Below are 56,429 nucleotides of genomic sequence, written 5' to 3'. Positions count from 1 at the left end.
CTTCGGTTCCGACGATGCCCGCGGCGAACTGCGCGCGCTGCGCGCCGAAGTCTTCGCGCGCGGCGAACCGGCCGCGCACGTGCTTGCCGACGGCCTCGGTCTGCTCGAAACCGTGGACCTGCGCGCGCGGCTGACGACCCTCGCGGTGCCGAGTCTGTGGCTGTCCGGTCGACGCGACCGTCTGGTCGATCCGCGCGCGATGCAGGCCGCCGCCGCGCAGGCACCCGACGCTGTCGCCCACACCATCGACCATGCCGGCCACGCGCCATTCCTGACCCACGCCGACGCGGTCGCCGCGCGGCTGCACGAGTTCCTCATCGCGCCATGAAACCGATCTTCGATCCCCGCCAGGTGCGCCGCGCGTTCTCGCGCGCATCGACGAGCTACGCCGCCACCGCCGCACTGCAACGCGACGTGGAAGCGCAGTTGCTGGAATCGCTCGAGTATCTCGACGACCGCGTGCCGGGCGTTGTGCTCGATGTCGGTAGCGGCCCGGCGCATGCGGCGCTCGCCATGCGCCAGCGCTGGCCGAAATCGCGCGTCGTCGCGGTCGATCTCTCGCTGTCGATGCTGCAGCAGGCCCCCGTGCGCACGGGTTGGCGCGACCGTCTCGGCCTGCAGAAGCCCGTCGACCGCGTCTGCGCCGACCTGCGCCTGCTGCCCTTCGCCGACAACAGTGTCGACGTGCTGTTCTCCAATCTGTGCCTGCAGTGGGTGGAAGACCTGCCGTCGGCGTTCGCCGGCTTCCGCCGCGTGCTCAAGCCCGATGGCCTGCTGCTGGTGTCGACCTTCGGCCCTCAGACGCTGATCGAACTGCGCGAATCCTTCGGCGTTGCCGATGCGCAGCCGCACGTCAGCCCGTTCGCGTCGATCGCCGAGTTCGGCGATGCGCTGATGCGCGCAGGATTCCGCAATCCCGTCGTCGACCGCGACGTGGCCGTGCACTGGCATCCGGACATGACCGCCCTGATGCGCGAGCAACGCGCGATCGGCGCGACCAACGCACTCGCCGATCGCCGCCGCGCACTCACCGCCCGCGCCCGCTTCGCTGCCGCCGCCGCGCACTACGAACAGTTCCGCACGCCCGAAGGCCTGCCCGCGAGCTGGGAGTGGATCACCGCGATGGCCTGGTCGCCGCCGCACGGCGCGCCGATCCGCGAAGGTGCGGAAGAACTGGCGCGCTTCGATGCGGCGTCGATTCCGGTGCGGCGACGCGGCGGCGGCTGACCTACAACCGGAACAACATCAGGCGCCGTCCCGACGCCGACGCTATGCGGGCGCGCAGTCACCAGCGTTTGGTCAATGGGATGAGCGCAGTGCGTGGCGCCTGCGGATAGATCTGCGAAAAGCTGTCGGTAATGACGTAGCGGCGGTCGGTGACGTTGTCGATGTTGAGCAGCAGATCCAAGCTGTCGCCGAATGCGTAGCGTGTCGAGGCGGGCCCAAGGTGCGTCGAGCGTGCGCGCGCCTCTCGCCCAGGGCTACCACTTGGCGGCCAACAGTCAGGACGTCGCCTCGGCCGCGCATGCCGCACAGCGGCGACGTTCCCAGCACGCCGCACGCGCCCGTCGACCGGAGCCGCGGCGTCTGGCCTTCGGTACACCGCAAGGCGTGCCGAAGGCAGGCCCGTCAGAGCTTCATGTTGAAGCCGACATAGAGCACGCGACCTGCCGAGGGCGAAAACATCGGCTGCGCGGTGTCCTGGAAGAACGTGTCGTACCAGGCATAGACATACTCGCGGGCTGTTGCGTTCTTGACCTGCAGGTCCACGCTCAGGCGTGGATTGATCCTGTACTTCGCGCCGAGATCCACAACCGCGAACCCGCCGAACTTGCCGGTGACGTTCTGCTCCTCGAGGTAATGGTCTCCCTGCCCGCGCGCCTGCAGTCCGAACTCGAGTGCATCGCTCGCGCGGTAGTCCACGCCGAGGTTGCTGATGTAGCGCGGGGTGGCGGCGACCTCGTTGCCTTCGATCGACAGCCCGGCCGGGCGGTCGTCGCGTTCGATCTTCGCTTCCTGGTAGGCGTGCGAGGCGCGTACCGTCCAGCGCTCGCCGAGTTGCGCGTCGATCTGCGCATCCACGCCGCGGCGGCGGGTCTTGCCCAGCACCACGTTGGTACCGGTGGCGGGCATGTTGGAGACCTCGTTCTCCGCGTCTTGCTGCCAGACCGCGAGACGCGCCTGGGTGCCGGCAAACGGCATGAAGCGCAAGCCCGCCTCCATGCCGGTATTGGTCGAGGGCTGGATCGCCGCCTGACCGGGCGTCAGATAGGCCGGCGGCGTGGATCCGGTCAGCACCTGGAAGGTCCGGCCCCAGTTCGCATAGACGTTGGTGTCGGGCGACAGCGCGTAGACGACGCTGAGCTTCGGCTGGCCGATGGTGCCGTAATCCTGCAGTGGGGCGCGCACGCCGCCGAGCAGGTGCGTGGCGCCATCGAAACGGTCCACGCGGTAGGCCGGCACGATCTTCAGCGCGTCGATGGGCTGGTAGATCGCCTGCACATAGGCGCCGGTGTTGTCGAAGCTGTGGAAATCGTCGTTCTGCACGCGGGCGGGCGTGGCGTCGAAATCGGTCGGCTCGGTGTAGTTGAAGCGCAGGCGCGTATAGCCGTTGCGCTGCTGCTCGTGATTGGCGCCGCCCTCGAGAGTGAGCGTATCGCTCGCGGCCCAGGTCAGCGTGGCGAGCATGCCGGTCTGCTTCTCGTCCCAGATGCGGCGCTGACGCGGCGCATTGCCGGTGGGCAGATCGCTGAAGGTGACGCGGCGGTCGTCCTCGTAGCGGTTGTAGTACAGCTTGCTGCCGAGCACGAGGTTCTCGGCAAGCTTGAGGTCCATGTGCACGGCGACCTGCCGCATGTCGCGGTCGTCGCCATCGTTGGCGTTGCGGCGGGCGGACCCGCGACGATCGACGGCAAGCTCTTCGGCGGTCATGAAGCCCGGCTCGTCGGCCTGGTGATGGTAGGCACGCGCGGTCAGGCCGATGCGCATGCCGTCGTCGAGGTCGCCATAGAACCACTTGCCGCCCAGGGAATACTTCTCGGACGCGTCATGGGCGCGGTAGCCGTCGGAGGTCTGCACGCCGACGAAATAGTTCTGCGCGAAGCCGCCATGCTCGCGACCCACCGCGATCTGCGCGACGCGCGTGTCGAAGCTGCCGAGGGTCAGTCGCGCATCGGTGTAGTCGCCGCCCTGGCGCGTGCCGAAGTTGATGTTGCCGCCGATGTTGTGCAGGCCGTAGCGCGGATCGTTGGTGCCGCGCACGACTTCGATGTAGTCGATTTCCAGCGGGAACAGCATGTCGATGAAGCGCTGGTTGCCGCTGTTGACGTTGCTCGGAATGCCGTCGATCAGCGTCTTGATGGCGTTGAGATAGCCCTCGCCGTTGAAGGCGCGAAAGCTCACCTTGCCCGACTCGGCGCCCTGGCGCGTTTCGGTCAACTGCATGCCCGGCATCTGCCCCAGCAGCTCCCAGCTCTGGCTCACCGTCTTGTCTTCGATCTGCTCGGCGCCCAGCACGTCGACCGAGGTCAACACTTCATGGGCGGTGAGCTGACCGCGCGCCTGATGCACATGCACCGTGCCCATGCTGGTCGTGGCGCTCTGTGATTGCGCCAGGGCGTCGGGTGCGGTCAGGGCCGCGACGACGGCGGCAGCGAGCAGATGGAATTTCATGGGATGTGGGACTCGTGGAGGTGCCGGCGCGGCGCCGGCGAAAAGGAAAACGGAAGCGGAAAAGGCCGTGATCAGGGGTGGTCCGGTGCGAACGCCGGCGCGCGCGGATAGTCGTCCGCGGTGAACGGCACCTCGCGGAACAGATAGCCGTAATAGAAGTGCCGCAGCCGGGCGTGGTAGGCGCGGATCCGGTCCTGATAGGCGAGGTGGGCGCGCATGTCGGTGCCGGCCCATCGCGTCATCAGCACCTGCATGCCCACCGGCGGCAGCACCCAGCCGACGCGCGCAGCCGCATCGGCGCGCTGCTCGATTCCCCGGCGGTACGCCGCCGCCTGCTCGGCCACACTGTCGTCGCCGTTCTGATGGAAGGCGAGATACCACTTGTAATGGAAGGCGTGGCCGAGCAGCGCCGAGTCCTGCCACTCCGGGTACTTGGCGTAGAAGCGCTGCATCGTGAGGTCGCGCGGCATGTCCCAGGCCGCGTTCACGGCTTCGCGTTGCGCGCGCGCGATCTCGGCGCCCTGATCCACCCGGATCGCCCGCTCGATCGCCACGTGCGACAAGGCGGGCAGGACCAGGGCGATCGCCGCCCACACCGTGACCAGGGCCGCGGCGTTGGTGGACGAGGACCAGCGGCGCCGCGCGACCAGCAGCGCCAATGCGATCCAGAACACCGTATAGCCGATCGTCAGCGCGACCACGGCGGCGATCAGTCCCGGCGCCACGCCCTGGTGCAGTGCGAAGCCGACGAACAGCGGCACCACGCAGGCGAGCAGGGCGACGCCGCGCACGACCGCCCGGCGCGCGTAGATGCGCGCCAGCGGGTGCGGCAGTGCACGCAGCATCCGCTCGCGGCCCGCTTCGGCCTCGGCCGAGCGCAGGTCGTGGAAGAGCACGATCACGAACACCGGCAGCAGAAAGGTCAGCAGGAACGCGAAGTCGAACCGGCCCGCCAGCGCGAGCTCGGGATTGAAGGTGTCGCCGTCGTGGATCTGCGCCTCCAGGCCCAGCGCGCGCACCCGCAGGATGTAGGGCGCGACATCGCGCATGCCCACCGCCGCAAATGCCAGCGGCTCGGGCGCGTGCCAGGTGGGATGGAAGGTGTAATAAGCGGCGTGGCCCGCGTCGGTGGACGTGCCGTGGGCGTGGATCACCGCCGCCAGGTCGGTCTGCTGCAGCGCCGGGATCCGCTCGATCGCCGCGCGCTGGCTATCCATGCGTTGCACGCCCGACATCAGGCTCGCGAGTGCGAGCAGGGTCAGCAGGACAAGGCCGGCCACGGCGACACGCGCCCGCAGCAACAGGCGCCATTCGTAATGCCACAGGTTCATCGGGCGCCTCCCAGCCGGCGCGCCGCCAGTGCCAGCAACAGCGCCGCGCCCAGCAACCACGCCAGCAGCACCAAAGCCGCGGGCCACATGGCCTGCAGCAGGCGTCCGGCCTGCTCGGGCACGAATGCGAAGCTGGGAATGTCCTGCCAATGCCCGCTGTCCACCCGCTTGCGGCGGTCGGCGTCGGCGTCGCTGGCAGTGTCGTCGGCATAGCGCACGCCATCGGCCTGCAGCTGGTTGAGCTGTTGCACGATGGTGTAGCGGTAGGCCTCGGTCTGCTCGAGGAACCGCACATGCGCTGCCAGGTCGGTCGCGGCCGCCGCCATCGAGAGTCGCCGCAGCGGAATGGCCGGACTCAGGACGCCGAACAGGGCGACACGGGTGTTCTGGCGGTCCTGGATCGCCGCGCTGCGCGCGGCATAGGCCGCGAACAGTTCGGAGGTCAGGCGCTCGCCTTCGACGGCGACCAGTCCGCGGTAGTTCACCGGCAGGTCTTCGATACGCTCGACGCCGTACCGCGCGAGCACGCTGCGCCGGAAGTCGTTGAAGTAGGGATCGTCGGGATCATGGCTGTCGCCGATCGCACGCAGGTCGGCGCCGATGCCGACATCGGTCTGCAGGCGGTCGGGCAGCGGGAACGCGGCATAGGCGGCGTCGGTAGCCAGTCGCGGCACCAGCAGCGCCGCGACTGCCCAGATGCCCACCAGGGCGAGCAGCGCATCGCGGCGCCGGTGGGTCAATGCCGAGAGCGCGGCGATCAGCAGGCACCAGATGCCCAGATATCCGGCATACGCCAGCATCAGCGCCATGGCCACGGTGACCGACGCGCCGGGCTTGGCCGCCATGACCGCAAGGCCCGCAATGGCCGGCAGCATGAAGATGCCGGCCGCGACCGACAGGGCTGCGAGCTTGCCGGCGACGATGTCGCGCAGGCGCGCGCCCTGCAGCATCAGCTGGCGCAGCGTGCCGCGTTCGCGCTCCTGGGCGAGCACGCCATGGCCGAGAAAGATCAGCACCAGTGGCGCGAGGATCTGCAGCACGAAGGCGGGCGTGAGCTGGCCGAAGCGGGTCAGCACCGAGCCCTGCATCACGTCGCCGAAGTTCGCGGTGTTCTGGCGATGGCCTTCGAGAAACATGCTGCTGCCGGTGAACGGGTCGACGCCGGCATCGAAGGCCGCCAGCGCAGACGGCAGGCGGTAGACGAAGTGCCCGTAGTGCACCACGCGATGCGGATGGCGGTCGGGTTGTGCTTCGAACGCCGCCTGCGCGGCCGCCTGCTGCCGCGCGCGGTAGTCCGCGGCGTCGGCCATGTGATGCAGCGACACCGCCGTGGCGACCGTCGCGAGCATGACCAGCAGGGCGATGCCGGCGAGCGCGGTCCGGGTGCGCGCCATTGCGCGCAATTCGTTGCGCATGACCGCGGCTACGACGCTCATGCGGCGCGTGCCCGTCCGGAGAAGTGGGCGTGCAGCGCCGGCAGATCGAACTGCGCGCGCGCGGCCTCGTGCACGATGCGGCCATCGTCGAGCACGCCGATGCGATCGGCTACTTCGACCGCACCGAGCAGATCATGGGTGACCATCAGCACGCTCGTGCCGCGTGCGCGGACCGATTCGAGCAGCGCATGGAAGTCGGCGCTCGCACCCGGATCGAGGCCCGAGGTCGGTTCGTCGAGCAGCAGCAGCGGCACCTCGCGCATCGACGCGATCGCGATCGCGACCTTCTGGCGCATGCCTTTGGAAAATCCGGCCAGCCGCTGCGTCCATGCGGTCTCCTGCAGACCGGCGGCGCGCAGGGCCTCGCGGATCGCACCGGCATCGCGGCGCCGACCTGCCAGCGACAGCAGGTAGTCGGCGTTCTCGAGCGCCGACAGATGCTCGTAGAGCGCCACGTTCTCGGGCAGATAGGCCAGCTGCGCACGCGCGTCCTCGGGCGCCTGCGCCGGGTCCACGCCCGCGACCCGCACGCTGCCCGCGTCCGGCTTCACGAAGCCGAGCAGGACAGACAGGGTGGTGGACTTGCCGGTGCCGTTGCCGCCGAGCAGCGCGTAGATGTCGCCGCGTTCGACCCGCAGATCGAGATTCGTCAGGACCGGCCGGCCCGCGAACGAAACGCGGAGCGCGCGGATATCGATGACGGCGGAATCAGGCGTCACGGCGGCACCTCTCAATGAATGGGGGGCGGCACTTTATCATGTAATAACATTACAAACTCGAGGCGGAGCAGCCGGACCGGGCTTGCCGGCAGGCGCTTCGTCGCCACGCTGATGCACGCGGGCGGCGACCTAGGCGCCTGCAAAGTGGTGGGGATTGCCGGCACTTCGCGACCGCCCTGCGCAGCCGGTCAGGTATGCTGCAACGCAACATCCGCCGCCTGTCCCCGTGTCCGCCCTCCACGCCAAACCGTCCCAGTCCGCTCCCGATGACGCCGCCGAGGCCGCCGCGGCAGTCGCCGTCGCCGCGCCCGACGCCTCCCCGCAGCGGCATACGCTGGTCGAGGATGTGCAGGGGCTGGTGCTGGCGAGTCTGGTCGGCGCCCTGGGCATGTCGATCCTGGCCACAGGTGGCCTGCTGGTCGGCGGCATTGCGGGCGTATCGCTGCTGGTGCACTACGCAACCGGCTGGAACTTCGGTCTGCTGTTCGTGCTGATCAACCTGCCGTTCTACTGGATCGCGGTGCGGCGCATGGGCTGGGAGTTCACCCTCAAGACGTTCCTCGCCGTCGGCGTGACCGGCTTCGTCGCCGACGCCATTCCGCGCTGGGCGCCGTTCGAGTCGATGCATCCGGCGTTCTCGGCGATCTTCGGCGGTGCGCTGGTCGGCATGGGCATCCTGTCCTTCATCCGCCATCGCGCGAGCCTCGGCGGGGTGGGCATCGTCGTCGTCTGGCTGCAGCGCAGCCGCGGCTGGAGCGCGGGCAAGTTGCAGATGGGGTTCGACACCGTGCTGATGCTGGTCGCGCTCGCGATCGTGCCGCCGGTGCAGGTCCTGTATTCGGCGCTCGGCGTGCTGGTGCTCAACCTCGTGCTCCTGTTCAACCACCGGCCCGGACGCTACATGGGCGCGTGATGCGCACCGCGCGCGTTGCCAAGGGTGCGTGGCGCGGATCGATGCCGCTGCATCGCGCGCCCGATGGATGTTCAGGCGTGCGCCCCTAGACTCGCTCGAATCGACCCTGCCGGTCCATGGAAGCCCTGCGATGCGCCGAATCGTGATCACGCCCCTGCTGTGTCTCGCCCTCGCCGCACCGGGCATCGCGTCCGCCCAGCAGTATGAGATCGACCTATCGCGTCTCGACCCGGCCGCAGTGCTGTCGACCGGCAGCGACGTGTTGCGACGTGCGTCCTCACAGTCGGTCGACGAGCTGTTCCAGGCCGTGCTGCACGCCTCCCGCGAGCCGAAGGAATCACGCGCGCTGTGCGCGCTGTTCGAACCCGATGCACGTCGCGATCTCGCGGCGTTCCAGCGCACCGTGGACACGCTGGGTCCGGCCAGTCGCAACCGCTTCGCAAACGCCTTCACCAATGTTGCAGTGAGTGGCCTGCAGGGCCAGCCGCAGACCTACGATCCTGCAGTCGCGCAGCAGGTGCTTCGATCCGCGGCGATCACCGCTACGCTGCTGCACGACGGTTTCATGCTCGGCCTGACCTCGACCGGCACCGATGAGGCCAGTCGTCAGGCGCGCTGTCGCTCGTTCCGGCAGGTGGTCGACGTGCTCAAGGACCAGCCGCAACCGCAACGCGTGTTGGCGACGCGTTGGCTGCTCAACGAGGGATTGACCCTGGTGGCGGACGAGCAGCGGCCGGCCGGTTGAATCCAGGCGTCGTGACATGCGCGGCCGGCGCCACCGTGCAGCCGATCCCGACCGCGTAGAGTGACCACTCTTCGCAGCAGGCCTGTTGAGGCGCTTGGGTTCGAAGCGTCGTGGGGCTGGGTCTGACTGCATTCCACGCTGATCCGGCTTGTCCGGCCTCGATGGCCGGTCTGATCGATCGTGCCTGCGTCGTTGCGGGTATTCGCGTTCGTGCACGGCCTTCAGAAGGCGGCTGCATCATGCAGGACCCAACCCCCTCCACGTCCCGTCCCAGGCGGGCACGTTCGCCGAAGCAGGTGGTGAACGATCTGCTCACCCAGTTGCGGTTGCGCGACCTTGCCGATGCGCGGACGTTCGAATGGACGGTCGATGTGCGCGGCATGACCGACGAGGCGCTTGCGCGGACGGTCGCGCTGCTGGCGCGGCAAGGTTATGCGGCCCAGTACTCGCCGAACGACGTCCCCGGTTTCGCGCACTTCATCCTGCGCTGGTGAAGCATGGAGACGCTCAGCCGACCTGCGTCAGCCAGTCTTCGAGGTTGTAGTAGTTCGTGACGCGTGCGATGCGACCGTCGCGGATGTCGAAGAATGCCCCGCCCGGCAATACGTAACGCTGGCCATTCGCCGGCGGCAGCCCGGTGTCGTCGGCGATGTATTCACCATGCACCACGTACTCGGCGGCGGCGCGCGCGCCGTCGACTGACGCCATCACGACGATGTCCGCCAGCCGTTCGCGATAGCGCGCGTCCATGCGTTGCATGAAAGCGACGAACGCGTCGCGTCCGGTTTCCCGTGGCCCCTGGTTGAGGTCATGCACGACGTCATCGGTCAGCAGCGCGAGCATCGCGGCGCGGTCGCCGGCATTGAACGCGGCGTAGTAGTCGTGCACCAGCTGCAGCGCGGTGGCCTGCGCGGTTTCGGTCATCAGGTAAGTCTCTGTCGGGCCGCGTCCCACAGGTCGCGATGGAAGAAGTACACCTCGCGCAGCAGGAACTCGCGCTGGGTGCGGAACGTGCGGAAGCGGGTGGACGGCGTGGGCGAACCGAGGGCGTCGATCCCCAGTCGCTTGCTGGCGCGCAGTGCGCGCGCCATGTGCAGTGGATCGCTGACGATGATCACGCGGTGCAGGTCGTGGTCCTGCAGCAGGCGCCGGGTTTCGACCAGATTCTCGAGCGTCGTACGCGAGCGCGATTCGATCAGGATCGCCGCCTCGGGGATGTCCTGGCGCAGCGCGTAGCGGCGCGCGACCTGCGATTCGGAGAAGCGCGCCTTCGCGCCGCCGTAGCCACCGGTGAAGATCAGGGTCTTCGCATGACCGGCGCGATAGAGATCGAGACCATGATCGATACGCGCCTCGAACACCGGCGACGGTTGCGCGTCGTAGGCGGCAGCGCCGAGTACGACGATGGCGTCGGCCGGGCCGGCCTCGTCGCGATTGCCGACGTGCATGATCCACGCCGCCACGCCCAGCAGCCAGATGGCCAGCAGCAACACCAGCCAGAACACGAGACGGAAGAAGCGGCGCATGGGGCCGCGTTTGCGTGTCATGGCAGATGCGCGCCCGTCATGACTGCCACGGCAGGCGATCCGGATCGACGTTGCCGCCGCTGAGCACCAGCCCGACGCGCAGACCGGCGAACCGCGAACGGTTCGCGAGCACCGCCGCCAGCGTGATCGCCGACGACGGCTCGACCAGTTGCTTCATGTGGACCGCGATCCGCCGCATGGCCGCGACGGTGTCGGCGTCCTCGACGGCGATGACCTCGACCGGCGTGCCGTCTCTGCTGCGGTGGGCATGCAGAATGTCGAAGTTCGGTTCGCCCAGCAGGCCGCGCAATCCGTCGCAGACCGTCTCGGGCACGAGATCGCCGACACGCGCGCCGGCCTGCAGCGAGCGCAAGGTGTCGTCGGCACCGCGCGGTTCGGCCAGCACTAGGCGGGTAGAGGGTGAGGCATATTGCAGCGCCAGCGCCGTGCCCGATGCCAGCCCGCCGCCGCCGACCGGCACCACCAGCACATCGAGCGGGCCGGCCGCGTGCAGCAACTCCAGCGCCGCGGTGCCCTGACCGGCGATCACGTCGCGATGCGTGTACGGGTGGATCAGCGTCGCGCCGGTCTGCACGCGCAATCGTTCGCAGGCTGCTTCGCGCGCGGCGAGCGTCGGCGCGCAGTGGTGCAGGACGGCGCCATAGCCGGCGATCGCCGCGAGTTTCGCTGCGACCGCGCCGTCGGGCACCACGACGTGGCAGACCAGGCTGCGGGCTGCGGCGGCAAGCGCCAGTGCCGCACCATGGTTGCCCGAGGAATGGGTCACGACGCCGCGCGCGGCGGCTTCATCGTCCAGCGACCAGACCGCATTGCTGGCGCCGCGGAACTTGAATGCGCCCGCGCGCTGCAGATGCTCCGCCTTGAAATGCAGTTCGCAGCCCGCGGCAGCATCGAGCGTGCGGGCCCGCAGCACCGGCGTCAGATGCGCGTGACCGGCAATGCGCGCGGACGCGGCCAGCACATCGTCCGGCGTCGGCAGGGAAATCGGATCCGTCATGCCGCAAGCGTAACGGAGCGCTCGACGGGATTCACGAACGGACCGCAGGATGAAGCGACCCGCAGGCGATTGGAACGCTTAAGGGCCGATTCAATGCCACGGGTGGATGGTGGACGTCTGATCGACAGGGGTGGACCGACATGATCCGCAAGGCTTTTCTGCTCGTTGCCTGCATGACGCTGGCGGGTTGTGCCACCTACGGCTATCGCGGCGGCAGTGGCGACTACTACTACGGCTCGCCCGGGACCACCACTTACCGCCATTACGGTGCGCCCTACGGCAGCCTGGGGTATGGGCGCGGATATGGCTGGTTCGGCGGCGCCGGTTACGGCGTGCCCTACCCGGGCTACAACGCCTGGAACCGCTATCCCTACGGAGCATACGGATATGGGGGCGGCTATTACCGGCCGCCGCCGGTGATCGTGCGTCCGGTCTATCCGGGGCGTCCGGGCGGTCATCGGCCGCCGGTTCGGCCGCCTTATGAGCATGCCCGACCCGAGCGGCCGGGCTGGGGTCACGGCCGGCCGGATCGCCCGGATCGTCCAGGCGTCGACCGGCCCGAACGCCCGGACCGTCCAGGCATGGGCCGTCCCGGTGGGCCGGGCCCCGGTTTCGGCGCCCGCCCGCCCAACCGCGGTGATGCCGACCGTCCGGGTCGTCCGGGCGGTGGCTGGGGCGGTCGCCCGCCGCGCGGTGAGGGGCAGATGCGTCCCGACACGCGGCCCCCCGGTGGCCAACGCCCGGGACGTCCCGAAGGTCAATCGCGTCCGGTCATCCAGCGTCCGCCGCAGGCCACGCCGGTCAGCCGCCCGCCACCGGTCCGTACGGAGTCGCGCCCGAGCTCGCGCGTTGAAAGAAGGACGACGGTCACACACCGGGAAGTCGAGCCGATTTAAGGCTTGCGCTGTCTGGGAGGCGGGAGGAAGCTTGGCCCCGAGTGACCGGTTGCGTCGGTTTCGGACGTAAACGTCACACCAGTTGTCGACTCCCGGCGGGGAATACCGGATCCCCCCTGTTCCGTCTCCGCCGGGTGTCGGCTCTTGATCAAGCGCTCCGCCGAGCGAGCCAAAAAAATGGGGCCGGATGTCCCCCGACATCCGGCCCCGTGCTTCCCCGCAGCGTACTTGGCCAGCCCTGTTCCAATTCCGGCCGCGCCCCCCTTTCAGACGCTTGCCGCTGCGGGTGCGCCGTAAAGCACGCAGAAACTGTGCCAACTCTGGCGCACTGGCTGCCGCGCGCGACGAACTCGCGGATAATCCTCGCCATGTCCAACGACTTCCACAGCTACGACGTTATCGTCGTCGGCGGCGGCCACGCCGGCACCGAAGCTGCGCTCGCGTCTGCGCGCGCCGGCGCCCGCACGCTGCTGCTGACCCACAACGTCGAAACCATCGGCGTGATGAGCTGCAACCCGGCGATCGGCGGTATCGGCAAGGGTCACCTGGTCCGCGAGATCGACGCGCTCGGCGGCGTGATGGCCCGCGCGGCCGACGGTGCGGGCATCCAGTGGCGTCGGCTCAACGCATCGAAAGGGCCGGCCGTGCGCGCGACGCGCTGCCAGGCGGACCGCAACCTGTATCGCGCGTTCGTGCGCCGCGCCGTCGAGGGGCAGCCGAACCTGACAATCTTCCAGTCCGCGGTCGATGACCTGGTCATCGAGGGCGACGCCGTGCGCGGCGTCATCACCCAGACCGGCCTGCGCTTCGACGCGCCGGCCGTGGTGCTGACCGCGGGTACGTTTCTCGCCGGGCGGATCCACATTGGCGAGGCCCAGTCCGCGGGTGGGCGCGCAGGCGATCCGCCTGCAGCGACCCTCGCGGCCCGCCTGCGCGAGCGTCCGTTCGTCGTCGATCGTCTGAAGACCGGCACGCCGCCGCGCATCGACGGCCGCACGCTCGACTACGCCGCGATGACCATCCAGCCGGGTGACGATCCGCGCCCCGTGTTTTCCTTCATGGGCACGCGCGACGATCATCCGCGCCAGGTGCCGTGCTGGATCACCCGCACCACCGAACGCACGCACGAGATCATCCGCGGCGCACTGCACCGCTCACCGATGTACTCGGGCCAGATCGAAGGCATCGGTCCGCGTTACTGCCCGTCGATCGAAGACAAGGTGGTGCGCTTCGCCGACAAGGACAGCCACCAGATCTTCGTCGAGCCCGAAGGTCTCGATGTCGCCGAGATCTATCCCAATGGCATCTCGACCTCGCTGCCGTTCGATGTGCAGCTTGAGCTCGTGCGCAGCATCGTCGGCTTCGAGAACGCGCATATCACCCGCGCCGGCTACGCGATCGAATACGACTTCTTCGACCCGCGTGGGCTCAAACACACGCTGGAGACACGCGCGGTCGCGGGCCTGTATTTCGCCGGCCAGATCAACGGCACCACTGGCTACGAGGAAGCCGCCGCGCAGGGACTGCTCGCTGGCGTCAACGCCGCGCGCCAGGTGCGTGGCCTCGATGCCTGGAGCCCGCGCCGCGACCAGGCCTATATCGGCGTGCTGGTCGACGACCTGATCACGCACGGCACCAAAGAGCCCTACCGCATGTTCACCAGCCGGGCCGAATACCGGTTGCAGCTGCGCGAGGACAATGCCGACCTGCGGTTGACCGAAGCCGGCCGCAATCTCGGTCTCGTGGATGACGCGCGCTGGGCGCGCTTCGAGATCAAGCGCGACGCTGTCGAGCGCGAAACTGCACGGTTGCGTGGCCTGTGGGCGTCTCCGCGGAACGCGATCGGCCATGACGTCGTCGCAACGCTGGGCATTGAACTGCGGCGAGAGAGCAACGGCATCGATCTGCTGCGTCGCCCCGAACTCGGCTACGCCGATCTGATGCGCGTCGACGCAATCGGCCCCGGCGTTGAAGCGCCCGAGGTCGCCGAGCAGGTGGAGATCGAAGCCAAGTACTCGGGTTATCTCGACCGTCAGCGCGTCGAGATCGAACGCCAGCAGCGCCAGGAAACTACCGCGATTGCCGAGAGCTTCGACTACGCGCAGGTCCGCGGGCTCTCCGCCGAACTCGCGCAGAAGCTCACGCAGGTGCGGCCGCTGACCGTCGGCCAGGCGCAGCGCATTCCGGGCATGACGCCTGCCGCGATCTCGCTGCTGCTGGTGCATCTGGAACGCGCGCGGCGCACGCGCGCGGCCTGAGGGCAAGAAACGGCGTCAACGACGCGGCGATGCGTGCAGGTCGGCGATCGCAACCGCGTCGCCGCACGCGAGCACACCGCGATCAGCCGGTGTTCCGCGCACGTGTGGTGTGGTGCGGACTTCGATCTTGCAGGGCGACAGGAATGACGAACAGACCCGTACTTTTCGGTGCAGGCATCTCCGCCATCGTCGGCATCGCGTACTGGGCAGCGGTGTCCGGGATGTCGGGCGGCGGCGAACCCTGGGATGCCGACGCGTTCTGGACGCTGGTGTATCCGGGCGCGCTGCTGCTGTCTGCAATCCTCGGCGTCGCGATGCCAAGGCGGGCCTGGCTCTGGGGCCTGATCGCCGTCTTCGTCCAGGTGCCGGTCGTGATCGCGGTATCGGGCGCGGGGCCGTTGCTGCTGGCAGGCGTGTTGTATGCGGCAGTGCTGTCGATTCCTGCAGCGCTGGTCTCCGGTGCCGCGGGGTGGATCCGGCGCCGCATGCACGGCGGGGTGCCTCACTGAGGCCACGCGTGCTTTCGCCAACGATGCTCAGGGGACGCGCAACGCCACCGGCTCCGCTTCATCGGGGCGGGCTGTTGACTGCACGCGCGCCCGCATCGGCAGTCCGAACAGCGGACGCAGCCAACCGATGCGGCGGATCAGCAGTTCGTGGATCAGCAGGCAACCCGCAACGGTGAGCGTGAGCACGAGCAGCGGCTCCCACAGCGCCCCAAGGTGCAACGGGATCAACCAGTAGGCAGCGAGCACGATCAGGCTCTGGTGCAGGATGTACCAGGGATACATCGCTTCGCTGGCGTAGCGCAGCCATGTGGAAGGCCGGTTCAACAGTCGCGCGCTCCATGCCAACAACGCGAGGAGTGCGGTCCACCAGTAGACGGTCTGGATGACCCGCACCACCCCACGCCAGGCGTCCAGCGGCATCAGTTCGAGATAGGCAGCATCGGGGAGCCAGGCGCCCATCGCCCGTAGCCCCAGATACAGCGCACCAGAACCTACAGCGAGCCAAAGCAGCCGGACGCGCTGGTGGAGCAGCGCCGACCAGAACGGATCGCTGCGCGCGACGAGCAGGCCGAATGCGAACACCACGAAGTACCGCGCGTGGTTGAACCAGTCGCCGAACAGCGCATGCGTCGACGGAAACCGGGGGTCGAGCACCCACAGCGCGAACAGGTACCACAGCGGCGGCACCGTCCACAGCAGCCAGCGGCCGCGCGTCGTCAGCCAGCCGGCGGCGCGCGCACCGCCGATCGCGCGGAACACCGGCACCGCCAGCAGCGCGAGCAGCGTGTAGAGCCAGAGGTACGGCAGATACCAGAGATGATTCCAGGTGAAGCCGTACTCGGCGCCGGTGAACGTGCCGGCCGGCCACGGCCGCAGCTGCAGGTAACGCAGCAGGAACCTAGCGAAGTCGGCGTCGTACGTGCCGAGCATCCGCGCTTCGCACCAGGCCTGCACCGGCACGATCAGGGCGATGCCGAACGCCAGCGGCAACAGCAGGCGCCAGCTCCGGTTGCCGATCAGACGCGCAGGCGACTTCCGTATCAGCACCAGCCCCAGCGCGATGCCCGACAGCAGGAACAGCAGCGACATCCGCCAGCGGTTGACCAGCACCATCGGCCATTCGACCCAGGCCAGCAGTGTCGGGCTCTTGATGTGGAAGCCCCAGTCGACCACGTAGACCATGCCCACGTGATAGAGAATCAGCAGGGCGAATGCGATCACGCGCAGTGCGTCGATGTCGTGGCGTCGGTCCATACACGGTGCGGTGGGGTGCGGAGGAGGCCGTTACATTGCCGGGTCGTATCGCGACACGGTCCGGCCAAGGGCTTCACCGCGTGGCTTCAGGGACGAACCGTGGGCCGACAGGGACGAATGGGACGGGCCAGTCCGCAGCCGCTCCCTAGAATGCGGGCATGTCTGAACGTCCCGCCACGCCGCACACAGGCGCAGAGCGCTATCTCGCCATCCGCCGACCGGTCGAGGTCGGTTACTGGCTCATCACCTATCTGCTGTCCGGGGTGGGCAACAGCGTGACCACCTGGATGGATGTCGAGCGCCTTGGCCTGGACTACGCCGCCTGGGAGGTCGCGAGCTGGGAAGGCAGCAGTGCCATCGCGCTGCTGATGCTGGTGCCGGCGATGGTGTGGTTCACCGCGCGATGGCCGGTGCACCTGGACAACTGGCGGCGACGCCTGCCGCTGTACGCGGCGGCAAGCGTGGTCTGGTCGCTGCTGCACGTCGGGTTGATGGTGGCCATCCGCAAGCTGGTCTACGCCTGGCATGGCGGCACCTATGTGTTCGGCGACGCCTTCGTCTACGAATACCTGAAGGACGCGCGCACTTTCCTCGGCCTCGTTGTGGTGCTGCATGGTTATCGCCTGCTGGTGCGGCGTCTGCAGGGCGAAGCCTCGCTGCTGGCGGCGCCCGACGATGACAGCGCGCCGGTGGAACCGGTCGAGCGGCCCTCCCGCTTCCTGGTTCGCAAGCTCGGACGCGAATTCCTGGTGGCCGCCGACGATATCGAATGGGTCCAGGCCGCGGGCAACTACGCCAACCTGCACGTGCGCGGCAAGGTCTATCCGCTGCGCAGCACGCTGGGCGAACTCGAATCACGCCTGGATGCCACGCGCTTCCTGCGCGTGCATCGCAGTCACCTGGTCAACGCCGACCGGATCGCCTCGATCGAGCCACTCGACAGCGGCGATGCGCGCATCCACCTGCACGACGGCACCATCGTGCCCTGCAGCCGACGCCATCGCGAACCGCTGCGTCTGGCGATGGCGCGCTGAGGGGCGTCAGCGAAAGAAGCGCACCACGTTGCGTCGCAACCAGCCGCCGTGTTCATGCTGCCGGGCAAAACCGTTGAGATGCTGTTTGACGGTTTCGGAGTAGGCCTGGTCGTCGTAGCGAATGTGGTTGAACAGCCAGCGCCCCAGCATCGCGTGCAATTCGGCGCCGATGTCCTCGCCGGCCTGCATGCGCAGGCGGTACTCTTGGACGCGCCGTGCGAACAGCTCATGCACGCGCCGGTGCGCGGCACTGAAGGGATAGCCTGCCTCCTCGATCAACGCCTCCTCGAACGCGAAGTGCGACAGCGTGTAGTCGACCAGTTCGTCGAGCACGCCGCTCAGCGTTTCGCGCGCGCGAGCGTGCTGGGCACGTTCGAGCTGATTGATCATGTCGACGATGCGTCGATGCTGGCCATCGATCACATCGATGCCCGTGTCGAGCGCGTCCTGCCATACCAGTTCCGCCATCACCCTCGGCTCCTCACCCGTGTCGACTGGAGTCTGTGGCCCACGGTCTTCGCCCGCCTTGATCGGGCGCAATGACGGACGAGGCGCGCCGTGCGCAATGCGCGCGGCGTCGTCGAGCCTAGCGCCGATGCAGGGCAATCGATCGGTGTTCCCGTGCGCGCTCTGGATCGCCGACCCACGCCAGGCGATGCACGCGCGAACTTATCGGAGTTCCGAGGGCGGAATCCCGGGCACGCCGCGCCGGATCGCGCGAGAGAAATCGGGGTCGCTGTCCGCATCGCGCGCGCGGTCGGTGATGCGGCCGGCCGCTTCGAGCCGGGCGAACGGGCCCTGGCCGGCGAGCCCGCCGTGCGCATGCGCGTACTGCCCGAACCAGCCCGACAGCAGCAGGCGGATATCGAGCGGCAGGCCCGGCGCGATGTGCCGGGCGATGTCGAAGACGATCGTCGTGCAGTTGCTGGTCACGGTGTTGTAGAAACGCGGCGCCTGCTGCAGCGTGCCGGCCTCATCGACGTAGGCGAGAAACAGCGTGCGCAGCTGTTCGCGCGGAATCGCCAGCCGGTACAGGTACACGTCCTCGTCGCGCACGTTGCTGCGCACCCGCACGATGTCGCGCTCGTCGGCGGCGATCAGCACCGCCTCGAACTGTTTGAAGAAACCGCCGATCGCCGAGAACGATTCGTGGCGCTCCTTGCGGATCTCCAGCGAGAACACCACGCGGCTGCCATCGTCGAAGCCGAACGACACCAGCGTGTGCGCGATCGCCGGGCCCATCCAGTACGACATCACCAGATCGGCGGATGCCAGCCGATCGAGATCGTAGCGGCGCGTCTCCCAGCGCGGCACCGGATCACCGTCGCGGGTCCAGTCGAAGTTGCGCACATTGCGCAGGGTCACGCGGCTGCCTTCGACGTCGGCATCCAGCAGGCGCGCGACGTCATCCGACCAGTCGCGGTCCTGCATCGGCAGCACGGTGTGCCACCAACCCAGCACTAGCAGTGCGGCGACCAGGCCGGCGCCCAGCACACGACCGCGTCGCGGCTGCGGCAGGCGGCCCGCCATTGCCAGCAGCATCGCGACGCCGAGCACGCTCCACAGGGGCAGCCACAGCCAGCGCAGCGGCGCCTGGTGCCACAGCGCGCCGATGCCCCACAGCACGAACACGCCCACTGCCATGCACAGCAGCACACGCAGAACACGACGCAGTGCGACGCGTGCCGCGGCCATCAGGGCACCGTCCCCGGCCCGCACGGAGCGGTGTGGCGCATGGGTAGGCAGTGGCGGTGTATCGGCATGCGGCGATTGTGGTGCAGGACGGCGCGGGGCCGGTAGCTGCGCCCGTCACCTGCGGCGCTGTAGAACGTCGGCAACGCAGTTGACGGGATCATCCGCATGGCCAGGAAGAAAAGCCTCAAGCTGGCGACGTTCAACGTCAATGGCATCGGGACGCGCCTGCCCAACCTGCTCGAGTGGCTGGCGCACGAGACGCCCGACATCGTCGCGCTGCAGGAGCTCAAGGCCACCGACGAGGCCTTCCCGGCCGCCGAGATCGAATCTGCCGGCTACGGCGCCATCTGGCATGGACAACGTGCCTGGAACGGCGTCGCGCTGCTCGGGCGCGGCGTGGAACCGGTGGAGAGCCGACGCGGCCTGCCGGGCGATCCGGATGACACGCAGAGTCGCTACATCGAGGCGGCGGTGCACGGCATCATCGTCGGCGCGCTGTACCTGCCCAACGGCAATCCGCAGCCGGGCCCGAAGTTCGACTACAAGCTCGCGTGGATGCAGCGCCTGCAGCGGCATGCGAAGACGCTCGTCGACCTGGACCATCCCGCCGCGCTGGTCGGCGACTTCAACGTCATTCCGACCGACAACGACGTCTATGACGCGAAGGCCTGGAAGAAGGACGCGCTGATCCAGCCAGAGGTGCGGCAGGCCTATTTCGATCTGCTCGCGCAGGGCTGGACCGATGCGCTGGCCGAGGTGTTCGGCGACGAACAGGCCTTCACCTTCTGGGACCATTTCCGCCAGCACGCCGAGCGCGACCGCGGCCTGCGCATCGACCATCTGCTGCTCAATCCGGTGCTGGCGGAACGCCTGGAATCGGTGGGCGTGGATCGCTGGGTGCGGCTGGAATCGCGCCCCAGCGATCACGCGCCCACATGGGTCGAACTGCGCCTGTAATCGGTATCGGTATCGGCGCAGGCCGCAGGCCGCAGGCGCGCGCCTCGACGCCCTGTTGCAGCGCAGCCGGGCGGAGGTGGGACAGACGATCATCGCCCTCGACGATCTGCGCGTGGATCCAGGCTCCGGACGCGTGACCCGCGGTGGACGCGCGCTGCCGGTGCTGCCGGTGGGCCCGAAGATCCTGGCGACGCTGATGCGGCATCACCCTCGCGTGGTGACGCGCGCGGAACTGCAATCCGCGATCTGGGGCTCGCGACTGCCGAAATCGGATGCGCTGCGCAGCACATGTACCAGCTGCGGCGCACGCGCAACGACGGGTTCGAAGAGCCGCTGATCGTGACGCTACCGGGCACCGGATTCCGATTCCGCGCGCCGCGGCCGGACGCGCCACTCCAGATCTGACGCGTCACCGGGTCAGGTGCCGGTTCCGAACGGACGCCTGCACGGGGCTGCGTTGGCCGGCCGATGACACGCAGCCGCGCATACTGCGCCGATGACGAGTTCCGACCGCAAGAACGCGCCTGCTGCGCGCAACGCCCACGCCCTGTCCCTGGTCGCACGCGGACGCGTGCACTCGCTGGAAGCCCGGCTGTCGATCTCGACCGGCGGCCTGCTCGCGGTCGGCGCGCTGGTGTCGGGCATCCTGCTCGGCGTCACCGCGATCGTCGTCGCGTCGACGCGGAAGCTGCCGGACGGCACCACGCCCCGCGACCTGTAGGCACGGGCGGGCGATTGCCTGCACCATCATCAGGACGTCTGCGACGCCCGGACGATGTGTCCGAGAACTAGGGAAGGTGTGAACAATTCCGCCTTTGGTCGTCATTCCCGCGAAGGCGGGCATGCAGGGTCTTTGGTGTTCAAAGGCTTGAAGTCACTGGATCCCCGCCTTCGCGGGATGACGGCAGTTATTCAGACCATCCTTAGCGCCCGCGTGCGCGTGCGAACGCGTCGGCGAGTGCGTTGTTGCCGGGCGCGGCCGCGGTCTGCGCTGGTTTCCCGCCGGGACGTCCGCCGCGCGGACCGCCCGGACCACGACTGCCATTGCGATCCTCCCGCGAATCGCGCGCCGGTTTCTCGCCCGGCACATCGTCGAGCCGCCGCGTCAGTGCGATGCGCTTGCGCAGCACGTCGACCTCCAGCACCTTGACCTTGACGATGTCGCCGGCCTTGACCACGTCGCGCGGATCCTTGACGAAGGTGTCCGACAGCGCCGAGATGTGCACCAGGCCATCCTGGTGCACGCCGATGTCGACGAACGCACCGAACGCGGCGACGTTGCTGACCACGCCTTCGAGGATCATGCCGACCTGCAGGTCCTTGATGTCCTCGACGCCGTCGGCGAACTGCGCGGCCTTGAACTCCGGGCGCGGATCGCGACCCGGCTTCTCCAGTTCCTTCAGGATGTCGCGCACGGTCGGCACGCCGAACGTCGCGTCGGTGAACTGCTCGGGCTTGAGCGAGCGCACGAACGCGCCGTCGCCGATGATCTGCTTCACGTCGCGGCCGCTGCTGCCGGCAATGCGCTCGACCACGGGATAGGCTTCGGGATGCACCGACGACGCATCCAGCGGCTCATCGCCGTCGGCGATGCGCAGAAAGCCCGCGCACTGCTCGAAGGTCTTCTCGCCCAGACGCGGCACCTTGAGCAGATCCTTGCGGCGCTTGAATGGCCCGTTCGCATCGCGGTGCACGACGATGTTCTCGGCCACGCCGGCCGACAGGCCCGCCACGCGCGCAAGCAACGCTCCGGATGCGGTGTTGACGTGCACGCCGACCGCGTTGACGCAGTCCTCGACGCGCGCATCCAGCGCACGCGCCAGACGGTACTGGTCGACATCGTGCTGGTACTGGCCGACGCCGATCGCCTTGGGATCGATCTTGACCAGCTCGGCCAGCGGATCCTGCAGGCGCCGCGCGATCGACACCGCGCCGCGGATCGACACGTCGAGGTTGGGGAATTCCTTCGCAGCCGTTTCAGACGCCGAGTACACCGACGCGCCGGCCTCGCTGACGACGATCTTCTGCAGCTTGAGCTCCGGCGAAAGCTTGATGACGTCGGCGGCGAGACGGTCGGTCTCGCGCGAGGCGGTGCCGTTGCCGATCGCGATCAGCTGCACGCCGTGATCAGTGCACAGCTTGCGCAGCGTGTGCACCGACTGGTCCCACTGCTTGCGCGGCTCGTGCGGATAGATCGTGTCGGTGGCGACGAGCTTGCCGGTCGCATCGACCACCGCGATCTTGCAGCCGGTGCGGATGCCCGGATCGAGACCGAGCACGGTCTTCGGGCCGGCGGGTGCGGCCAGCAGCAGGTCCTTGAGGTTGTCGCCGAAGACATTGATCGCTTCGGCTTCAGCCTTCTCGCGCGCCTTGCCGAACAGATCGATCATCAAGTGCAGGTGGATCTTCGCGCGCCATGCGAGGCGGCAGGCGTTGAGCAGCCAGGTATCGGCGGGGCGCGACTGCGCGGCGATACCGGCGTGGCGCGCGATGCGGCCTTCGGCATAGGCGTTGCCCTGTTCGGGATCGGTGCCGGGTTCGAGTTCGAGGGTGAGAAACTCTTCGCGCCGGCCGCGGAACAGCGCGAGCAGGCGGTGCGAGGGAATCTTCGCCAGTGCTTCGGCATGGTCGAAGTAGTCGCGGAACTTCTCGCCCGCGGTCTCCTTGCCGGCGGCTACCTTGGCACGGATCACACCGTTGGCGTCCAGCCAGTCGCGCAGCTCGCCGAGCAGCGTCGCGTCCTCGCCCCAGCGCTCCATCAGGATCGCGCGCGCGCCTTCCAGTGCGGCTTTTGCATCGGCGACGCCTTTGTCGGTGTCGACGAAGCCGGCGGCGAAGGTTTCCGGCACCAGCGTCGGATCGGCCAGCAGGCCGTCGGCCAGCGGTTCCAGTCCGGCCTCGCGTGCGATCTGCGCGCGCGTGCGGCGCTTCTGCTTGTAGGGCAGGTACAGATCCTCCAGTCGCGCCTTGCTGTCGGCGGCTTCGATATCGGCGCGCAGCTCCGGGTTGAGCTTGCCCTGCTCGTCGATGCTGGAGAGGATCGCCGCGCGGCGGTCTTCGAGTTCGCGCAAGTAGGACAGGCGCGTTTCGAGATCGCGCAGCTGGGTGTCGTCGAGCCCGCCAGTGACTTCCTTGCGGTAGCGCGCGATGAACGGCACGGTCGCACCTTCATCCAGTAGCGCAATCGCGGCGATCGCCTGCGCGGGCTGCGCGCCGATCTCGGCGGCGATGGTGTCGGCAATTCGACGGGCGAGGGCGGCATCAGGCTTGGACATGGGTTCCACACGGGCTCGCGGCAGCAGCGCCGCGCGGCGATTGTGGCAACCCGCTCCGGTCGGCGGTACCCGTTGACAGATGCACCGGTTGGCACTCCGTAGGAGCGCGCCTGCGCGCGATGAAGCTGACGCGGTCACGCCCTTCGCGCGCGAGCGCGCGCCCACGGGCAAGTGGACGTACCGTTACGGCCGTCGGCGCCAGGGCAACGGAATCTGGAACAGCACCAGCGCGATCCACGCCGCGCGGCTGGAACCGCTCTCGCGCGTCACAGGCAGCGGCGCATCGGCCTCGGGATCATCTTCGACGCCAAGCTGGAATTCGCCGGCATCGAGACGCCGGATGATGTCCTGCGCCTGTGCCAGCTGGTCGTCGCGCACGTGCAGCTTCACGCCGCCGATCGCGAGCCGCCACTCCCAGTTCGCCAGCGCCATGTTCGCGTCGCCCAGGTGGACGTCGATGCCCTCGGCCTGCAACAGACCGCAGGCGATCTGCGCTTCGATCGGATCCGTGTAGCGGGCGACGATGACGCTCACGGGCGGATGTGTGGACACATGTACATGCCGGTAAGGGTACGCTTGCATCCTTGAATCCGTCTCTCACGTGGAGCCTGGCGCATGCCTGCTTTCGACCGTCCCGCACGCGTTTCGACCCTGCGCACCACACTCGCGCTGTTGACTGCTTCACTGCTCCTCGCGGCCTGCAGCAGCGATGCGCCCGAGCAGTCGGCGGCGCGCACCGCGACCACCGATGTGACCGCGCCCAGCGAGATCGTCGACTGGGCCTTGCCGGAGACCGGGGCCGGTTCGGCATCGCCCGACCTCGTCGCCGGCCCGGATGGCGTGCTGATGCTGAGCTGGGTGAATTCGCGCGAAGGGCGCCGGCATGTGTTCCAGTTCTCGCGCTTCGATCCCGCGCAGCAGCGCTGGCGCAATGCGCCGACGACGATCGCGATCGGCAACCGCATGTTCGTCAACTGGGCCGACACGCCGCACGTGCAGGCCACCGCCGACGGTGCGCTGTGGGCGCACTGGCTGCAGAAGAACGGGGAGGCCCCGTACACCTACGATGTCGCGCTGGTGCGCTCGCGCGACGGCGGCGCGAACTGGGGTGCCTATACCGTGCCGCACGACGACGGCACCCAGACCGAGCACGGCTTCGTGTCGATGTGGCCGCAGGGCGACGGCATCGGCATCGCCTGGCTCGATGGCCGCAACACCGTTGGTGCGAGCCATGAGGGACACGATTCGCCTGCAGGCCATGCATCGCCCGGCGAAGGCCGGCCGATGACGCTGCGCGCCGCGAATTTCGACGCGAGCCTGCGCAAGACCGGCGAACAGGAAATCGATGCCAGCGTCTGCGACTGCTGCCAGACCGCCGCCGCGGTCACCGCGCAGGGCCCGGTGCTGGTCTATCGCGGGCGCAGCGATGGCGAGGTGCGCGACATCATGGTCACTCGCCGCGAGGGCGATGCCTGGACCACGCCGACGGCCGTGCACGCGGACAACTGGGTGATGCCGGCCTGTCCGGTCAATGGCCCCGACGTGGCGGCACTGGACAGTGCCGTGGTCGTCGCCTGGTACAGCGCGCAGACCGGCACGCCGCAGGTGCAGATCGCGCGCAGCGACGACGCCGGCACCAGCTTCGCTGCGCCGGTCGTGCTCGACAGCGACGCCGCCGTGCAGGGCCGCGTCGCCGTGGCGCTCGACGGCCAGCAGGCCTGGGCGATGTGGCTGCGCGAGGACGCGAATGGCGCGCAGTCGTTGTGGCTGTCGCGCCGCAGCCCGGACCTGGCGACCGAGTACGAACGCATCGAGGTCGCACGGCCGCAGGGTCGCGGTCGCGGTACCGGCTTTCCGCAGCTGCAGGCGGTCGACGGACATGCCTATGTCGTCTGGACCGATGTCGTCGACGGCGCGCCGACACTGCGCGGCGTGCGCGTGATGCGCTGATGGGAAAAACGCTGCGCGCCGGCCCCGTCCTGGCGACGCCAGACGCCGCATCGCCAGCGTGCCGTGGCGCACATTCAGCGCGGTCCGCAGTGCCGCGGTGAGGGACGTCGTCGCAGGCTCGACCTGAACGCGACTGGCTCGCGCCGCGCTCACTCAGCCGGGCGCACCGTAAGCACAGGACATTTCTCGGATCGACCGTGCTTTCTTCTCCCCCCACGCCGCAGACCGCGGCGAAGACTGCGTGTGCGTCTGCCTTGGACCTGTTCGTCCGCGACGCGATGGCGCGCCATCCCGCACTGCCGCTGCCAGGCCATGGCGACACACTGACCCGTTGGCGTCGTCTGGCGGAGATCGCGGCGCAGGACGTCTGCGGCATCAAGGTGCTCGAGGCGCATTACGACGCGCTCGCAATCCTGACCGAGCTGGGTGCGCCGGAACGTGCGCTGGAGGGTGCGCTGCTGCATGCAGTCTGGGCCGCGGAGCCGCCGGATGCGCGGCTGGAATTCACGCCGGGCGCGGATGGCATCGGCACGCTCAATGGCATCAAGGCCTGGTGTTCGGGCGCGGATCTCGTCGACGCGGCGCTGGTCACCGCGCATGACGGCGACGCGCGTGTCCTGGTGCAGATCATGCGCGCCGCACCGGGCATCGCGCCGATCCCCGGACACTGGCAGGCGGTCGGCATGGCCCGGGTCGAAAGCGGGCGGCTGTCGTTCCGGGACGTTGCGGCGGTGCAGATTGGCGCAGCCGGCGACTACCTCGCACGGCCCGGCTTCTGGCACGGCGGCGGCGGGATTGCGGCGTGCTGGTTCGGCGCTGCGACGGCGATTGCCGAAACACTGCGCCGCCATGCGCGCGCGGCCAACAGCCCGCATGCGATGGCGCATCTGGGTGCGATCGACATGGCGCTGTCCGCGGCCGCGAGTCTGCTGCGCGAGACCGCGGCCGCGATCGATCTTGAGCCCGATGCCCCGCACGCCACCGCAGTCACTCGCGTGCGCAGTGTGGTGGAACGCGCGGCCACCGACGTCATCGACCGGGTCGGCCGTGCACTCGGCCCGGGTCCGCTGTGCGAGGACGGCGCCCACGCGCAGCGCTGCGCGGACCTGACCACCTTCCTGCGCCAGAGCCACGCCGAGCGCGATTGGGCGGCACTGGGCGCAGCGGCGCAAGGTCGGGAGGCGACGTGGCAGCTGTGAGTCTGGCGTCGCAGCAGGACGCGCCGCGGATCGCGGGCGACGGGGTTCCGGAATCGGCATGGCAGCGCTCGGCATGGCTGGCCGCGCTGCCGTCCTTGTCTGCGCAGGACTGGCTGACTGGCGTTTCGCGGTTGGTGGTCGTGTCGCCGCATCCCGATGACGAAGCACTGGGCTGTGGCGGACTGATCGCCACCGCACGTGCGATCGGCCTGCCGGTGCGTGTCGTTTCGGTAACCGATGGCGAGGCCTGCTATCCGGATTCACCGGTGTGGCCGGCAGAGCGCCTGCGTGCCGTGCGCCGACAGGAGCTCGAATGTGCGTTGGCGCTACTCGGCGTCGATGCCGATGCGATCGACACGCTCGACATCGGCGACGGCCGGGTCGCCGAACGCGAATCCGCCCTGGCGCATGCGCTCGCGCCCTTGCTGCATCCGGGCGACCGGATGCTGACGACCTGGCGCGGCGACGGTCATCCCGATCACGAAGCCACGGCGCGCGCGGTCGAACGTGCCGCGGTGGAGCGCGGTGCAAGCGTGATGCAGTTTCCGGTCTGGGCCTGGCACTGGCTGTCGCCGGATGTGCCGGTCTCGCCGCTGCTAGGCGCGCAGCGTCTCGTGCTGACCCCTGCAGCGTGCCGCGCCAAGGCCGCCGCACTCGGATGTTTTGTCTCCCAGCTGCACGACGACAGACCCGGCATGCCGGCACCGATCCTGCCGCCGCACGTGCTCGAACGTTTCGATCGCGATTTCGAAGTGGTGCTGCCATGAGCGCCGCCACGCCCAGCGAATACTTCGACGCGATCTACGCGCAGGACGATCCCTTCGGGTATCGCGAGCGCTGGTACGAGGCGCGCAAGCGCGCGTTGCTGCTCGCGAGCCTGCCGGCGCAGCGTTTCGGCCGCGCCTGGGAAATCGGCTGCTCGAACGGGGAACTGACCGCCGAACTCGCCACGCGCTGCGATCAGCTGATCGCCACAGACCTCAACGCCCGCGCGGTCGCGCTCGCCACCGCGCGCACGCGGCTGCACGGCCACGTCGACGTGCGTCAGGCCCGCCATCCCGACACTTGGCCCGACGGGCTGTTCGATCTGATCGTCTTCAGCGAAGTGGGCTACTACCTCGACGCCGACACATTGATCCAGATGGCGCGCAAGCTGAAATCCAGCCTGCGCGATGATGGCGTGCTGGTGGCCTGCCACTGGCTCGCATCGTTTCCGCAGGCGCCGCAGACCGGTCGCGATGTGCATCGTCTGCTGCGCCGTGAACTCGGCATGCAGCGCGTGTTCGGGTATGGCGATGCCGACGTGCGACTCGACGGCTGGGCCCTGCGAAGCGAGTCGGTTGCGCAACGGGCGGGCCTGCGATGATCGGCGTCGTCATTCCCGCGCACAACGAGGACGCCTGCATCGCTGCATGCCTGGCCTCGGTGCAGGCGGCCGCGCGACATGCCGCGCTCGGCGACGAGGCCGTGGAAATCGTGGTCGCGCTGGATCGCTGCAGCGACCGCACCGCCGACATCGTCGCCGACTATGGCGTCCGCAGTGTCGTGCTGCACGACGGCAATGTCGGTCGCGCACGTGCCGCAGGTGCGGCCTGCGTCATCGGTCTGGGCGCGCGCTGGGTCGCGTGCACGGATGCCGATTCGCGCGTGCCGCAGGACTGGCTGGCCTGCCAGATCGCGTGTGCGGCCGACGCGTTCTGCGGCATCGTGACCGTCGACGACTGGCTCGATTACGACGACACCGTGCGCATGCACTTCGGCACGCCAGAAGAACAGCGCGACGGCCACCCGCACGTGCATGGGGCGAACATGGGATTCAGTGCGGCAATGTACCTGCGCTGTGGCGGGTTTCCGCCGCTGTCCGCGCACGAGGATGTTGCAATGGTCGCCGCGCTGCATCGCGCCGGCGCCGATATCGCGCGTCGCGCGACCCCCGTGGTGCTCACCAGTGCGCGCCGCGTGGCGCGTGCGCAGGGCGGGTTCGCCGACTATCTGCTTGCACTCGAAGCGCGGACCCGCCTGCTCGCGGCGCCGCTGCGCAAGGCCGCGATGCCCGACGTCGATCTCGACCTCGGAAGTGACGCGCATGCCGCCTGAAGTCATTGGCTGGGCGGCCTCGGCGATCCTGCTGGCCACGTTGATCCGGCAGATCGTGACCCAGCTGCGCGACGGCAGTGCGCAGGGCGTGTCGCACTGGCTGTTCGTGGGCCAGATCACCGCCTCGCTCGGCTTCGTGACCTACAGCGCGATGGTGGGCGACTGGGTCTTCATCGTCACCAACGCCTGCATCCTGTTGACGGCGATCACCGGTCAGGTGCTGACCATGCGGCGCAGGCGTGCGCAGTCGTGAGATCGACGTATGTGCATCGACGCAGTGCACCGCCCGACGCGTGTAGACACGCGCCTCCGGCCATCGATGACCGCGCAGGATTCACGCGTGGTCGATACCCCGCCTTCCAAGATTGCGACAGATGATTCTGGAGAAACGTATGACCACCTACACGCTTCAATACGACATGGGCCTGCGTTTCTGGGTGCTCACCGACCCGCAGGGCCAGACCGTGGCGACCTACCTGAGCCGCGCGACCGCGTTGCGCGACGAGGTGGTGCGTAACGTGCTCGAACGCGGCTGCATCCTGCGCATTCGTAACGCCGATGGCACGTATGAGCCCTCGGATGCGCCTGCACCGCCCAGGACCGACGCGGCTGCATTGGCAGCCGTATCGATGCGCGCGGCGGATAGCGTGGCCGCCTGATTCCAGACCAGCCGGTCGTCACAAAAAACGTGTAAGCAACCAGGCCGCGATATCGGGGTGATGACCGGGTTGCGCACCACGTGCGACACGGTCTGCAGACGTCCGGCGGGGCGCGCACCACACGGTGGCGCCCCGACGGTATGCCGGCTCAGGCCAACATGCGCACCTTCTTCTCGCGGTCCCACTGACGGGTCTTGGCCTGGGTGAGGAAACCCTTGGCATCGCCGGCATCCAGCACGCCGGCATCCTTGGCGATGCCGCCGGCCTTGAGCACCGCCTGGGCGCCGTCATCGGCGGCGATCGCCTTCAGGTGTCCGAACGCATCACGCACCCAGTCGACGGCGGCCGCCTCGCGCGACAGCTGCTTGCCGGCTTCCGCCGACAGCACCACGGCGACCGCATCGAACACGGTCGACGGCGTCCCGGCGAGCTGGCCATCGGCGGGCAGACGCTTGCCGTCGGAGAGCTTGGCGCCGCCGAGCTTGGGCGCCACGATCTTGACCATCGCGCCTGCGCCCTCGGCCGCCTTGCGCAGCGCCTTGACCGTGGCGGCGTCGGAGCCGTCATGGACCAGGATGCCGACGCAGCGGCCCTGCAGGGTGTCGCGCATGCGGTCAATGATCCGCAGCGCCGGCGAGACCGGCATGTCCTGCGGCGCGACGCGTGCTTCTGGCGCAGGCGGCAGCGCATCCATGCCCAGGCCGTCGGCGACCCGCTGCGCGAGTGACGGATCGACGTGGCGCAGATGGCCGACGACGGCCTCGCGGACATGTGCGGTCTCGACCTTCGACAGTTCGAACACCAGCGCGCTGGCCATGTGCGCCTGCTCGATCGCGCTCTGGCTGCGGAAGAACATGCGCGCCTGGCTGTAGTGATCGGCGAAGCTCTCGGGCCGCACGCGACCCTTGACGCCGTCGTCGACGGTCGCGTGGTGTCGGTAGCCGGCCTCGCGCGACGCCCGCGGGCTGTCGCCCTGCAGCGAGCTGGGCTCGTAGTTCACCCGGCCCTTGGGCACCTGCATCTGCATGTGGCCGTCGCGCTGGTTGTTGGCGAACGGGCACTTCGGCGCATTGACCGGAATCTGGTGGAAATTCGGGCCGCCCAGACGCGAGAGCTGCGTATCGAGATACGAGAACAGGCGGCCCTGCAGCAGCGGATCGTTGCTGAAGTCGATGCCGGGCACGATATTGGCTGGGCAGTAGGCGACCTGCTCGGTCTCGGCGAAGAAGTTGTCCGGCCAGCGGTCCAGGGTCATGCGGCCGATGACCTGCAGCGGCACCAGTTCCTCGGGAATCAGCTTGGTCGCATCGAGATGGTCGAACGGGAACGCGTCGGCCTCTTCCTCGGTGAACAGCTGTACCGCGAGATCCCATGCGGGGAAATCGCCGGCCTGGATCGCCTCGAACAGGTCACGGCGGTGGAAGTCGTTGTCGGCGGCCTGCAGTTTCAGCGCCTCGTCCCATACCGTCGACTGGATGCCCAGCTTCGGGCGCCAGTGGAACTTCACGAAGGTGCTGTTGCCGTCCTTGTCGAGCAGACGGAAGGAGTGCACGCCGAAGCCTTCGATCGTGCGCAGCGAACGTGGGATCGTGCGGTCGCTCATCGCCCACATGATCATGTGCATCGCTTCAGGCGTGAGCGAGATGAAGTCCCAGAACGTGTCGTGCGCGCTGGCCGCCTGCGGAAACGCGCGGTCGGGTTCCATCTTCACCGAGTGCACCACGTCCGGAAACTTCATCGCGTCCTGGATGAAGAACACCGGGATATTGTTGCCCACCAGGTCCCAGTTGCCTTCCTGGGTATAGAACTTGACCGCGAAGCCGCGCACGTCACGCGGCGTATCCACCGAGCCGGCGCCGCCTGCAACCGTCGAGAAACGCGTGAATACCGGCGTCTTCGTGCCGACCTCGGTCAGCAGGCGCGCGGTGGTGTACTGCGACAGCGACTTGGTCAGCTCGAAGGTGCCGTGCGCGGCGCTGCCGCGAGCATGGACGATGCGCTCGGGAATCCGTTCGTGGTCGAAGTGGGTGATCTTCTCGCGGAGGATGAAGTCCTCCAGCAGCGCCGGACCACGCGGGCCACCGGACTTCAGCGAGTTCTGGTTGTCGGCGACCGGGATGCCCTGGTTCGTCGTCAGCTGCGGATGGGTGCCGCCGGCCTGCTGCTGCAGCTCATCGCCTTCGCCGCGCAGATCGGTGGCCTCGCGTGCAGGTGTCTTGCCGGTCGACGGCGGTTTGCGGGACGTGGCGGGGGCTGGCGTCTTGCTGGCCATGGGCAGGGCTCCGGGGGATGAACGCCCAGCGTGGGCGTGCGCTCGTGAGCGCGCCGTGCACTCTGCGCATTGAGGTTCGACGACGGGCGCGCGACGGAGGGCGGGGATAATCGTCGCCATGACTGCAGACCCCTCAGACCTCAACGCCCAACGCGGCGCCACCGACTGCGTGCGCGTACGCGGCGCGCGCGAACACAATCTCAAGGACGTCGATGTCGACATTCCGCGCGATGCCCTGGTGGTGTTCACCGGCGTGTCCGGCTCGGGCAAGTCGTCTCTGGCCTTCGGCACGCTGTTCGCCGAAGCGCAGCGGCGCTATCTCGATTCGATTTCGCCCTACGCGCGCCGCCTGATTGACCAGGCCGGCGTGCCGCAGGTCGATTCGATCGAAGGTCTGCCACCCGCAGTCGCGTTGCAGCAGGCGCGCGGCACGCCGACCGCGCGCTCGTCGGTCGGCAGCCTGACGACGATCTCCAATTCCCTCCGCATGCTGTACTCGCGCGCCGGCGACTACCCGCGTGGCCAGGCCATCATCTACGCCGACGGTTTCTCGCCGAATACACCCGCGGGTGCATGCCCGACCTGTCATGGGCTGGGCCGCATCTACGACGCGACCGAGGCCTCAATGGTGCCGGACCGCAGCCTGACCATCCGCGAGCGCGCGATCAAAGCGTGGCCCGGCGCCTGGCACGGCCAGAACCAACGCGACATCCTGACCACGCGCGGCATCGACGTCGACGTACCGTGGTCGAAGCTGCCGAAGAAGACCCGCGACTGGATCCTGTTCACCGACGAGCAGCCGGTCGAACCGGTGTATCCAGGCTTCGATCTCGACGAGGTCAAGGACGCGCTCAGGCGCAAGACCGAGCCGGCCTACATGGGCACCTTCACCAGTGCGCGCCGGCACGTGCTGCACACCTTCGCCAACACCCAGAGCCCGCAGCAGAAGAAGCGCGCCGCGCAGTATCTGATCAGCGCCGCATGCCCGGAATGCGACGGCAAGCGGCTGCGGCGTGAAGCATTGTCGGTGACCTTCGCCGGTCTCGACATCGCCGCGTTCTCGCAGCGGCCTCTCGATGAACTTGCCGCGCTGCTGGCACCGGCTGCGGACGGCAAGACCCACGCAAAGGCGCATCCCGAACAGGCGCTGGCGGCCCAGCGCATCGCGCAGGATCTGCTCGCACGCATCAGGGTGCTGCAGGATCTCGGCCTCGGCTACCTCACGCTCGCCCGCGCGACCCCGACGCTGTCGCCCGGTGAGCTGCAGCGGTTGCGCCTTGGCACGCAGATCCGCTCGCAGCTCTTCGGCGTGGTCTACGTGATGGACGAACCCTCCGCCGGCCTGCATCCGGCCGACACCCAGGCCCTGCTGCGCGCGCTCGACCAGCTGCGCGCCGCAGGCAATTCACTGTTCGTCGTCGAGCACGAGATCGAAGTGATCCGCCACGCGGACTGGATCGTCGATGTCGGACCCGCCGCCGGCGAACATGGCGGGCAGGTGCTCTACAGCGGACCGCTCGCCGGCCTGTCGAAAATCGAGGCCTCATCGACGCGCCGCTATCTCGACGACGACGCTGCATCGATCGCGCACACCACGCGCGCGCCCGAAGCTTGGCTGCAGCTGCGCGGCATCCGTCGCCACAACGTGCACAACCTCGATGTCGACATTCCGCTGGGCGTGTTCACCACCGTCACCGGCGTCAGCGGCTCGGGCAAATCCTCGCTGGTGAGCCAGGCGCTGGTCGAACTGCTGGGGGCGCATCTGGGCCAGGGGCGCGACGATGCGGACACGCCGCTGGATCCGCTGGAACGCGGCGTCGAAGTGCCGCTGGACGGGCGCATCGCAGGCGGCGCGGACGCGATCAGGCGTCTGGTGCGCGTCGACCAGAAACCGATCGGCCGCACGCCGCGTTCGAATCTCGCGACGTACACCGGCCTGTTCGACCACGTGCGCAAGCGCTTCGCCGATACGCCGGCGGCGAAGCGCCGTCGCTATGACGCCGGGCGCTTTTCGTTCAACGTCGCCAAGGGCCGCTGCGCCACCTGTGATGGCGAAGGCTTCGTCAGCGTGGAACTGTTGTTCATGCCAAGCGTCTATGCGCCGTGCCCGACCTGCCACGGCAGCCGCTACGACGCGAAGACGCTCGAGATCACCCTGCGTGGCAAGCACATCGCCGACGTGCTCGCGATGACGGTGGCCGAGGCTGCGGACTTCTTCGCCGACGACGCGGCGATCGTGCGTCCGCTGCAGGCGCTGCTCGAAGTGGGTCTGGGTTATCTGCGGCTCGGTCAGCCGGCCACCGAACTGTCGGGCGGTGAAGCACAACGCATCAAGCTCGCCAGCGAACTGCAACGCGCCCAGCGTCGCGGCACGGTGTACGTGCTCGACGAACCGACCACCGGGCTGCATCCCAAGGATGTCGACACGCTGATGCGCCAGTTGCGCGGGCTGGTGGACGCGGGCAGCACGGTCGTCGTCGTCGAGCACGACATGCGCGTCGCCGCGGCCAGCGACTGGCTGATCGACATGGGCCCGGGCGCGGGGGGCGACGGCGGTCAGGTCGTCGCCGCAGGCGTGCCTGCCGATGTCGCGAAGTCGACGACCAGTCGGACCGCGCCGTTTCTGCGGCAGTCCTTGGGCGGCGCCCGGTAGGAGCGCGCTCGCGCGCGAAGGCTGTCCCGGTGAAGCCCGTCGCGCGCGAGCGCGCTCCTACGACGTGCCCGCTCTAGCTTTCCCGCGACAGACGCCGGACTCTGCGCTAGCGTGAGCGCGCCGCAACTGCGGCCGGAGGATGACGATGACGGGATATGTACGCATGCGACGACATGGGTTTGCAGTGCTCTTGATGACCGCGTTCGCGACGGCGCAGGCCGCAACGCCGGAGGACATCCGCCCATCGCCACCGGCATCGGGCCATGCGCCGGTGCTCGCGATCCACGGCGGCGCCGGTGTCGAACGCGGCGACCTGGACGCAGCCGGTCTCGCCGAGGCGCGCGGCGCATTGGAGACTGCATTGCGCGCCGGCCACGCGAGGCTGCAGGCAGGTGCGCCGGCGATGGACGCGGTCAAGGCCGCGATCACGGTGCTGGAGGATGCGCCGAACTTCAACGCCGGCAAGGGCGCCGTGTTCACCCATGAGGGCCGCAACGAGCTCGACGCCGCGGTGATGGATGGCGCCACTGGCCAGGCCGGTGCGATTGCCGGCGTGACCCGCGTGCGCAACCCGATCCTGCTCGCCGATGCGGTGATGACATCCTCGCCGCACGTGATGATGGTGGGCGAGGGCGCCGAGGCCTTCGCGCAGACGCAGGACATCGCGTTGGTGGATCCGGCGTACTTCCGCACCGAGCGGCGCTGGCAGCAGTTGCAGCGTGCACTGGAGGCCGAACGTCGGTCGCAGCCGCAAGCGTCGGTGCTGACCGGCGATGCGCGGCCGTATTTCGGCACCGTCGGCGCGGTCGCCCTCGACGCCGACGGTCGGCTGGCCGCAGGGACGTCCACCGGCGGCATGACCAACAAGCGCTACAACCGCGTCGGCGATGCGCCGCTGATCGGCGCGGGCACCTGGGCCGACGCGCGCTGTGCGGTGTCGGGCACCGGCTGGGGCGAGTACTACATCCGCGCCGCCGCCGCGCACGAGATTTGCGCCCGCGTGCGGTTGCGTGGCGACGACATCCGCGAGGCTTCGGATGCGGTCATTGATCGCGAGATTCCCGCCGCGGGTGGCAACGGCGGCGCGATCGCGCTCGACGCCGATGGTCGCGTCGCGTTTCCGTTCAACACGCCCGGCATGTACCGCGGGTGGATTGGCGCCGATGGGGTGCCGCATGTCGCGGTGTTCCGCGAGGACGAGATTGCATTGCCGGATGGGCGTTGAGCCAAGGCGTTCGAATTCGCTTCCGACGAGCCCTTCTCCCTGTGGGACAGCCTGCCCCGTACTTGATACGGGGTGCCCGAAGGGCGGATGAGGGCGCTCTTCGTGGTCTTTGAACGGAAGGTTCAACCCTCACCCGACGCGCGATGCGCGTCGACCTCTCCCGGAGGGAGAGGTGCTGGTCTCAGAGGGACACACGTCACGGTGGCAACGAGGCGCGCCCACCGCACACCGCACGCCATGCGTTCTCAATCAGCGCTCGTGCCGCCAGTTCACCGAACCGCGGTTCTCCAGCGTGCTCGACTCGATCTCCACGTCGAAGCCCGCGCGCAGCAGGTACTTCAGCGTCAGGACCTGGCCCGTGCCCAGCAGCGACACACCGAAGCCGACGTAGAGCCGCGGCGAGAGTTGCTTGCCGAAACCGAGCACGCTGCCGCCGAGTGCACGCGACTGGCTGATGCCGGCGTTGTCGAGGCCGATCTTGCTGCCGAGCTGACCGGCGACCAGATTGCCGCCGGCGTTGAGCGCGGCCGCGGCGGCGTCGATCTGCTGGCCTTCGTCGCTCGTCAGGCTCGAGGCCGAACGACCCAGTGCGAGATACGACAGCGCTTGCGATGCATCGCTCGATGGATTGGTCCACACATTGACCTGCGGCGCCGACGCGCGCCCGCTGACATCGATGCCGGCGGTGATGTCCTCGGCGTCGATGCGGCGCTCGGCGCGCACGTCGAGCATGGGGTCGGAGACCGGGCCGTTGTTGAAGATCAGGTTGCCGCGGGTGACCTGCAACTCCTGGCCGTAGGCCTTGTAGCGGCCGTCGACCGCAAGCCGGCCGTTGCCGGTCATCTCGCGACCGGGCACCGCGCGCACGCGCAGTTCGCCCTTCATGCGGCCGTCGAATCCGAAGCCGCGCAGGCCGACGTTGTCGCCGACGGTCAGGGTTAGATCGAGTTCCAGCGCGGATGCGGTGGTGTTCTCTTCCGGGTCGACCGGATCGAGCACGACGACATCGGGGGACACCGACACGCCCTCGCTCAGGCCTTCCAGGTCCAGCAGCGCGACATCGACGAAGACCTTGCCGGTGACGTTGAGCGGCTGCCGCGCGGCGTAGCGCACGGTGATGTCGGGCGAGGCGATGATGTGCATGTCGCTGGTGTCCGACACCAGCACGTCGGTGCCCCTGATGGTGAGCACCACCGGCGTGTCTTCGCCTTGCCAGCCGATGCTGCCGCCGATGTCGAGCGTGCCGCCGCCCGAGCGTACGCTGCCGGCAATGCGCGCCGTGCCGTCGGGCAGGGCATCGAGATTGATGTTGCCGGCCTCGAGCGCGATCGCCAGCGAAGGAATCTCGGTGGCGAAGTCGGCCAGGCGCGCCTGGCCGCCGATCGTCGGCTGCGATCGCGTCCCACCGAATGTCACGTCGGCCGTCAGGCGTCCGCTCGGCTCGACAATATCGGGCGAGAACAGTTCGACGAAGGTCAGGTCCTCGACATTGGCGACCAGCGAACCCGACAGCGGCGAGTACGCATCCCAGCCGTTGGTCAGCTGCGCCTGCACGCGGCCGACTTCGTTGAGTGTCGTCGACAGCGTGGCGCTGAGCCGGTTGGCGTCGAACTCGGCGTCGAGACGGAAATCGTCGTAGGTCACCACGTCGTTGCGCGCGCGCTCGGATGTGCGCACGCCGCCCGTGGCCGAGCGGATGCTCGCGCTGCCGACGAAGCCGTTGCCGACCGGGCGTGCGCTGCCTTCGATTGCGATCTCGCCGCGCAGCACGAACGGACGTCCGCCGTCCTGCTCGGGCAGATAGGGCGTGACCAGTGCGAGCGGCAGGCCGGTGCCGTTGACCGACACGCCCTGCCGCGGCCAGTCGGCGCTCGCGCACAGCGAACCCCCGCCGCTGGAGGCGAAGCAGCTCTCGGTCAGCGTGTAGCGCGTGCCGATCTGCTGGAACTGCGTCGGCGACTGCAGCGCCCAGCTCGCGCCGGTGGCTGGCGCGAGGCGCAGGCTCGCCAGCGTGCCCTGCCAGTTGCCATTGCGGCTTTCCGCATTGCCCGACAGATCGAGCGTGCCGATCTCGCCGCGCGCGCTGGCCTCGAGCTGCAGCTTCTCGATCGCACCGCGCGCGGCGAGACGCACTTCGTCGAGCGCGACGCCTGCATTGACCCCGGTCGCGACGACATCCAGCGAACCGGCATCGCCGCGCCACGGTAGGTTGCCCTGGACGCGCGCGCTGGCGGCGGCGTATTCGCCGTAGCGCAGGGCGGTGCCGGTCAGGTCGGCGGCGATGTCGGGCGCGGTGCGCGCGCCGGTCACGCGTACGGTGCCGCGCAGCACGCCGCCGGTGTCGGGCAGGAAATCGGCCAGCTGCAGCGGCGCCAGCGTGGCGTCGATGTCGAGGCGATCGGTCACGGTCGCGGTCGCGTCGACCCGGCTGTCGCCGAGCGTCAGCGCGACCTCGCCTTCGAAATCGGTGCGGCCTGTTTCACCGGCATCGGAAGCCGGGCCGTGCATCGCGAACGTTGCCCGGCCGTCGAGCCGGCGGCCGCGCAGCGTGCCCCCTAGATTGCTGGCATCCACCGCGACTTCCAGGCCGCCGTCGTCACGCGTGTTGCCGGTGCTCGCGAACGTGCCGTTGACCGCGCCCTTCCAGTCGCGGGCGAAGTAGCCGGGATCGAAGCCGGCCAGCGTCGCGTCGAGATCCCACTGCAGTGCCGGCGCCCAGGCGAACTCGCCGCTGGCATCGAGCGTGCCGGTCGGCATCGTCACGCGCGCGGTCTGCAGGCGCATGCGCTCCGCATCGCCGCGGCCGTCGAAGTCCACGTTCGCGCGCAGGCCGTCGCGTTCCACGGTAGCCGTGCCGATCGCGGCCCACGCGGCGGTGCTGCCGGCGATGCCGAGATCCGCGTCGGCGCTGATCGGCGGCGCGGGTTCGGCAGCATTGGAGTCCGCGCCAAACTGCAGGCCGCGTGCATTGGTCGCGAAGCGGAAGCGCACATCGCCCGGCTCGGCCACGTCGGCGAAGCCGCGCAGCGTGACCCGGCCTTCGAAGATGTCGACCACCAGCGGATCGAGATCGAGCCGCTGGTCTTCCAGTGTCACCTTCGACGGCTGCAACACGACGCGGATCGGATCCGCATCGCGTTCGCCCCAGGTCACGTCGCCCTGGAGCTCGGCCGCGCCGCCCTGACCGTCGGCACGGATGTCGAACGCCAGCGGTGTGCCGGGCTCACCGCTGCCCATCAGCAGCGCAGGATCCAGGCGCGTGGTATCGGCGCGCAGCGCCCAGCCGGGGTTCTCGCGGCCACGCAGGGTCAGCACCGCCTTCAACGGCTCCGGCACGTGACCGACCACGGCGATATCCAGACGCGACAGGTCGCCGCGCGCCACCAGGCCGATGCGCGGGCGCGTGCGCGCCGGCGGCGCGGGCATCAATGCGCTGGCGGTGATGTCCATGCGGTAGTCGTCGTCGGGCGCATAGACGCCGTGCGCGGTGAACAGGCCGCGATCGCTGTCGACGACGATGTTCTCGAGATTCAGTGCACCCTGCTGCGCGTCGAGCCCGCCGCGTACGCTGCGAATGTCGATCAGCAATTCGCCGGCCTGTTCGACACGGAAGCCATCGATGCGGATCGTGTCGGCCTGCATCGACAGCGGCAGCTCGATGCGCGGCAGCGATTCGGGCCAGCGCGGCAGCTCGAACGGCGTGTCCACCGACGGCGGCATCGACAGCACCGCGTTGTCGATGTCGAGCACGTCCAGGCGCAGGCGGCGACCGATCAGCGGCATCACCGCCGGATCCACGGTCACGCGTTCGGCTTCGAACACCAGCACGCGCGGCTCGTCGCACTGGCCGTAGGGCACCGGCTGTTCTTCGACGTCCGGACAGCTGCGCTGCACGTAACGCACGTCGTACATCGTCAGCGGACCGGAGGCCGGCCCTTCGGCCGCGCGCCAGGTCAGCTCGGTGCCGGCGGGCAGGCGCGAAGCGACCTGGCCCAGCAGGAAATCGCGGCCGCCGAACGTGGTCAGCAACCACCACGCGACGATGATCAGCAGCACGATCAGCGCGGCGATGCCGATCGCGCTGCGGATCGCGAGTTTGCGCGCGCGGGCGCGGCGACGCGCGCGCAGTTCGGCGATTCGCGCCTCGCGTTCTTCGGGGGTCAGATCACTGGGCAGGCGACGGCGGCCGAAAACCATGTCAGAACTCCGCGCCGATCGACAGGCCGATCGTGAACGCCGAATCGGGGTTGTCGAGACCACGCGCGATATCGAATTTCAGCGGGCCGACTGGCGACTTGTAGCGTGCGCCGATGCCCACGCCTGTGCGCCACTGCGGCGAGGAGCCGTCGAAGGCGTCGCCGCTGTCGACGAACACGGCCGCGCCGATGGTGTCGGTGAAATAGCGTTCGAACTCGACACTCGCGGTGACCACACTCGTGGCGCCGATCGCGAACGCGCGCCGGCCGTTGCGTGCGGGAATGCGCGGGCCGACCTCACGCCAGTCGTAGCCGCGGATGCTGCGGTCGCCGCCGGCGTAGAAACGCAGGCTCGGCGGCATCGCCACCAGCGCATCGGTGAAGGTGTGACCGAGCTCGCCGCGCACGATCAGGCGGTTGGACTCGCCGATGCCGCGGAACCAGCTGGCCCGCGCGTGGATCTGGGCGAACGATGTATCCGAGGCCGCGCCTTCGACGCCGCCGCGCAGCATGATCGAGCCGCCGATGCCGCTGGTGGGGAACAGGCGGTCGTTGACGTCGATGTACTCGGCGCGCAGCGAGGGATACGCGAACGTGGCGTAGCGGTACAGCGCACCGTTGAACTCGTCGTTGGGCGGCAGGGGATTGTCCGGGTCTTCTTCCGGTGCGTAGGCCCAGCGTTCGCGCAGCACGTGCAGCGAGGCGACGAGATTCAGGAACTCGTTGTACTGGCCGTTACGGCTGCCCACCAGTTCGACCCGGCGCGAATCGATGTAGTCGGTCTGCTCGTCGGCAACCTGCAGGCTGGCGGTGTACCAGCCATCGAACCAGGCGAACGCGGGGATGCGGTACTGCAGCGTCGCGGTCTTGCGGCGCTGCGCGTAGTCGATCTGGGCCAGCGCCTTGTGTCCACGCATGTTGACGTAGCGCCGCTCCACGCCGAGCCGGATACCGGCGCCGCTGTCGGTGCCGTAGCTCACGCCCGAGGTGTAGATGCTGCGCTTGGCGGGTGTCAGCGTGACCTTGACCGGCACTTCGCGGCGCTCGTTGGCCTCGCTGACCTGCGGCTCAATGTCGATGTTGGAGAAGTAGTCCAGCCGGCCGAGCGACGAACGCAGGCGGTCGATACGGCCCTGGTGGTAGTAGCTGCCTTCGTCCCAGTAGACGAGGCCCTCGAGCAGGCTGTCGTTGACGATCTGTTCGGGCGTCTGCTCGAACGTGGTGGCGCCCATGTTGTAACGGTCGCCGCTGGTCCAGACCACATCGATGTCGGCGGCGAAGTCCGCGCGCGTGACCTCGACCCGGCGCGACGCGAATTCCGCATCGAAATACCCGCGCTCGGCCAGTCGTCGGCTCAGCTGGTTGCGGCTGGACTCGTAGTCGGGATGGCTGAACACCGCGCCCTCGCTCGGCAAGAAGCGGGCGATGTCGCGCGCCAGATACCGGTCCTGGCCACCCTCGCCGATGATCGCGATGTCGCTGTTGCGCACCCGCACGGGCTGTCCGGCATCGACGACCACGCGCACCGAGATCGCATCGTCCTCGCGGTTGCGCTGTACGTCGATGGTGGGCGAGTAGTAACCGAAAGGCTCGAGCGCCCTGCGGGTCTCACGCTCGGCCTCGCGCAGCAGATAGGCCATCCGCCGGCCGGAGATGTCGCGGCCGATGGCGTCGTAGAGCGCCAGCGAGACGCGGACGTTCTCGGTCATCTCCTCGTCGAGGCCGACGATGTCGACGCGTTCGACACGCGCAGCGTGCGCCGCGGCCGACGCACACAGGAGGAGGACGGCGGCGAGATACACAGGGACGCGAGGCATCGCGCGAGGATACCGGAGTGGCGTCAAGGCTCGATTAACGGGGCGCGCGCGCGACGGCGTCATCGAGGATCTTCATAACCGTCATTCCCGCGTAGGCGGGAATCCAGGGACTTTGCTGTCAATGGGTGAACGTCTATGGATACCAGCCGCTCGGCTATTGAGAGCCTCGCCTGGGCGGGAATGACAAACGAAGCGGAGCGACCTGTCGGTCCCTCGACACGTCTGCGATTGAAGCAGCGCGCTTCATGCGCGCCGCGCGCGCATCCCTACTCGTTCAGCTCGACAGATGCTCGATCGCGGCCACGCTGCCCAGGCGCTCGGACAGGCGCTTGAGCAGCGCGAGCCGATTGGCGCGCAGCGCGGCATCGTCGGCATTGACCATCACGCTGTCGAAGAACGCATCGACCTGCGGCCGCAGCCGCGCCAGATGTGTCAGCACCGACACATAGTCGCCGTGTGCGAGTGCGTGACCCGTTTCGCCGCGCACCGCTTCCACCGCCTCGGCCAGCGCGGCCTCGGCCGGCTCACGCAACAGCGCCGGATCGACGTCGCCGGGGATCTCGATGTCGGCCTTGCGCAGGATGTTGCGGATGCGCTTGTCGGCGGCGGCGAGGGCCGCGGCTTCGGGCAGCGCGGCGAAGGTGCCGATCGCGTCGATGCGGCGGTCGAGGTCGTAGAGCGACTTCGGTTGCAGCGCGGCGACGGCGTTGAACTGCTGCACGGTCACGCTCTTGTCGGCGTAGTAACCCTTCAAGCGGTCGAGGATGAAGTCGTAGAGTTCGCCACGGTCAGCGAATGCGCTCGCGCCGTCCTTGCTAGTGGGCAGCGCGCCCACACGCTCGATCGCGCTGGCCAGCAGCGCCTGCAGATCGAGATCGAACCCACTTTCGATCAAAGTCCGCGCCAGACCCAACGCATTCCGCCGCAGCGCGAATGCATCCTTGTTGCCGGTCGGCTTGAGACCCGCAGCGAAACCACCGGCCAGCGTGTCGAGACGCTCGGCGATCGCCAACACCTTGCCCAGCGGTGACAGCGCGATATCGTCGCCGGCGAAACGCGGTTGCCAGGCTTCGTCGAGTGCATTCGCGAGCGCGGCGCGATCGTCGTCGGACAGGCCGGCCAGCGCCGCGTCCTGCCTGGCGTAGTAACGACCGGCGATGCCCTGCAGTTCCGGGAATTCGTTGACCATGCGCGATTGCAGATCGGCCTTCGACAGCAGCGCGGCCTGCTTGGCGAGTGCGGCGTCCACACCGACCTGCGGCGCGATCACTTCGGCCAGTGCGGCGACGCGCACGGTCTTGTCGGCGACGCTGCCCAGCTTGGCCTGGTAGGTCACGGTGCGGAGGCCATCGTTCATCGCCGACAGACCCTGCTTGAGGTCCTCGTCGAAGAAGAACTTGGCATCGGCGAAGCGCGGGCGGATCACGCGCTCGTAGCCCTTGGCCACTTCGGCCTCGTCCTTCGACACGATGTTGGCGATGCCGATGAAATGTTCGGTGAGCCTGCCGTCGCGCAATACCGGGAAGAATTTCTGGTTCGCTTCCATCGTCGCGATCAGCGCTTCCTGCGGCACGGCGAGGAACTCGGGCTCGAAGGTGCAGGGCACCGCCTTCGGCCATTCGACCAGGCACACGACCTGCTCGAGATTGTCGGCCTCGATGCGCGCATCGCCACCGACGGCGCGCGCGGCGTCCTCGACCTCGCGCACGATCTCCGCGCGACGCGCATCGGCATCGACGATGACCTTCGCATTGCGCAGCGCGTCGACGTAGTCGCCCGGCGTCGCGATCTCGACCGCGGCGTCGTGCATGAAGCGATGGCCGCGACTGCCGCGGCCGCTGCGCACGCCGAACAGTTCGGTGTCGACGACCGTCCCGCCGTGCAGCAGCACCAGCCAGTGCACCGGCCGCGCGAACGCGTAGCTGTGGGCACCCCAGCGCATCGGCTTGGGGATCGGCATCGCGGCGATCGCCTCGCGCAGCACGTCCGGCAACAGCGCCGCGGTCGTCGCACCGGGTGTCACCGCACGATGCACGAAGCGCTCGCCCTTGGCGTCACTGGTCTTATGGAGCGCGGTCCAGTCGATGCCGGCCTTTGCCGCGAAGCCCTGCAACGCCTTGGTCGGGTTGCCGTCGGCATCGAGCGCGATGCTGAGATAGGGGCCCAGCACTTCCGAGCGCTGCTCGGGCTGTTCGCTCGCCACGCCCGGCAGCAGCACGGCCAGGCGACGCGGCGTGTACAGCGGCTTCGCGCCTTCGCGCTCCACTGCCACACCACGCCTGTCCAGCGCCGCGATCACGCCGTCGAAGAACGCCTGCGCCAGGCCGGGCAGGGCCTTGACCGGCAGTTCTTCGGTGCCGAGTTCGATCAGGAGGGGATGCATGTCAGTCATGGCGATTCGATCCAGAAGAAATTCCCTTCTCCCTCGGGGAGAAGGTGGCGCGCAGCGCCGGATGAGGGCGCTTTACTAGCGGGTGCGCGAACAGCGCCCTCACCCCAACCCCTCTCCCGCAGACGGGAGAGGGGCTCAAGCTGATTCCGGCGCGCGCTTCAGCCCGGGAAATCCCAGCGCCTCACGCTGCGCGTAATAGGCCTTGGCCACGCCCTGCGCCAGCGTGCGCACGCGCAGGATGTAGCGCTGGCGCTCGGTCACGCTGATCGCGCGGCGGGCATCGAGCATGTTGAAACTGTGGCTGGCCTTCGTCACCTGCTCGTAGGCCGGCAGCGGCAGACCCAGCTCGACCAGCTTCAGTGCCTCGGCCTCGCATTCGTCGAAGCGGCGGAACAGCACGTCCACATTCGCGTGCTCGAAGTTGTAGGCGCTCTGCTCGACTTCGTTCTGGTGGTAGACGTCGCCGTAGGTCACCGGCGTGCCGTCGGGGCCGTGCGTCCACACCAGGTCGTAGACGTTGTCGCAGTTCTGCAGGTACATGCACAGGCGCTCGAGACCGTAGGTGATCTCGCCGAGCACCGGCTTGCACTCGATGCCGCCGGCCTGCTGGAAATAGGTGAACTGGGTGACTTCCATGCCGTTGAGCCAGACTTCCCAGCCCAGACCCCAGGCGCCGAGCGTCGGCGATTCCCAGTTGTCCTCGACCAGGCGCAGGTCGTGCACTTCGGGATCGATGCCGAGCGCCTTCAACGAGTCGAAATACAGCTCGACGATGTTGTCCGGGTTCGGCTTCATCGCCACCTGGTACTGGTAGTAGCGCTGCAGGCGGTTCGGGTTGTCGCCGTAGCGGCCGTCGGTCGGGCGGCGGCTCGGCTGCACGTAGGCGGCGTTCCACGGCTCGGGGCCGAGCGCGCGCAGGAACGTGGCCGGATGGAAAGTTCCCGCGCCGACCTCGAGGTCCAGCGGCTGGATCAGCACGCAGCCCTGTCTGGCCCAGTAGGTGTTGAGCGTGAGGATCAGCTCCTGGAACGTCGGTCCGGTCATCGGAGAATCGCGTCTGCGGCGGCGCGCTAGTATAGCGGGCCGCATCGAGGCGCCCGCCGTACCATGCGCCATGGAGGACCCGGCTTGAACGATCCGCGCATGCCGCAGTATCCGACCGGCCCACGTCCGCCCGCCGAATTCGGCGGACGTCTGCCGCCGGGCCGTCTGACCCTCGAACCGGTCATCGACGCCCTGCTGGCCGATGGCCTGCTGGCGCCGGGAGATGCCGAGCGCGCGCGGGTGGGCGGGCGCAATACGCGCGGTCTCGATGCGGTGCATCCGCTGGTGCTGCTCGCGAATCTCAAGCTGCCGTCGGCGCGCCGACCCGGCACCGAGCTCGGCCTCGAGGCGCTGACCGAATGGCTGGCGCAGGCCACGGGTCACGTCTATCTGCGCATCGACCCGACCAAGATCGCCGTCGGCGACGTCACCGACCTGTTCTCCCACGCCTACGCCAAGCGCCACCGCATCCTGCCGGTCGAGGTCACGCCCGACCGCGCGCGCATCGCGACCAGCGAACCGATGGCGCTCGACTGGCTGACCGACATCCAGCGCCTGCTGCGACGCGAGATCGATCTGGTCATCGCCAATCCGCTGGACCTGCACCGCTACACGATGGAGTTCTTCGGCGTCACGCGGTCGATCCGCGGCGCCAAGGACGGTCGCGAGACCAGCAGCAACGCGCCGACGTTCGAGCAACTGGTCGAACTGGGCCGCTCGGGCGACGTCAACGCCGACGACCACCACATCGTCCACATCGTCGACTGGCTGCTGCAGTACGCCTACGAGCAGCGCGCCTCCGACATCCATCTCGAACCGCGTCGCGACGTGGGCCGCGTGCGCTTCCGCATCGACGGCGTGCTGCACAAGGTCTTCGAGATGCCGCCGCCGGTGATGACCGCCGCCGTCAGCCGCATCAAGGTGCTGGGCCGCATGGATCTGGCCGAACGCAGGCGCCCGCAGGACGGGCGCATCAAGACGCGTTCGCCGGGTGGCCGCGAGGTGGAAATGCGTCTGTCGACGATGCCGACCGCCTTCGGCGAAAAGGTCGTCATGCGCATTTTCGACCCGGACACCGTGTTCAAGCCGATCGAACACCTCGGCTTCGACGCTGGCGAGGCGGCGGCGTGGAACGATCTCGTCGCGCGACCGCACGGCATCGTGCTGGTCACCGGCCCGACCGGTTCGGGCAAGACGACCACGTTGTATTCGACGCTAAAGAAGCTGGCGTCCGACGACGTCAACGTCTGCACGGTCGAGGATCCGATCGAAATGGTCTCGGTCGAACTCAACCAGATGCAGGTGCACAACGCGATCGACCTGACCTTCGCGCAAGGCGTGCGCACGCTGCTGCGTCAGGATCCGGACATCATCATGATCGGCGAGATCCGCGACCTCGACACCGCGCAGATGGCGGTGCAGGCCTCGCTGACCGGACATCTGGTGCTCTCCACGCTGCACACCAACGATGCGCCGTCGGCGATCACCCGTCTGCTCGATCTCGGTCTGCCGCATTACCTGATCGCCTCCACGCTCAACGGCGTGCTGGCCCAGCGCCTCGTGCGCACGCTGTGCCGGCACTGCAAGCAGCCGCAGCCGGTCGATTCTGAAGCCTGGCGCGCGCTGCTCGGCCCCGACAGCGACGTGCCGCCGCCGGAGACCGCGTGCGGACCGGTCGGGTGTCTCGAGTGCCGCAACACCGGTTATTTCGGCCGCGTCGGCATCTACGAACTGATGCCGGTGACGCCCGCGCTGCGCGCGAAGATCCAGCCGGACATGGCGTTGTCGGGTTTCAGCCAGGCCGCGGTCGGCGAGGGCCTGCGCACGCTGCGCATGGCCGGCGCCGAGAAGGTTGCCCAAGGCGTGACCACGGTGGAAGAAGTGATGACGGTGCTGCCGCCGCGGGAGTAGGTGGCTTGTGCCTCGTGACTCGTGACGCATGCGTCGGCGCGACCGCGGTACGCGACGTAAGGGGCACCTCTTCCTTTGGGAGAGGTCGACGCGTAAAGCGCGTCGGGTGAGGGCAGGGCGGTGAGGCTCGATCCCACACAACCGCTCACCCGCCCCGATCCGCTACGCTGCGCCGTCCTCCCGCTCCGGCTGCGCCTACGATGTCCTTCGACCGCTGCTTCCTGATCGTCGAAACCGGCCGCCCCCTGCCTTCGATGCGCCGCTACGGCGGCTTCCCGCACTGGATCCGCGTCGCGGCCGGCCTGTCGGAGGGTGACGCGGTGGTGGTCGATGTCGAACACGGGGCCACGCTGCCGGACGTGGACGATTTTGCCGGCGTCATCGTCACCGGCTCCGGCGCGATGGTCACCGACCGCGCCGACTGGAGCGAACGCACGGCTGCCTGGCTGCGCGACGCCGCGCACGCCGGCGTGCCGTTGTTCGGCATCTGCTACGGCCACCAGCTGCTCGCCCACGCGTTGGGCGGCGAGGTCGGCGAGAACCCGCGGGGTCGCGAGATGGGCACCTTCGATGTCGAAACCGAAGCTGCCGCCTCCGACGACCCATTGTTCGCCGCCGCCGGCCCGCGTTTTCCTGCCCAGACGACGCACCTGCAAACCGTCCTGCGCCTGCCCGAGGGTGCGACCCTGCTGGCGCATTCCGAGTTGGAACCGCACCATGCGTTCCGCTGGGGCGATCGGGCCTGGGGTGTCCAGTTCCACCCGGAGTTCAGCGCCACCCACATGCGCGGCTACATCCGCGCGCGCTCGGGGCCGCTGTACCAGGAAGGCCTCGACCCGGTCGCGCTGGTCGCGGCGGTGCGCGCTGCGCCGGAAGCGCGGGCGGTGTTGCAGCGATTCGTCCGCTTTGCAGGCGCGCTGCCGCGCGACTGATTCGTTCGCCGTCATGCCCGCGCATGCGGGCTTCCATGGATGTTGGTTCGCTTTGGCTTTTTGGCTTTGCAGTGATGCTGCTCTGCCGTTGCTTTTGCTTTTGCTCTGGCTCCCGCTTTTGACTTGAATCGAGCCGTAGAGCGAGCCGAGCATCGCAGGGCGGCGGGGTCGAAGAGCAGCCCATGTCTGAGCGTAGCGAGTTTGGGCTGCGTGCCCCGTCGACCGAGAAGCGCAGGGGACCGCCGCGGCTGTATCGCGGCGGATCGCGTCCGGCGAAGGGACCTTTTGGTTCCTTTTGGGTCCATCCAAAAGGGACTCGCACGCGCAGCGGGCGAAAGCCTTGCACTTGCTCAAGCTTCTTCGCCCGTCGCTTTGCGACCCTGATGTTCCGAGAAAGAAAGAATCAACCGCAGGAGCGAAGATTAAGGACAGGGCTTCCGCGCTGTCGCGCGGCTTACTTTTGTCTTGGCAAAAGTAAGCAAAACCGTCTTCGCCGGACGCGAGCCGACGCATGAAGCCGCGTCGGTTCCCTCCGCTCCTCGCCTGACGCGGCACGCAGCCCAAACTCGCTGCGCTCAGACATGGGCTGCTCTTCGGCCACGCCAGGCTCCGGTGCTCGGCTCGCTCTACGGCTCGATTCAAGTCAAAGGCTGGAAGCCAAAGCCAAAGCCAAAGCCAAAGCCAAAGCCAAAGCCAGAGCCAAAGCCAGAGCCAGAGCCAGAGCCAGAGCCAGAGCCAGAGCCAGACGCAAAGTCGCTGGATGACCGGATATGCGTCGGTTGAAAACCCGCCTCCGCGGGAATCACGGCCGCAGCGCCCTGCAGAAAAAGGCGGGCGGCCCGCGCACAGCAGGGCAGTATCTCCAGCACGAACAGGCCGAGCGGCAGCCCGGAACCCACGCCGCCATCGCCGCTGAACACACAGCGCATCCCAGCGGCGTCTCCGATGCATGCGATACGATGACCGCCTTCGTGGCACGTCCACGCGACAGACACCTGGAATACGGCGGAAATGACGACTCGGACGGTAGGAGCCGGCCACGGCTGGAAGTGGATCGTGCAGGGCGTCAACGTCGGTCGCGCCAATCCGCGCGCGGTGTACGGGGCGACGGCGATCGTGGCGTTGCTCGCGCTGATCCCGAACGTGCTCCAGGCGGTCGCGCAGATCGCGTTCGGGCTCGATGCCAATACCCAGGTCATGCTGATCGGCGCCACGTCCCTCGTGTCGATCATCGTCTACCCGCTGCTGATCGCCGGCGTGCTGCACGTCATCGACGCGGCCGAGCACGGGCGTCCGGCGCAGCCGACCGATGTGTTCGCGGTGTTCACGGGTGGCAATGCCGGGCGCCTGATCGGCTTCGGCGTGCTGATGGGCGCGCTCTACATCGCGACGTTCTACGCGTTGGTCAGCGCGTTCGGCGACGGCGTGGTCGACTGGTATATGCAGGTGCTGACGATCAGCCAGGAAATGAGCACGCAGACGGGCCCGGCCACGCCTCCGGATCTGCCGCTGCCGCCGGCCGGCATCGCGCCGCTGATGGCGCTTGCGATCTTCTTCGGCGTCTACTACGCCACCGTCTATGCGATCGGCCTCGGCCAGGTGGCGCTCGGCGACCGGCCTGTGTTGCAGGCGTTCACCGATGGCCTGGGCGGGGCGCTGCGCAATGTGTTGCCGGTGGTCGTGGCCGCGGCGATCGCGATGGCCGGAGGCTTTGCGCTGATGCTGGCGTTCGCGATGGTCGTCACCATCATCAGTGTCGTGGCCAGCCTCGTGCATCCCGGGCTCGCCGCGCTGCTGGTACTGCCGCTGTATCTGATCCTGCTGCTGATCCTCTACATCGTCATGTTCGGTGCGATGTATGCGATGTGGCGCGACGTGTGCGGTCCGCAGGACGACGCGTCGGCCGGTGGCCCGGCGCCGGGCGCCGGCGACAACAGCCGCATCGAGCTCTGATCGAGCGCGTCTAGAACCCGAGCGTCGCGTCGAGCGCGGCGGCGAGGCTCTGGTCGATCCTGTGCATCAGCAGCGCCAGCAGCAGGAAAAATGCCGAGGGCTGCAATACCAGCCACAGCCGCGCGAGCATGGGGATCGGCGCCGGATCGGGCTGTAACACGCGTGTGCCGGCGATGCGGTCGTGCAGTGCCTGGTGGCGCGGCGCGCGTGCGGCCATCAGATGGCCGATGTTGAAGCTCACCCAGGACAGCAGACCGGCCGCGTTGCGCAGGCCGGCGCGCACATAGCCGGGCGGCAGCCCGTCGTCATCGACCACCTGCAGGCCGAGCAGGCGCTTGCCGGGCGTGGCCTGCCACTGCGAACCCTCGAATGCGCTGAACCAGGCGAAGGCGACCAGCGCGAACACCGCCATGGTCGGCAGGACCAGCGCCGACACCGCCAGCGTCAGCGCGGTGATGGCGACCTGGAGTTGGGGATCCGCCATCCAGACCTGCAGCAGGGCAGGCGGCGAGGCGGCCACTTCGAGCGTCTGCTGCATCAGCGCGGCCATCGCCTGCGTGAGGGCGTCGATCGCGCGCGCGCAGGTCTCCAGGGCTTCGTACAGGCGCCGGTGCATCAGCGCGACCACCAGCAGTCCAATCGCCGCCGCATCCAGCGACCAGGCCGTGTACCGGCGCAGCAGCGGCGTGGGCGTGGCGACCGGCGGACTCATGCGTCGTCGCGCACCGCGCCGGGCTTGGGGGCGAGCAGGCGCGCGGCGATGATGCCGGCTTCGTACAACAGACACATCGGAATGGCGAGCATCAGCTGCGAGACGACGTCGGGCGGGGTGATGATCGCGGCCAGCACGAACACACCCACGACCGCGTAGCCGCGTGCCTCACGCAGCTGGTCGGTGGTCACCCAGCCCAGCAGCACCAGGATCACCAGAGCGATCGGCAACTCGAAGCTGAGGCCGAACGCCAGAAAGATCACCAGCACGAAATTCAGATAGGCGTTGATGTCGGTCATCATCGCCACGCCGTCGGGCGTGACCATCGTCAGGAAGCTGAACACCGACGGCAGCACGAAGAAGAACGCGAACGCGCAGCCGATGTAGAACAGCGCGACAGCCGACGCCAGCAACGGCATCGCCAGGCGTTTCTCGCGCTTGTACAGGCCCGGCGCGACGAAGGCCCACGCCTGGTAGAGCAGCCACGGCATCGTCACCACCACCGCGGTGAAGAACGCCAGCTTCAGCGGCGCGAAGAATGGCGACGCGACTTCGATCGCGATCAGGTGGGCGCCGTCGGGCAGTTTGTCGAGCAACGGCTGCGCGAGCAGGCCGTAGAGCTTGTTCGCGAACGGCAGCAGGCACAGCAGCACGATCCCGGTCACGGCAACCCCGCGCATCAGGCGCATGCGCAGTTCGATCAGATGGTCGATCAGGCTGCCCTCGCCGCCGTCTTCGTCAGCGTGCAACGCCACGATCGCCCTCCTCGTCGGCTACGGTTGCCGCGACGGGCGGGGACGTGGGATCGCCGGCAATCGCATCGGGCGGCAAGGGTGCGTCCGGTTCGGGTGCAGGCGGTGCGTCGAGGCTGCGATGCGTCGCAGGCGGTTCGACCGACATGCGCCGCGCCTGTGCAACCAGATCGCCGGCCTCCCTGCGTACGCCATCGATGCGCTCGCGGGCCTGCTGCTCGGCATCGCGCAACTGGGTGCCGACATCCGCAATCGATTGCTGCGCGTCGCGCACGCTGCGCTTGAGGTCCTCGGCGGCCAGCTCGCGTTCGAGTTCGGACTTCACCGAATACCACTGCGCACGCGCGCGACGTATCCAGAGACCGGCGAAGCGTGCCGCCTTGGGCATTTTCTCGGGACCAAGCACGACCAACGCGATCAACGCGATGAACATCAACTCGGCCGTGCCGATCCCGAACATCGACCGCGCCTCGCGTCAGCGCGGGGTGGTGTCGTCGTGGCGCGTCCTGTCGGCCTCGCGGCTCACGGGATCCTGCGAACGGTCGTCGAGACGCTCGGGCGTCTCGTCGTCGTGCATGCCTTTCTTGAAGCCTTTGACCGCTTCGCCAAGATCACGACCGGCGCCGCGCAGCTTCTTGGTGCCGAAGACCAGCAAGACGACAACGAGGACGATGGCCCAATGCCAGATGCTGAAACTGCCCATGGCGGAATTCCGGGAGCTGCGGGTGGTCGGGCAGGATAACGCACCGCACCCGCACGCAACGTGCGGGTGCGCGCCGGATCAGTACTCGGGCAGCGGTTCGACGGTCGCAGGCTGGTCGTCGACGTTCTGGAAGCCCTGGGTCGAGGGCTGGCCCTGCTGGGACTGCAGCGGCGCCGTGGAGGTGTGGGGCACATCTTGAATCGCCGGCGTGTAGGCCGGCTGCTGCACATTGCGGGCGACCGGCACGCCGGTTCCGCCGCGCGATACGCGTGCGGTGGCGCTGGCTTCCTCCAGCCGGTCGCGGAAATCCACGACAGCGCTCGATGGCGCCTGGCCAGGGCGGTTCTCCAGAATCGCCCGCGGCGTGGTGTTGCGGCCATAGACGGCCATGTTGGCGGCATCGTCGATCTGCAGCACCGCCCCATCGAGGGCGACGCCTGCGAACAGCCCGCGCGCGCGCGACCACGACCAGATCTCCGCCTTGAGCTGGCCATCTGTCAGCGCGGCGGCGTTGCGGCCCACCGGGCCGGCGGCCACACCGGCATCGGCGCCCAGGGTGAACTTGCCGTTGACGATCGATTCCAGACTGCGCTCGTTGCGGAACACCAGCACCACGTCCGAGGACTGCACGCCGGCCTGGAACCCGATGCTGCCGCCAGTGATCTTGACGAAGGCCGGGCTTGACCAGGTGCCTTCCGGGGTCTTGACCGACATCACGCCGTGGCCGCGGCGGCCGCCGATGATCAGACCGGCCTTGATGGTGTCGGGAATCACGACGATCGCACGCGCCTCGTCGAGCAGCTTGTCGGGGATGCCCGACTCGGGAATCGCCTGGATCTCGTTGAGCACCCGCACCGCGTTCTGCGCACGGGTGTCTTCGGTCGGGCCGGCAACGGCGGGACCGGCGACGAACGCGGCGGCGAGGGCGGCAACCAGCACGGTGTGGCGGAACGGACGGGTCATGGTGGCTCCGGGGCAAGGGCGCAAATCGGACGGGCGCTGAGGACGCGCACGCAGAACGGATTCAGGCTAGTGACGGCGCAATGAATCGCGCATGAGTTCTTCCCGGGCACGGGACGCTGCCATTGCACCGGTCCGCCTGCCATTCTATGCGGATGTCCGAATCCATCTCTCCGCGCGCCGCGCGCGATGCCGTCGTGCTCGTCAATCTCGGCACGCCCGATGCGCCCACGCCAAAAGCGGTGCGGCGGTATCTCGCCGAGTTCCTGCACGACTACCGTGTGGTCGCGCTGAGCCGCTGGCTGTGGTGCCCGATCCTGCACTTCGTGATCCTGCCGTTCCGCTCACCGCGCGTGGCGAAACTCTATGCCGGCGTCTGGATGGACGACGGCTCGCCGCTCGCTGTACACACCGCGCGGCTCGCGGCGGCGGTGCAGGCGGACATGCCCGATGCCGAGGTGGTCTACGCCATGCGCTACGGCAATCCGTCCTTGCGCAGCGTGTTGACGCGTCTGCGCGACGCCGGCCATGCGCGGGTGCAGGTGCTGCCGCTGTACCCGCAGTATTCGACGACGACGACGGCATCGGTCCGCGATATCGTCGACGAGGTCTTCGGCGCCGATGGCGTTGCGCGGATGCGCGACGACTATCACCTGGACACGGACTGGGTCGAGGCGGTGGCCGCGTCCATCCGTGCGCACTGGGAGACGCACGGCCGCGGTGAGCGGCTGCTGTTCTCCTTCCACGGCATTCCGCAGCGACTGGCCGACGCTGGCGATCCGTATCCCGTGCAGTGCCGGGCGAGTGTCGACGCGATCGTGCAGGCGCTGGGGCTGGCACCGGGCGAGGCGATGCTGACGTTCCAGTCGCGCTTCGGCCGCGAACCATGGTTGCAGCCCTACACCGACGAGACGCTGAAGGCCCTGGGCGGCGATGGCATCCGCGTGATCGATGTCGTGTGTCCGGGGTTCGCGGTCGACTGCCTGGAAACGCTGGAGGAGATCGCGCTGCAGAACGCCGAGATCTTCCACGCGCACGGCGGCAAGGACCTGCGCTACATCCCCTGTCTCAACGACGCACCCGCGCATGCGCGCGCGCTGGCGGCATTGACGCGTCGCGATCTGGACGCGCACGTATGAGCGGCCTCGCACCAGCGCAGCCGTTCGAGGTCGAAATCGGCATCGGCACCGTACGTGGTCTGCGTTTCGGTACCGTCGGCGAGCGCCGCGTGCTGGCGCTGCACGGCTGGCTCGACAATGCCGCGAGTTTCTTGCCGCTGGCCGCGCATCTCGACGGCCTGGATCTCGTCGCCCCCGATCTGCCCGGCCATGGCCGCAGCGCGCACATGCCGGTCGGTACCGACTACACCTTCGTCGGCGCCGTGCACCAGGTGCTCGACATCGCCGATGCGCTGGGCTGGGACCGCTTCGCCCTGCTGGGGCATTCGATGGGCGCGGGCATCGCCAGCCTCGTGGCGGCCGCGGTGCCCGAACGCATCGAACGCCTGGTCGCGATCGAAGCGCTGGGCGCACTGCCCGAGAGCGAACCCGAAACCGTGCCGCGCCTGCGCGAAGCGGTGATCTCGTCGCGGGGGCTGGGTACGCGCCCGCTGCGTGTGTTTCCCGATCTCGATGCGCCGATTCGCGCGCGCGTACGGGTCAACGACCTGAGTGAACCGGTCGCGCGGCTGCTGGTCGAGCGTGGCGTGCAGGCGGTCGAAGGCGGCCATGTGTGGTGCAGCGACCCGCGCCTGACCATCCCGACCGCCGTGCGCATGACACCCGGCCAGGTCGACGCCCTGATCGCCGGCATCGAATGCCCGACGCGCGTGATCTATGCCGACCCGCCGCAGCCCTATCTGCCCGAACCCGACCGTTCCCGTCGTGCGCGCCTGCTGCCCGATGGTGATCTCACCGTCATCGCTGGCGGCCATCACCTGCACATGGAACAGCCTGCGGACGTCGCGGCCGCGATCGGGGATTTCCTGCTGCGCTGAGCCGGCTGCGGCGGCGCGCCTGCCAACACGCGTGTCGACCAGCGTCCCTCCCCCTCTGAGGTGAGAAGGCAGGCTTGCGAGCCACTGGCTCGCGTGCCGACGAACGCCCTCGCGGTGACGCGAGCGCGGGGGCGCAGAGCGTGGGGTGAGGTGAGGTCACGTCTGCCGAATTTTTCGGGCGCTGCCCTCAAAGCCGCGCGGCCCCGTCCTGCAGCTGCAGGCTGACGATCACCCCCGCATCTTCCGACGGTTGCGCCGGCTGGTTCCGGTCGAACGCGAACAGCGCACTGCGGCCATCCTTCTCGAATGCGAGTACCGCGCTGTCGCCGCCACGGTGCGTGACGAGCCGGCGCTGCCAGCCATCGTGTTCCATCGCGCGGCGGGTTTCCTGCGACAGCGCCACGACCTCGCCTTCGGCGAGCAGGCTGATGATCTGCGTGCCCGGCATGTCGGTCAGCGTGTCGATCGCATAGCGCGCGGGCAGATGGACATCGCCCGGAAAATCCGCTGGTAGCGCCAGTGCGGTCGCACGCGGCGACACTGGCGTCGCCGCGACCCGGTCGCCGCGTGCGTCGAAGCGGACCGTCGTGCCCAGGGCCTCGCCGGGCTGGCGGCAGCCCGGCAGCATGACAACGAGCAGCAGGGCCAGGCACAGGCGGACCATCGGATTCTCCGGCGGCGATGGCCGCTCATTCAGGTCAACGCGAGTGCGGCTCGGTAGCGGCCATCGGGCTGCTCGCCGCGTTCGGCTCAGGCCAGCAGGGCGTGCAGGTCAGCCTTGAGCCGCCGCCCGCTGTCGCGGAAGTAGTCCCGTGCGTCACGCCAGGCCGGGCAGCGCGTTTCGACCTCGCGCCAGAATTGCCGCGAGTGGTCGGCATGGATCAGATGGCAGAGCTCGTGCACCAGCACGTACTCGAATGCGGACGGTGCGCCGAGCACCAGCGACAGGTCGAGATTGAGCGTGCCGTCCGGCGCCAGCGAGCCCCATTGCGAGGACATCACCTTGAGGCAGATACGCCGGGGCGTGCGCGGCAGGCCGGGCAGATAGGTCGGCAGCCAGCGGCCGATGTCGGCACGCGCCTGTGCTTGGTAGAACTCGCGCAACGCGCGCTGCAGGGCGGCCGGGCCGGCGTGCTCGGGTGACACGAATGTCAGCGCGCTGTCCTCGTCCACGCGCACATGACTGAATCGTCCGGCCTCCCAGCGCAGCGGATGCAGCGCCCCGCGCAACGGCAGATGCGAGGTCACGCCACGCTGCAGCGGTAGCGCTTCGCCCTGCGCCGCGATTTGCGCGGCCAGCCATGCGCGGTGCTGCTGCAGGAACGCATCGCCGGATACAAGGCTTGCGCGCAATGGAAGAGTCAGGCGTGCACCGCGTTCATTGACGCTCAGGCGCATGCGCCGCGCGCGTGGATCGCGCACGCGCAGCACCTCGATCTCACGCCCGTCCTCGAGGGTCAGATGGAGCGAGTCGCGCAGGATCGAAGCAGGCTTCGCAGGACGTGACAGCAGGCGCGACAGGGACGGCATGTGCGGATTGTAAGACGCGCGGTGCCGCCGCGCCTTTGTAGGAGCGGGGGGGGGGGCGGGGGGGGGGGGGGGGGGGGCCCCCCCCCCCCCCCCCCCACCCCCCCCCCCCCCCCCCCCCCCCCCCCCGCCCCCCCCCCCCCCCCCGCGACCGCGCTGCTGCATCCACGTAGCGCCCCTCAAGGCGTTTCAAGCGATGCCTGCAACGCCGTCGCCAGTGCCGCATCCCCGCTGACCAGAT

50 protein-coding genes and 1 pseudogene (1 of these 51 running past the window's edge) are annotated in these 56,429 nt (G+C 68.6%); 26 read left to right on the top strand and 25 right to left on the bottom strand.

The features are described from left to right. Positions 1-328 carry the 3' end of a pimeloyl-ACP methyl ester esterase BioH gene (gene bioH, locus J2X52_RS00255; RefSeq protein WP_310148760.1) on the top strand. The gene continues 434 nt to the left of window position 1, outside the view, so only the last 328 of its 762 coding nucleotides appear in the window; its start codon lies beyond the left edge, outside the window; its stop codon occupies positions 326-328. Further along, entirely contained in the window at positions 325-1,227 is a 903-nt protein-coding gene (gene bioC / locus J2X52_RS00250; RefSeq protein ID WP_310147263.1) for a malonyl-ACP O-methyltransferase BioC, read from the top strand. Before bioH ends, bioC begins: the two co-directional genes overlap by 4 nt. Positions 1,228-1,285: 58 nt before the next feature. On the opposite strand, the gene J2X52_RS00245 is transcribed toward bioC, so the two are convergent. The 5 genes from J2X52_RS00245 to J2X52_RS00225 all read right to left on the bottom strand — a co-directional run bounded on the left by J2X52_RS00245 (position 1,286) and on the right by J2X52_RS00225 (position 7,158). Further along, a complete protein-coding gene (locus J2X52_RS00245; RefSeq protein WP_310147262.1) occupies positions 1,286-1,408 on the bottom strand; it encodes a hypothetical protein in 123 nt (40 codons plus the stop codon). A 221-nt stretch (positions 1,409-1,629) separates the two neighbouring features. Then, entirely contained in the window at positions 1,630-3,672 is a 2,043-nt protein-coding gene (locus tag J2X52_RS00240) for a TonB-dependent receptor (RefSeq protein WP_310147260.1), read from the bottom strand. 71 nt (positions 3,673-3,743) lie between these two features. Continuing rightward, positions 3,744-5,003, bottom strand: a complete 1,260-nt coding sequence (locus tag J2X52_RS00235; RefSeq protein ID WP_310147258.1) for a DUF3526 domain-containing protein — start codon at positions 5,001-5,003, stop codon at positions 3,744-3,746. After that, positions 5,000-6,439, bottom strand: coding sequence for a DUF3526 domain-containing protein (locus tag J2X52_RS00230; protein WP_310147256.1), 1,440 nt, complete (start codon positions 6,437-6,439; stop codon positions 5,000-5,002). The genes J2X52_RS00235 and J2X52_RS00230 overlap by 4 nt, the downstream gene beginning before the upstream one ends. Beyond that, complete coding sequence (locus J2X52_RS00225) at positions 6,436-7,158, bottom strand: ATP-binding cassette domain-containing protein (RefSeq protein WP_310147254.1); 723 nt, start codon at positions 7,156-7,158, stop codon at positions 6,436-6,438. Before J2X52_RS00225 ends, J2X52_RS00230 begins: the two co-directional genes overlap by 4 nt. Before the next feature lie 226 nt (positions 7,159-7,384). Here J2X52_RS00225 and J2X52_RS00220 point away from each other — a divergent pair, with 226 nt between their 5' ends. The 3 genes from J2X52_RS00220 to J2X52_RS00210 all read left to right on the top strand — a co-directional run bounded on the left by J2X52_RS00220 (position 7,385) and on the right by J2X52_RS00210 (position 9,310). Next, positions 7,385-8,071, top strand: coding sequence for a YitT family protein (locus J2X52_RS00220; RefSeq protein ID WP_310147252.1), 687 nt, complete (start codon positions 7,385-7,387; stop codon positions 8,069-8,071). Between the two features lie 130 nt (positions 8,072-8,201). After that, complete coding sequence (locus J2X52_RS00215; protein WP_310147251.1) at positions 8,202-8,816, top strand: hypothetical protein; 615 nt, start codon at positions 8,202-8,204, stop codon at positions 8,814-8,816. A gap of 161 nt (positions 8,817-8,977) precedes the next feature. Then, positions 8,978-9,310 carry a hypothetical protein gene (locus J2X52_RS00210; RefSeq protein ID WP_310147249.1) on the top strand — a complete coding sequence of 111 codons (333 nt, stop codon included), beginning with the start codon at positions 8,978-8,980 and terminating at the stop codon, positions 9,308-9,310. A 13-nt stretch (positions 9,311-9,323) separates the two neighbouring features. On the opposite strand, the gene J2X52_RS00205 is transcribed toward J2X52_RS00210, so the two are convergent. From J2X52_RS00205 to J2X52_RS00195, 3 genes are read right to left on the bottom strand one after another with little or no spacing between them, the layout of a single operon-like run. Further along, entirely contained in the window at positions 9,324-9,740 is a 417-nt protein-coding gene (locus tag J2X52_RS00205) for a ketosteroid isomerase-related protein (protein ID WP_310147247.1), read from the bottom strand. Further along, entirely contained in the window at positions 9,740-10,363 is a 624-nt protein-coding gene (locus J2X52_RS00200; RefSeq protein ID WP_310147246.1) for a YdcF family protein, read from the bottom strand. Before J2X52_RS00200 ends, J2X52_RS00205 begins: the two co-directional genes overlap by 1 nt. A 16-nt stretch (positions 10,364-10,379) precedes the next feature. Beyond that, on the bottom strand, positions 10,380-11,360 hold the full coding sequence (locus J2X52_RS00195) for a pyridoxal-phosphate dependent enzyme (RefSeq protein WP_310147244.1): 981 nt from the start codon (positions 11,358-11,360) through the stop codon (positions 10,380-10,382). A 140-nt stretch (positions 11,361-11,500) separates the two neighbouring features. Between J2X52_RS00195 and J2X52_RS00190 the strand changes: the two genes are divergently transcribed. The 3 genes from J2X52_RS00190 to J2X52_RS00180 all read left to right on the top strand — a co-directional run bounded on the left by J2X52_RS00190 (position 11,501) and on the right by J2X52_RS00180 (position 15,023). After that, complete coding sequence (locus J2X52_RS00190) at positions 11,501-12,256, top strand: hypothetical protein (RefSeq protein WP_310147242.1); 756 nt, start codon at positions 11,501-11,503, stop codon at positions 12,254-12,256. Positions 12,257-12,624: 368 nt separating this feature from the next. Then, entirely contained in the window at positions 12,625-14,514 is a 1,890-nt protein-coding gene (mnmG, locus tag J2X52_RS00185) for a tRNA uridine-5-carboxymethylaminomethyl(34) synthesis enzyme MnmG (RefSeq protein WP_310147240.1), read from the top strand. Positions 14,515-14,657: 143 nt separating this feature from the next. Further along, the gene (locus J2X52_RS00180) at positions 14,658-15,023 is read left to right on the top strand and encodes a hypothetical protein (protein WP_310147238.1); all 366 of its coding nucleotides are present in this window, start codon (positions 14,658-14,660) and stop codon (positions 15,021-15,023) included. Positions 15,024-15,050: 27 nt separating this feature from the next. Here J2X52_RS00180 and J2X52_RS00175 read toward each other — a convergent pair whose 3' ends face one another. Next, positions 15,051-16,277 (bottom strand): acyltransferase family protein, encoded by a 1,227-nt coding sequence (locus J2X52_RS00175; protein WP_310147235.1) that lies wholly within the window; start codon positions 16,275-16,277, stop codon positions 15,051-15,053. A gap of 158 nt (positions 16,278-16,435) precedes the next feature. On the opposite strand from J2X52_RS00175, the gene J2X52_RS00170 reads away from it, so the two are divergent. Beyond that, positions 16,436-17,311, top strand: a complete 876-nt coding sequence (locus J2X52_RS00170) for a LytTR family DNA-binding domain-containing protein (RefSeq protein WP_310147233.1) — start codon at positions 16,436-16,438, stop codon at positions 17,309-17,311. A gap of 6 nt (positions 17,312-17,317) precedes the next feature. Here J2X52_RS00170 and J2X52_RS00165 read toward each other — a convergent pair whose 3' ends face one another. Then, positions 17,318-17,779 carry a bacteriohemerythrin gene (locus J2X52_RS00165; protein WP_310148758.1) on the bottom strand — a complete coding sequence of 154 codons (462 nt, stop codon included), beginning with the start codon at positions 17,777-17,779 and terminating at the stop codon, positions 17,318-17,320. A 201-nt stretch (positions 17,780-17,980) separates the two neighbouring features. Then, positions 17,981-19,006: a DUF4105 domain-containing protein gene (locus tag J2X52_RS00160; RefSeq protein WP_310147232.1), complete on the bottom strand. Its 1,026-nt coding sequence runs from the start codon at positions 19,004-19,006 to the stop codon at positions 17,981-17,983. Positions 19,007-19,171: 165 nt separating this feature from the next. On the opposite strand from J2X52_RS00160, the gene xth reads away from it, so the two are divergent. From xth to J2X52_RS00145, 3 genes are all read left to right on the top strand, one after another. Continuing rightward, positions 19,172-19,963: an exodeoxyribonuclease III gene (gene xth / locus J2X52_RS00155; protein ID WP_310147230.1), complete on the top strand. Its 792-nt coding sequence runs from the start codon at positions 19,172-19,174 to the stop codon at positions 19,961-19,963. Positions 19,964-20,039: 76 nt separating this feature from the next. Further along, the gene (locus J2X52_RS00150; protein WP_310147227.1) at positions 20,040-20,300 is read left to right on the top strand and encodes a hypothetical protein; all 261 of its coding nucleotides are present in this window, start codon (positions 20,040-20,042) and stop codon (positions 20,298-20,300) included. 159 nt (positions 20,301-20,459) lie between these two features. Continuing rightward, the gene (locus tag J2X52_RS00145) at positions 20,460-20,684 is read left to right on the top strand and encodes a hypothetical protein (RefSeq protein ID WP_310147226.1); all 225 of its coding nucleotides are present in this window, start codon (positions 20,460-20,462) and stop codon (positions 20,682-20,684) included. A gap of 202 nt (positions 20,685-20,886) precedes the next feature. Here the strand turns inward: J2X52_RS00145 and J2X52_RS00140 are convergent, their stop codons facing one another. Continuing rightward, positions 20,887-23,238, bottom strand: a complete 2,352-nt coding sequence (locus J2X52_RS00140) for a Tex family protein (RefSeq protein ID WP_310147223.1) — start codon at positions 23,236-23,238, stop codon at positions 20,887-20,889. Between the two features lie 183 nt (positions 23,239-23,421). Further along, positions 23,422-23,772 carry a DUF2007 domain-containing protein gene (locus J2X52_RS00135; RefSeq protein ID WP_310147221.1) on the bottom strand — a complete coding sequence of 117 codons (351 nt, stop codon included), beginning with the start codon at positions 23,770-23,772 and terminating at the stop codon, positions 23,422-23,424. Between the two features lie 81 nt (positions 23,773-23,853). Between J2X52_RS00135 and J2X52_RS00130 the strand changes: the two genes are divergently transcribed. The 7 genes from J2X52_RS00130 to J2X52_RS00100 all read left to right on the top strand — a co-directional run bounded on the left by J2X52_RS00130 (position 23,854) and on the right by J2X52_RS00100 (position 29,143). Continuing rightward, complete coding sequence (locus J2X52_RS00130) at positions 23,854-25,188, top strand: exo-alpha-sialidase (protein ID WP_310147219.1); 1,335 nt, start codon at positions 23,854-23,856, stop codon at positions 25,186-25,188. Between the two features lie 278 nt (positions 25,189-25,466). Beyond that, positions 25,467-26,387: an acyl-CoA dehydrogenase gene (locus J2X52_RS00125; protein WP_310148756.1), complete on the top strand. Its 921-nt coding sequence runs from the start codon at positions 25,467-25,469 to the stop codon at positions 26,385-26,387. Further along, on the top strand, positions 26,375-27,154 hold the full coding sequence (locus tag J2X52_RS00120; RefSeq protein ID WP_310147217.1) for a PIG-L family deacetylase: 780 nt from the start codon (positions 26,375-26,377) through the stop codon (positions 27,152-27,154). The genes J2X52_RS00125 and J2X52_RS00120 overlap by 13 nt, the downstream gene beginning before the upstream one ends. Beyond that, on the top strand, positions 27,151-27,753 hold the full coding sequence (locus J2X52_RS00115) for a class I SAM-dependent methyltransferase (protein ID WP_310147215.1): 603 nt from the start codon (positions 27,151-27,153) through the stop codon (positions 27,751-27,753). Before J2X52_RS00120 ends, J2X52_RS00115 begins: the two co-directional genes overlap by 4 nt. Then, the gene (locus tag J2X52_RS00110) at positions 27,750-28,484 is read left to right on the top strand and encodes a glycosyltransferase (protein WP_310147213.1); all 735 of its coding nucleotides are present in this window, start codon (positions 27,750-27,752) and stop codon (positions 28,482-28,484) included. Before J2X52_RS00115 ends, J2X52_RS00110 begins: the two co-directional genes overlap by 4 nt. Then, on the top strand, positions 28,474-28,737 hold the full coding sequence (locus J2X52_RS00105; protein WP_310147211.1) for a hypothetical protein: 264 nt from the start codon (positions 28,474-28,476) through the stop codon (positions 28,735-28,737). Before J2X52_RS00110 ends, J2X52_RS00105 begins: the two co-directional genes overlap by 11 nt. A 139-nt stretch (positions 28,738-28,876) precedes the next feature. Continuing rightward, positions 28,877-29,143 (top strand): hypothetical protein, encoded by a 267-nt coding sequence (locus J2X52_RS00100; RefSeq protein ID WP_310147209.1) that lies wholly within the window; start codon positions 28,877-28,879, stop codon positions 29,141-29,143. A gap of 148 nt (positions 29,144-29,291) precedes the next feature. On the opposite strand, the gene J2X52_RS00095 is transcribed toward J2X52_RS00100, so the two are convergent. After that, positions 29,292-31,415, bottom strand: a complete 2,124-nt coding sequence (locus J2X52_RS00095) for a catalase (RefSeq protein ID WP_310147207.1) — start codon at positions 31,413-31,415, stop codon at positions 29,292-29,294. Positions 31,416-31,533: 118 nt separating this feature from the next. Here J2X52_RS00095 and J2X52_RS00090 point away from each other — a divergent pair, with 118 nt between their 5' ends. Together J2X52_RS00090 and J2X52_RS00085 are read left to right on the top strand one after the other, a co-directional pair. Then, positions 31,534-34,068: an excinuclease ABC subunit UvrA gene (locus J2X52_RS00090; protein WP_310147205.1), complete on the top strand. Its 2,535-nt coding sequence runs from the start codon at positions 31,534-31,536 to the stop codon at positions 34,066-34,068. 193 nt (positions 34,069-34,261) lie between these two features. Continuing rightward, complete coding sequence (locus tag J2X52_RS00085; protein WP_310147204.1) at positions 34,262-35,293, top strand: isoaspartyl peptidase/L-asparaginase; 1,032 nt, start codon at positions 34,262-34,264, stop codon at positions 35,291-35,293. Positions 35,294-35,542: 249 nt separating this feature from the next. On the opposite strand, the gene J2X52_RS00080 is transcribed toward J2X52_RS00085, so the two are convergent. The 4 genes from J2X52_RS00080 to glyQ form a co-directional block, all read right to left on the bottom strand. Continuing rightward, complete coding sequence (locus J2X52_RS00080; RefSeq protein ID WP_310147202.1) at positions 35,543-39,490, bottom strand: translocation/assembly module TamB domain-containing protein; 3,948 nt, start codon at positions 39,488-39,490, stop codon at positions 35,543-35,545. Position 39,491: 1 nt separating this feature from the next. Beyond that, positions 39,492-41,306, bottom strand: a complete 1,815-nt coding sequence (locus J2X52_RS00075) for an autotransporter assembly complex family protein (protein WP_310147200.1) — start codon at positions 41,304-41,306, stop codon at positions 39,492-39,494. 274 nt (positions 41,307-41,580) lie between these two features. Beyond that, positions 41,581-43,698, bottom strand: a complete 2,118-nt coding sequence (gene glyS / locus J2X52_RS00070) for a glycine--tRNA ligase subunit beta (RefSeq protein ID WP_310147197.1) — start codon at positions 43,696-43,698, stop codon at positions 41,581-41,583. Positions 43,699-43,833: 135 nt separating this feature from the next. Then, a complete protein-coding gene (glyQ, locus tag J2X52_RS00065) occupies positions 43,834-44,742 on the bottom strand; it encodes a glycine--tRNA ligase subunit alpha (RefSeq protein ID WP_310147195.1) in 909 nt (302 codons plus the stop codon). A 99-nt stretch (positions 44,743-44,841) separates the two neighbouring features. On the opposite strand from glyQ, the gene J2X52_RS00060 reads away from it, so the two are divergent. From J2X52_RS00060 to J2X52_RS00050, 3 genes are all read left to right on the top strand, one after another. Then, positions 44,842-46,653, top strand: coding sequence for a GspE/PulE family protein (locus J2X52_RS00060; protein ID WP_310148754.1), 1,812 nt, complete (start codon positions 44,842-44,844; stop codon positions 46,651-46,653). Between the two features lie 200 nt (positions 46,654-46,853). Beyond that, on the top strand, positions 46,854-47,585 hold the full coding sequence (locus J2X52_RS00055; protein WP_310147194.1) for a glutamine amidotransferase: 732 nt from the start codon (positions 46,854-46,856) through the stop codon (positions 47,583-47,585). A 1,011-nt stretch (positions 47,586-48,596) separates the two neighbouring features. Continuing rightward, positions 48,597-49,538, top strand: a complete 942-nt coding sequence (locus J2X52_RS00050) for a hypothetical protein (protein ID WP_310147193.1) — start codon at positions 48,597-48,599, stop codon at positions 49,536-49,538. A gap of 10 nt (positions 49,539-49,548) precedes the next feature. Here J2X52_RS00050 and J2X52_RS00045 read toward each other — a convergent pair whose 3' ends face one another. The 5 genes and pseudogenes from J2X52_RS00045 to J2X52_RS00025 all read right to left on the bottom strand — a co-directional run bounded on the left by J2X52_RS00045 (position 49,549) and on the right by J2X52_RS00025 (position 52,668). Continuing rightward, positions 49,549-50,250 carry an RDD family protein gene (locus tag J2X52_RS00045; RefSeq protein ID WP_310147191.1) on the bottom strand — a complete coding sequence of 234 codons (702 nt, stop codon included), beginning with the start codon at positions 50,248-50,250 and terminating at the stop codon, positions 49,549-49,551. Next, positions 50,247-51,005, bottom strand: a complete 759-nt coding sequence (tatC, locus tag J2X52_RS00040) for a twin-arginine translocase subunit TatC (protein WP_310147189.1) — start codon at positions 51,003-51,005, stop codon at positions 50,247-50,249. Before tatC ends, J2X52_RS00045 begins: the two co-directional genes overlap by 4 nt. 151 nt (positions 51,006-51,156) lie before the next feature. Next, a pseudogene (tatB, locus tag J2X52_RS00035) lies at positions 51,157-51,462 on the bottom strand (Sec-independent protein translocase protein TatB); the annotation flags it as partial. 15 nt (positions 51,463-51,477) lie between these two features. After that, complete coding sequence (gene tatA / locus J2X52_RS00030) at positions 51,478-51,705, bottom strand: Sec-independent protein translocase subunit TatA (RefSeq protein ID WP_310147187.1); 228 nt, start codon at positions 51,703-51,705, stop codon at positions 51,478-51,480. A 78-nt stretch (positions 51,706-51,783) separates the two neighbouring features. Next, the gene (locus J2X52_RS00025) at positions 51,784-52,668 is read right to left on the bottom strand and encodes a lipid-binding SYLF domain-containing protein (RefSeq protein WP_310147185.1); all 885 of its coding nucleotides are present in this window, start codon (positions 52,666-52,668) and stop codon (positions 51,784-51,786) included. A gap of 152 nt (positions 52,669-52,820) precedes the next feature. Between J2X52_RS00025 and hemH the strand changes: the two genes are divergently transcribed. Beyond that, a complete protein-coding gene (gene hemH / locus J2X52_RS00020) occupies positions 52,821-53,804 on the top strand; it encodes a ferrochelatase (protein WP_310147183.1) in 984 nt (327 codons plus the stop codon). Next, positions 53,801-54,661 (top strand): alpha/beta hydrolase, encoded by an 861-nt coding sequence (locus tag J2X52_RS00015; protein ID WP_310147181.1) that lies wholly within the window; start codon positions 53,801-53,803, stop codon positions 54,659-54,661. Before hemH ends, J2X52_RS00015 begins: the two co-directional genes overlap by 4 nt. Before the next feature lie 187 nt (positions 54,662-54,848). Here J2X52_RS00015 and J2X52_RS00010 read toward each other — a convergent pair whose 3' ends face one another. Together J2X52_RS00010 and J2X52_RS00005 are read right to left on the bottom strand one after the other, a co-directional pair. Then, positions 54,849-55,325, bottom strand: coding sequence for a hypothetical protein (locus tag J2X52_RS00010; RefSeq protein ID WP_310147179.1), 477 nt, complete (start codon positions 55,323-55,325; stop codon positions 54,849-54,851). A gap of 86 nt (positions 55,326-55,411) precedes the next feature. Then, a complete protein-coding gene (locus J2X52_RS00005) occupies positions 55,412-56,191 on the bottom strand; it encodes a SprT family zinc-dependent metalloprotease (protein ID WP_310147177.1) in 780 nt (259 codons plus the stop codon). Positions 56,192-56,429 lie beyond the last annotated feature (238 nt).

The sequence above is a fragment of the Luteimonas sp. 3794 genome, from assembly GCF_031456825.1.
In the GTDB taxonomy this organism is placed as follows: Bacteria; Pseudomonadota; Gammaproteobacteria; order Xanthomonadales; family Xanthomonadaceae; genus Luteimonas.
This window is presented reverse-complemented; position numbering and strand designations above follow the sequence as displayed.

What these genes read in the sequence shown, in the direction of transcription:
- J2X52_RS00160 (WP_310147232.1), bottom strand. Translation starts at nt 19,006, where the DNA reads ATGGCCGCGGCACGCGTCGCACTGCGTCGTGTTCTGCGTGTGCTGCTG.
- J2X52_RS00100 (WP_310147209.1), top strand. Translation starts at nt 28,877, where the DNA reads ATGACCACCTACACGCTTCAATACGACATGGGCCTGCGTTTCTGGGTG.
- J2X52_RS00140 (WP_310147223.1), bottom strand. Translation starts at nt 23,238, where the DNA reads ATGTCCAAGCCTGATGCCGCCCTCGCCCGTCGAATTGCCGACACCATC.
- J2X52_RS00195 (WP_310147244.1), bottom strand. Translation starts at nt 11,360, where the DNA reads ATGACGGATCCGATTTCCCTGCCGACGCCGGACGATGTGCTGGCCGCG.
- J2X52_RS00045 (WP_310147191.1), bottom strand. Translation starts at nt 50,250, where the DNA reads ATGAGTCCGCCGGTCGCCACGCCCACGCCGCTGCTGCGCCGGTACACG.
- J2X52_RS00200 (WP_310147246.1), bottom strand. Translation starts at nt 10,363, where the DNA reads ATGACACGCAAACGCGGCCCCATGCGCCGCTTCTTCCGTCTCGTGTTC.
- J2X52_RS00130 (WP_310147219.1), top strand. Translation starts at nt 23,854, where the DNA reads ATGCCTGCTTTCGACCGTCCCGCACGCGTTTCGACCCTGCGCACCACA.
- J2X52_RS00235 (WP_310147258.1), bottom strand. Translation starts at nt 5,003, where the DNA reads ATGAACCTGTGGCATTACGAATGGCGCCTGTTGCTGCGGGCGCGTGTC.
- J2X52_RS00105 (WP_310147211.1), top strand. Translation starts at nt 28,474, where the DNA reads ATGCCGCCTGAAGTCATTGGCTGGGCGGCCTCGGCGATCCTGCTGGCC.
- J2X52_RS00085 (WP_310147204.1), top strand. Translation starts at nt 34,262, where the DNA reads ATGACCGCGTTCGCGACGGCGCAGGCCGCAACGCCGGAGGACATCCGC.
- hemH (WP_310147183.1), top strand. Translation starts at nt 52,821, where the DNA reads ATGTCCGAATCCATCTCTCCGCGCGCCGCGCGCGATGCCGTCGTGCTC.
- glyQ (WP_310147195.1), bottom strand. Translation starts at nt 44,742, where the DNA reads ATGACCGGACCGACGTTCCAGGAGCTGATCCTCACGCTCAACACCTAC.
- J2X52_RS00080 (WP_310147202.1), bottom strand. Translation starts at nt 39,490, where the DNA reads ATGGTTTTCGGCCGCCGTCGCCTGCCCAGTGATCTGACCCCCGAAGAA.
- J2X52_RS00075 (WP_310147200.1), bottom strand. Translation starts at nt 41,306, where the DNA reads ATGCCTCGCGTCCCTGTGTATCTCGCCGCCGTCCTCCTCCTGTGTGCG.
- J2X52_RS00215 (WP_310147251.1), top strand. Translation starts at nt 8,202, where the DNA reads ATGCGCCGAATCGTGATCACGCCCCTGCTGTGTCTCGCCCTCGCCGCA.
- J2X52_RS00205 (WP_310147247.1), bottom strand. Translation starts at nt 9,740, where the DNA reads ATGACCGAAACCGCGCAGGCCACCGCGCTGCAGCTGGTGCACGACTAC.
- J2X52_RS00005 (WP_310147177.1), bottom strand. Translation starts at nt 56,191, where the DNA reads ATGCCGTCCCTGTCGCGCCTGCTGTCACGTCCTGCGAAGCCTGCTTCG.
- J2X52_RS00180 (WP_310147238.1), top strand. Translation starts at nt 14,658, where the DNA reads ATGACGAACAGACCCGTACTTTTCGGTGCAGGCATCTCCGCCATCGTC.
- glyS (WP_310147197.1), bottom strand. Translation starts at nt 43,698, where the DNA reads ATGACTGACATGCATCCCCTCCTGATCGAACTCGGCACCGAAGAACTG.
- J2X52_RS00025 (WP_310147185.1), bottom strand. Translation starts at nt 52,668, where the DNA reads ATGACCCGTCCGTTCCGCCACACCGTGCTGGTTGCCGCCCTCGCCGCC.
- J2X52_RS00190 (WP_310147242.1), top strand. Translation starts at nt 11,501, where the DNA reads ATGATCCGCAAGGCTTTTCTGCTCGTTGCCTGCATGACGCTGGCGGGT.
- J2X52_RS00230 (WP_310147256.1), bottom strand. Translation starts at nt 6,439, where the DNA reads ATGAGCGTCGTAGCCGCGGTCATGCGCAACGAATTGCGCGCAATGGCG.
- J2X52_RS00125 (WP_310148756.1), top strand. Translation starts at nt 25,467, where the DNA reads ATGGCGCGCCATCCCGCACTGCCGCTGCCAGGCCATGGCGACACACTG.
- J2X52_RS00165 (WP_310148758.1), bottom strand. Translation starts at nt 17,779, where the DNA reads ATGGCGGAACTGGTATGGCAGGACGCGCTCGACACGGGCATCGATGTG.
- J2X52_RS00175 (WP_310147235.1), bottom strand. Translation starts at nt 16,277, where the DNA reads ATGGACCGACGCCACGACATCGACGCACTGCGCGTGATCGCATTCGCC.
- J2X52_RS00055 (WP_310147194.1), top strand. Translation starts at nt 46,854, where the DNA reads ATGTCCTTCGACCGCTGCTTCCTGATCGTCGAAACCGGCCGCCCCCTG.
- tatA (WP_310147187.1), bottom strand. Translation starts at nt 51,705, where the DNA reads ATGGGCAGTTTCAGCATCTGGCATTGGGCCATCGTCCTCGTTGTCGTC.
- J2X52_RS00170 (WP_310147233.1), top strand. Translation starts at nt 16,436, where the DNA reads ATGTCTGAACGTCCCGCCACGCCGCACACAGGCGCAGAGCGCTATCTC.
- J2X52_RS00060 (WP_310148754.1), top strand. Translation starts at nt 44,842, where the DNA reads ATGCCGCAGTATCCGACCGGCCCACGTCCGCCCGCCGAATTCGGCGGA.
- bioC (WP_310147263.1), top strand. Translation starts at nt 325, where the DNA reads ATGAAACCGATCTTCGATCCCCGCCAGGTGCGCCGCGCGTTCTCGCGC.
- J2X52_RS00110 (WP_310147213.1), top strand. Translation starts at nt 27,750, where the DNA reads ATGATCGGCGTCGTCATTCCCGCGCACAACGAGGACGCCTGCATCGCT.
- J2X52_RS00095 (WP_310147207.1), bottom strand. Translation starts at nt 31,415, where the DNA reads ATGGCCAGCAAGACGCCAGCCCCCGCCACGTCCCGCAAACCGCCGTCG.
- J2X52_RS00090 (WP_310147205.1), top strand. Translation starts at nt 31,534, where the DNA reads ATGACTGCAGACCCCTCAGACCTCAACGCCCAACGCGGCGCCACCGAC.
- J2X52_RS00210 (WP_310147249.1), top strand. Translation starts at nt 8,978, where the DNA reads ATGGCCGGTCTGATCGATCGTGCCTGCGTCGTTGCGGGTATTCGCGTT.
- J2X52_RS00050 (WP_310147193.1), top strand. Translation starts at nt 48,597, where the DNA reads ATGACGACTCGGACGGTAGGAGCCGGCCACGGCTGGAAGTGGATCGTG.
- J2X52_RS00240 (WP_310147260.1), bottom strand. Translation starts at nt 3,672, where the DNA reads ATGAAATTCCATCTGCTCGCTGCCGCCGTCGTCGCGGCCCTGACCGCA.
- J2X52_RS00015 (WP_310147181.1), top strand. Translation starts at nt 53,801, where the DNA reads ATGAGCGGCCTCGCACCAGCGCAGCCGTTCGAGGTCGAAATCGGCATC.
- mnmG (WP_310147240.1), top strand. Translation starts at nt 12,625, where the DNA reads ATGTCCAACGACTTCCACAGCTACGACGTTATCGTCGTCGGCGGCGGC.
- xth (WP_310147230.1), top strand. Translation starts at nt 19,172, where the DNA reads ATGGCCAGGAAGAAAAGCCTCAAGCTGGCGACGTTCAACGTCAATGGC.
- J2X52_RS00010 (WP_310147179.1), bottom strand. Translation starts at nt 55,325, where the DNA reads ATGGTCCGCCTGTGCCTGGCCCTGCTGCTCGTTGTCATGCTGCCGGGC.
- J2X52_RS00115 (WP_310147215.1), top strand. Translation starts at nt 27,151, where the DNA reads ATGAGCGCCGCCACGCCCAGCGAATACTTCGACGCGATCTACGCGCAG.
- J2X52_RS00145 (WP_310147226.1), top strand. Translation starts at nt 20,460, where the DNA reads ATGACGAGTTCCGACCGCAAGAACGCGCCTGCTGCGCGCAACGCCCAC.